General features: G+C 50.2%; 41 protein-coding genes. 16 read left to right on the top strand and 25 right to left on the bottom strand.

All coding sequences use genetic code 11. From position 1 onward, the window contains the following. A partial coding sequence (locus EK22_RS18720; protein ID WP_161786468.1) for a helix-turn-helix domain-containing protein occupies nucleotides 1-313 on the bottom strand: 313 nt, incomplete at its 3' end. A 432-nt stretch (nucleotides 314-745) separates the two neighbouring features. Between EK22_RS18720 and EK22_RS18715 the strand changes: the two genes are divergently transcribed. After that, a complete protein-coding gene (locus EK22_RS18715) occupies nucleotides 746-2074 on the top strand; it encodes a pyridoxal-dependent decarboxylase (protein ID WP_027146936.1) in 1329 nt (442 codons plus the stop codon). After that, entirely contained in the window at nucleotides 2061-2489 is a 429-nt protein-coding gene (locus tag EK22_RS18710) for a VanZ family protein (protein ID WP_020157216.1), read from the top strand. Before EK22_RS18715 ends, EK22_RS18710 begins: the two co-directional genes overlap by 14 nt. A 180-nt stretch (nucleotides 2490-2669) precedes the next feature. Here the strand turns inward: EK22_RS18710 and EK22_RS18705 are convergent, their stop codons facing one another. Continuing rightward, nucleotides 2670-3230, bottom strand: a complete 561-nt coding sequence (locus EK22_RS18705; RefSeq protein WP_020157217.1) for a MarR family winged helix-turn-helix transcriptional regulator — start codon at nucleotides 3228-3230, stop codon at nucleotides 2670-2672. 273 nt (nucleotides 3231-3503) lie between these two features. On the opposite strand from EK22_RS18705, the gene EK22_RS18700 reads away from it, so the two are divergent. Further along, a complete protein-coding gene (locus EK22_RS18700; RefSeq protein ID WP_020157218.1) occupies nucleotides 3504-3767 on the top strand; it encodes a DUF2024 family protein in 264 nt (87 codons plus the stop codon). A gap of 51 nt (nucleotides 3768-3818) precedes the next feature. On the opposite strand, the gene EK22_RS18695 is transcribed toward EK22_RS18700, so the two are convergent. Continuing rightward, nucleotides 3819-4559, bottom strand: a complete 741-nt coding sequence (locus tag EK22_RS18695; protein ID WP_020157219.1) for a slipin family protein — start codon at nucleotides 4557-4559, stop codon at nucleotides 3819-3821. Then, a complete protein-coding gene (locus tag EK22_RS18690) occupies nucleotides 4559-5926 on the bottom strand; it encodes an NfeD family protein (protein WP_027146937.1) in 1368 nt (455 codons plus the stop codon). The genes EK22_RS18695 and EK22_RS18690 overlap by 1 nt, the downstream gene beginning before the upstream one ends. A gap of 197 nt (nucleotides 5927-6123) precedes the next feature. On the opposite strand from EK22_RS18690, the gene EK22_RS18685 reads away from it, so the two are divergent. The 10 genes from EK22_RS18685 to EK22_RS18650 all read left to right on the top strand — a co-directional run bounded on the left by EK22_RS18685 (nucleotide 6124) and on the right by EK22_RS18650 (nucleotide 16809). Further along, nucleotides 6124-6876: an endonuclease/exonuclease/phosphatase family protein gene (locus tag EK22_RS18685; protein ID WP_020157222.1), complete on the top strand. Its 753-nt coding sequence runs from the start codon at nucleotides 6124-6126 to the stop codon at nucleotides 6874-6876. Continuing rightward, entirely contained in the window at nucleotides 6873-7490 is a 618-nt protein-coding gene (locus EK22_RS18680; protein ID WP_020157223.1) for a CDP-alcohol phosphatidyltransferase family protein, read from the top strand. Before EK22_RS18685 ends, EK22_RS18680 begins: the two co-directional genes overlap by 4 nt. Then, nucleotides 7487-7684, top strand: a complete 198-nt coding sequence (locus EK22_RS23835) for a DUF1289 domain-containing protein (protein ID WP_036295246.1) — start codon at nucleotides 7487-7489, stop codon at nucleotides 7682-7684. The genes EK22_RS18680 and EK22_RS23835 overlap by 4 nt, the downstream gene beginning before the upstream one ends. 67 nt (nucleotides 7685-7751) lie before the next feature. Then, on the top strand, nucleotides 7752-8159 hold the full coding sequence (locus tag EK22_RS18675) for a 4a-hydroxytetrahydrobiopterin dehydratase (protein ID WP_020157224.1): 408 nt from the start codon (nucleotides 7752-7754) through the stop codon (nucleotides 8157-8159). Nucleotides 8160-8229: 70 nt separating this feature from the next. Continuing rightward, a complete protein-coding gene (locus tag EK22_RS18670) occupies nucleotides 8230-8829 on the top strand; it encodes an MBL fold metallo-hydrolase (protein WP_020157225.1) in 600 nt (199 codons plus the stop codon). A 134-nt stretch (nucleotides 8830-8963) separates the two neighbouring features. Continuing rightward, complete coding sequence (locus tag EK22_RS18665; protein WP_036253453.1) at nucleotides 8964-11363, top strand: fatty acid cis/trans isomerase; 2400 nt, start codon at nucleotides 8964-8966, stop codon at nucleotides 11361-11363. Between the two features lie 125 nt (nucleotides 11364-11488). Beyond that, on the top strand, nucleotides 11489-11797 hold the full coding sequence (locus EK22_RS23830) for a hypothetical protein (protein WP_081917967.1): 309 nt from the start codon (nucleotides 11489-11491) through the stop codon (nucleotides 11795-11797). A gap of 307 nt (nucleotides 11798-12104) precedes the next feature. Continuing rightward, nucleotides 12105-14027 (top strand): PrkA family serine protein kinase, encoded by a 1923-nt coding sequence (locus EK22_RS18660; RefSeq protein ID WP_020157227.1) that lies wholly within the window; start codon nucleotides 12105-12107, stop codon nucleotides 14025-14027. Between the two features lie 17 nt (nucleotides 14028-14044). After that, nucleotides 14045-15310 (top strand): YeaH/YhbH family protein, encoded by a 1266-nt coding sequence (locus EK22_RS18655; RefSeq protein ID WP_020157228.1) that lies wholly within the window; start codon nucleotides 14045-14047, stop codon nucleotides 15308-15310. Nucleotides 15311-15312: 2 nt separating this feature from the next. Beyond that, a complete protein-coding gene (locus EK22_RS18650; RefSeq protein ID WP_081917969.1) occupies nucleotides 15313-16809 on the top strand; it encodes a SpoVR family protein in 1497 nt (498 codons plus the stop codon). A 419-nt stretch (nucleotides 16810-17228) separates the two neighbouring features. On the opposite strand, the gene EK22_RS18645 is transcribed toward EK22_RS18650, so the two are convergent. The 18 genes from EK22_RS18645 to EK22_RS18560 all read right to left on the bottom strand — a co-directional run bounded on the left by EK22_RS18645 (nucleotide 17229) and on the right by EK22_RS18560 (nucleotide 34675). Continuing rightward, on the bottom strand, nucleotides 17229-18671 hold the full coding sequence (locus tag EK22_RS18645) for a hypothetical protein (protein WP_152565146.1): 1443 nt from the start codon (nucleotides 18669-18671) through the stop codon (nucleotides 17229-17231). A gap of 1170 nt (nucleotides 18672-19841) precedes the next feature. Beyond that, a complete protein-coding gene (locus EK22_RS18640) occupies nucleotides 19842-21110 on the bottom strand; it encodes a hypothetical protein (RefSeq protein WP_020157232.1) in 1269 nt (422 codons plus the stop codon). A gap of 7 nt (nucleotides 21111-21117) precedes the next feature. Further along, nucleotides 21118-21921: a C39 family peptidase gene (locus EK22_RS25005; protein WP_020157233.1), complete on the bottom strand. Its 804-nt coding sequence runs from the start codon at nucleotides 21919-21921 to the stop codon at nucleotides 21118-21120. Nucleotides 21922-22106: 185 nt separating this feature from the next. Then, a complete protein-coding gene (locus tag EK22_RS18630; protein ID WP_152565145.1) occupies nucleotides 22107-22451 on the bottom strand; it encodes a hypothetical protein in 345 nt (114 codons plus the stop codon). Between the two features lie 58 nt (nucleotides 22452-22509). Then, nucleotides 22510-22794: a hypothetical protein gene (locus tag EK22_RS18625; RefSeq protein ID WP_020157234.1), complete on the bottom strand. Its 285-nt coding sequence runs from the start codon at nucleotides 22792-22794 to the stop codon at nucleotides 22510-22512. 147 nt (nucleotides 22795-22941) lie between these two features. Further along, nucleotides 22942-23385, bottom strand: a complete 444-nt coding sequence (locus EK22_RS18620; protein WP_020157235.1) for a hypothetical protein — start codon at nucleotides 23383-23385, stop codon at nucleotides 22942-22944. Nucleotides 23386-24476: 1091 nt separating this feature from the next. Then, nucleotides 24477-24836, bottom strand: a complete 360-nt coding sequence (locus EK22_RS18615) for a hypothetical protein (protein ID WP_036253441.1) — start codon at nucleotides 24834-24836, stop codon at nucleotides 24477-24479. A gap of 165 nt (nucleotides 24837-25001) precedes the next feature. After that, on the bottom strand, nucleotides 25002-26321 hold the full coding sequence (locus tag EK22_RS18610) for a sulfite oxidase (RefSeq protein WP_036253439.1): 1320 nt from the start codon (nucleotides 26319-26321) through the stop codon (nucleotides 25002-25004). A gap of 157 nt (nucleotides 26322-26478) precedes the next feature. Further along, nucleotides 26479-28161 carry an ABC1 kinase family protein gene (locus EK22_RS18605; protein ID WP_036253436.1) on the bottom strand — a complete coding sequence of 561 codons (1683 nt, stop codon included), beginning with the start codon at nucleotides 28159-28161 and terminating at the stop codon, nucleotides 26479-26481. 15 nt (nucleotides 28162-28176) lie between these two features. Beyond that, a complete protein-coding gene (locus EK22_RS18600; protein ID WP_036253433.1) occupies nucleotides 28177-28812 on the bottom strand; it encodes a DUF6781 family protein in 636 nt (211 codons plus the stop codon). Nucleotides 28813-29119: 307 nt separating this feature from the next. Beyond that, nucleotides 29120-29326, bottom strand: coding sequence for a DUF6494 family protein (locus tag EK22_RS18595; protein ID WP_020157240.1), 207 nt, complete (start codon nucleotides 29324-29326; stop codon nucleotides 29120-29122). 73 nt (nucleotides 29327-29399) lie between these two features. Beyond that, nucleotides 29400-29783 carry a 4a-hydroxytetrahydrobiopterin dehydratase gene (locus EK22_RS18590; protein WP_020157241.1) on the bottom strand — a complete coding sequence of 128 codons (384 nt, stop codon included), beginning with the start codon at nucleotides 29781-29783 and terminating at the stop codon, nucleotides 29400-29402. A 483-nt stretch (nucleotides 29784-30266) separates the two neighbouring features. Beyond that, nucleotides 30267-30875: a hypothetical protein gene (locus EK22_RS18585; protein ID WP_036253430.1), complete on the bottom strand. Its 609-nt coding sequence runs from the start codon at nucleotides 30873-30875 to the stop codon at nucleotides 30267-30269. A gap of 445 nt (nucleotides 30876-31320) precedes the next feature. Beyond that, nucleotides 31321-32073 carry a DUF2182 domain-containing protein gene (locus tag EK22_RS18580; protein WP_081917966.1) on the bottom strand — a complete coding sequence of 251 codons (753 nt, stop codon included), beginning with the start codon at nucleotides 32071-32073 and terminating at the stop codon, nucleotides 31321-31323. A gap of 4 nt (nucleotides 32074-32077) precedes the next feature. Continuing rightward, nucleotides 32078-32686: a DUF1326 domain-containing protein gene (locus tag EK22_RS18575; RefSeq protein WP_020157245.1), complete on the bottom strand. Its 609-nt coding sequence runs from the start codon at nucleotides 32684-32686 to the stop codon at nucleotides 32078-32080. A 9-nt stretch (nucleotides 32687-32695) separates the two neighbouring features. After that, complete coding sequence (locus tag EK22_RS18570; protein WP_027146939.1) at nucleotides 32696-33430, bottom strand: SDR family NAD(P)-dependent oxidoreductase; 735 nt, start codon at nucleotides 33428-33430, stop codon at nucleotides 32696-32698. Further along, nucleotides 33431-34003 (bottom strand): beta-class carbonic anhydrase, encoded by a 573-nt coding sequence (locus EK22_RS18565; RefSeq protein ID WP_020157247.1) that lies wholly within the window; start codon nucleotides 34001-34003, stop codon nucleotides 33431-33433. An 18-nt stretch (nucleotides 34004-34021) separates the two neighbouring features. Beyond that, nucleotides 34022-34675 carry a DUF938 domain-containing protein gene (locus EK22_RS18560; RefSeq protein ID WP_020157248.1) on the bottom strand — a complete coding sequence of 218 codons (654 nt, stop codon included), beginning with the start codon at nucleotides 34673-34675 and terminating at the stop codon, nucleotides 34022-34024. A 168-nt stretch (nucleotides 34676-34843) separates the two neighbouring features. Here EK22_RS18560 and EK22_RS18555 point away from each other — a divergent pair, with 168 nt between their 5' ends. Next, on the top strand, nucleotides 34844-36409 hold the full coding sequence (locus EK22_RS18555) for a sigma 54-interacting transcriptional regulator (RefSeq protein ID WP_036253459.1): 1566 nt from the start codon (nucleotides 34844-34846) through the stop codon (nucleotides 36407-36409). Nucleotides 36410-36417: 8 nt separating this feature from the next. Here the strand turns inward: EK22_RS18555 and EK22_RS18550 are convergent, their stop codons facing one another. From EK22_RS18550 to EK22_RS18540, 3 genes are read right to left on the bottom strand one after another with little or no spacing between them, the layout of a single operon-like run. Further along, entirely contained in the window at nucleotides 36418-39555 is a 3138-nt protein-coding gene (locus EK22_RS18550; RefSeq protein WP_027146941.1) for an efflux RND transporter permease subunit, read from the bottom strand. Next, nucleotides 39548-40912, bottom strand: a complete 1365-nt coding sequence (locus tag EK22_RS18545; RefSeq protein WP_036253423.1) for an efflux RND transporter periplasmic adaptor subunit — start codon at nucleotides 40910-40912, stop codon at nucleotides 39548-39550. The genes EK22_RS18550 and EK22_RS18545 overlap by 8 nt, the downstream gene beginning before the upstream one ends. Further along, nucleotides 40905-42191 carry a TolC family protein gene (locus tag EK22_RS18540; RefSeq protein ID WP_036253457.1) on the bottom strand — a complete coding sequence of 429 codons (1287 nt, stop codon included), beginning with the start codon at nucleotides 42189-42191 and terminating at the stop codon, nucleotides 40905-40907. Before EK22_RS18540 ends, EK22_RS18545 begins: the two co-directional genes overlap by 8 nt. Before the next feature lie 248 nt (nucleotides 42192-42439). Here EK22_RS18540 and EK22_RS18535 point away from each other — a divergent pair, with 248 nt between their 5' ends. Next, a complete protein-coding gene (locus EK22_RS18535) occupies nucleotides 42440-45283 on the top strand; it encodes a calcium-translocating P-type ATPase, PMCA-type (protein ID WP_235209449.1) in 2844 nt (947 codons plus the stop codon). 34 nt (nucleotides 45284-45317) lie between these two features. Then, nucleotides 45318-47254: MMPL family transporter (locus tag EK22_RS18530; protein ID WP_036253420.1), on the top strand; the 1937-nt coding region annotated here is incomplete at its 3' end.

The raw sequence follows: 47254 nt of genomic DNA, 5'->3' as shown, positions 1-47254 counted from the left end.
GTTTCGCTCGCTCCAACGCGGCTTCTAATCCCTTTTCAACTAATCGCTGCCTAACTCTCTCTACCGTGCGCGTTGAAATGCCGAAGGCTTCACTGATCTGGCGATCTGTCCACTGACCTCCCAAGGGACTGACATCCGCTTTCAGGAGTATTTCCGCATGAAGCCTCTTGTAAGCCACCGCTTTTCCTCGCCGTACCAAGCCTTCCAAATCATTACGTTCTTCTTTACTTAGCCGGACTATATATTTCTTTGCTGCCAATTTCTCGGTTCCATTAACGGGGAAAGCAACAGATGTGGGGGCAATATCCGACATATCAAGTATGACTAAGTACTAGTACTCGGTCAGCCTTGTTCTGACGAGTAAAATTTGCGGAGTATCCGCATGCGAATAGTGCGAATACCCTCAGGGGGGGCACAAGTACCCATAGGGCATAAATGAATTCGCACCTACAGTTTATCCGCCATAATTAAATTGACTGAGTACTAGCCTGAATATTTCACCACGAAGGACATGAAGGCCACGAAGGCTTTGAAATTCAAATATTTGCCTATGTTTCCGTAGTAATTCATGAAGTCACGGGAAGAAAATGGCAACAACTTGATTTCCTTCGTGTTCTCTGTGTTCTCTGTGTCCTCTGTGGTTATTATGAAATATCCGGGCTAGTTACGCCCGGTTATTAAAATCTCCTGTTTCCGTCGGCACAGATTCAGGTAAACTTGAACTTTAGTTCTTGAGGAGCATTGTATGATGGTTACTCGGCGTAGATTTCTCGGTTATGCTGGAGCTAGTGCGATACTGGCAGGTTGCAGTCCTAATGCCTATCTTACCGCCCACCCGCTTGCCTCCTCAGAGGCGCAAGTTGCATCAACCGACCTGCAAGCCATGCAGGACCTTTCCCGGAACAAGGATCTTCTTCTGGGCTACCCCGTCAACATGAACACGCCGCCGAAGGCATTTTTCGATTGGCGCGGACAATTGTTCAATGCAGGCATTAATCAATTTGCGTTTAACAATGTCGGCGATCCTTATGAGGAAAGTCCCATTCCATTTAACACCCACCCGATGGAAACAGAACTCATAAGCCGTTTTTCTGGAATCTATGGTTTTAACCCGGAGAAGACCTGGGGATTTCTCACCAATAGCGGCACAGACAGCAATATGCATGGATTGTATATGGGCCGCACCATTCTCAAGAACCGCACTGGCTTGGTGCCAAAAATATATTTTACCAAGGAAGCACATTACTCCATTCAAATCCTGAGGGATCTTCTATTACTCGATTGGGTAGAAGTCGGTACTAATCCCGACGGCAGCATGGACGTTGAATCTCTCGCGCAGCAGCTTGATGAGTATCGGAATTATCCGGCCTTGGTCGTGGCAACCATAGGGACCACATTTAAAGGCGCCATAGATCCGATTGATGCCATCCGGGCCAAGCTGAAAGGGCGGGAAGCTTTTCTCCATCTGGACGCGGCGTTGTTCGGCGGCTATCTTCCGCATACAAAATTCGCGGCCGACATGTCTTATATGACAGCTCCCGACACGTCCGGTAAGCGACAGCCGCGCTATGACGCGCTTGCTGTATCGTGTCATAAATTTTTTGGCTTCCCCGCGCCCGCAGGCCTGTTTATGACGGGGTCACACATTTTCAAGGAATTCCATGCTTCTTTCAGCAAAGTGCATGACCCCGAATACATCCGCCATATTCCCGGCACTATCACTTGCTCCCGAGATGGGGTCAAACCAGCCGAGTTCTATTTTTTCAGCTCCGAATCAGCCTTTGCCAAGCAAGCGGAAGATGCTCGCGCAATGCTTCGCAATACGGATTATCTTATGAAAGAGCTGGAATCTCATTTTGCCCAGCTTCAACCAATGCGCGCAAACGATCGGTCTAATACGGTTTATTTTCGAAAACCGAGCGACGATATTGTCAACCGGTACTCACTGGCAACGATGGAACTGGAAATGGCCGGCAAACGTGAAGCTTACGCGCATGTAGTGGTCATGCCCCATGCCAGGAAGGCTGTGCTCGATCGCTTCCTGAATGACTTGAAGCAAGATGCTTGGGCTTGATTTCAATGCCGGCAACTCGCGTGCCTGCATTGTTTGGCCATTGCTCTATATGGCCGGGATTTTCTGGCTTTCCTCTATTTCAGGCCAAGGCACAGCAAACAATGGTTTAAGTCCGCTTGTTTGGATATCACCCAATTTTCAGAACCTTCTGCATCTGCCGCTATACGGCGGACTTGCCTGGTTGTGGCTTTGGAGCTTGCGTGATTGGGTTTCCAATGCTGTTTGCAGAACTCGATCCGCGCTGATCGTAACGATGGGTTATGGCTTGCTGGATGAGTGGCACCAAAGTTTCGTACCGGGACGTTACAGTTCTCTGACTGATGTCAGCTTTAACTTTATCGGTGCGATTATGGGAGTGCTGGCCTATAAAGCGTGGGTTTCCGTTAATAAAGGCCGTGAGCCGGATGAAGAATAAAACACAGAGTCACATAGCCACATCCGATCGTGGGATTTGGCTAAAAATGACTTCCTGAAACTGGAATCTTACATGAGATGTGCTGACCAAAAGTAGGCGCTCTAGGCGGCACATCCTATGTTTAAACAGGGACATTATTGACGACCAAATCCTTAGTAGGATGTGGCAAAATAGGGTGATCTACGAAACAGCGTGCTCCTGACAGATTTTTTCACTATCGCTTTGACTTAGCGGTCCTTTCGTTAAACCACAGCGATAACCTTCCGGAGTGTTCATGAAATATTTACACGTTTTGCACAGGCCAAAGGATTGCGATCGATTGGCTTTTTGCAGTGCCGAAAGCGCTTTGACAAAAACTTCTTCATGGCTACTGAAATCAATCTCTTTCAATATAGACGAAGCTTGATTGAATAATTCCGAAGGCCGGGCCTGCTTCAGGATGGACTCGCCCTCCGGCAGAAGCTCGAGGTGCACCATGCGCCGGTCATTCGCATCAGGCGTCTTTTTTATGAAACCTTTTTTTACCAGCAACAGCAGTGTTTGTGAGACTGTTCCTCGCGTCATGCCCAGATAATTAGTAACAGCCGCGGGCGTGTCGCTATACCGGTTGCAGCGCGATAAATAATCCAATACTTGTAAATGCACAGGCTGGAGCCCCAGTTCCGTACATTTCTTGCGCTCCTCGGAACGAATCAGCGCCGCCATCCGTTCAATCAGTTCAAATACATCAACTTTTTCCATAGAACCCATATAAACATTTGTCACACAGTTGACAACGAAAGATATCTTAACATATTCTTGCCCCGTATCGAATCGATACCATAATAAATTTAAGCGAGAATGTCTCCTGATTTTTTTTGTTATGCAATCAAAAGCCATTATTTATGTGTTGCCAAACCGCATAAATACCGACTTAGGAGTTTCACTCCTCAAGGATGATTATAATATCCTAATTTTAAGCATAGTTATTGTACCGGCGACTGTTCGCCGGTTTTTTTTATAGGACTTGAAGTTATGTCTATTTCACATGTATTCGACACTTATGCAAAAACGGAGAAAGGCAGGATTATGCATTTCGATGTAGTCCTTGATGAGAAAGATCAAGAGAAGGCCTTGAATTATGCCAAACAATGGCTGCAAAGCATAGGTCAAGAAAACGCTACCGTCACGCAAGCGAACTGCTGCTTTTGTCACAGCGCGGAAGCGCCTGCTGATCTAAGAGCGCAAATCGACAAACAGGGCTATGCAATTTATAAACTGGAAGGTTGTCCGAAATAAAAATACAGGGCTCAGCTACGCCTTCTGAGCGTATCCCCCCCTTGATTTTTATTATTTCTTAAGATTATTGACAATATCTATAGGCAGCGGAAAAACAATCGTCGATGATCTATCCCCGGCAATTTCAGTCAGGGTTTGCAGATACCTAAGCTGTATGGCCTGTGGTTGCTGGGCAAGGATATTAGCCGCGGACAAAAGTTTTTCCGATGCCTGCATTTCACCTTCCGCATGAATGATTTTGGCGCGACGGGTACGCTCGGCTTCAGCCTGTTTGGCTATCGCCCGAATCATGCTTTCATCAAGGTCAACATGCTTGATTTCCACATTGGCCACCTTAATGCCCCAGGCATCGGTCTGCTGATCCAGGATAGTTTGTATATCCATATTCAACCGGTCTCGTTGTGCCAGCATTTCGTCCAGTTCGTGCTGCCCCAGGACGGAACGCAATGTCGTCTGGGCCAACTGACTGGTCGCCTCAAGAAAGTTCTCAACCTGAATAATGGCTTTATCGGGCTCGATAACCCTGAAATAGACCACGGCATTAACTTTTACAGAGACATTATCGTGGGAGATAACATCCTGGGACGGCACATCCATGACGATAGTCCGCAAATCCACACGCTCCATCTGCTGAATCAATGGGATTACGATAATCAACCCGGGGCCTTTCACACTATAAAAACGCCCGAGGAAGAAAATGACACCGCGCTCGTATTCTCTCAGAACCCTGAAGGCGCTGATTAAAAAAATCAATACGATACCGCCGACGATATACCAGAAATATGCAAACATTATTTGTACTCCTCTTTAATCGGACTAACCAATAAAGTCAGGCCATCCAGACCCGTCACCTTGACTTTCTGTTCCTTGCCTATCGCGCTGGCGCTACGGGCCTGCCAGATTTCACCATGAATACGAATCATGCCGGCGCCGGTAAAGTCTTCGAGAGCCATGCCTGTCTCACCTATTAACCCTTCCCTGCCGCTGACGACCGGCACCTGCCTGGACTTAAACAATAACCCCAAAGTAAGAATAAAAAAGGCGGCGCTGCTCAGGGCAACAGCCCCGATAATAGCCGGATTAATACCGAACCCCGGTTGGTCGGTATCGATAAGAATCACCGAACCCACGATAAAAGCCAGTAAACCGCCAAAGCCTAGAATGCCGAAACTGGGCTCGAAGGCTTCCGCAACCATTAACGAGATTCCCAACAGAATCAACGCCACGCCGGCATAATTAATCGGTAATAACTGAAAGGCAAATAATGCGAGCAATAAACAGATGCCGCCGATTGTGCCCGGCACGATGGCACCGGGATTGGAAAATTCCAGAATCAACCCGTAAATGCCGATCAGCATTAGCAGGTAGGCGATATTAGGGTTGGTAATAACAGATAACAGTTCACTGCGCCAATCAGGATCTATCCGTTTTATCACAGCCCCATCGGTCAATAATGTGACGTCCTGGCCCAACACATTGATTTTACGGCCATTCAGTTGCTTTAATAAATCAACCTGATCGGTTGCGATTATTTCAATGACCTGCTTGGCCAGCGCTTCTTCGGCGGGAATACTCACGGCCGCGCGCACCGCCTGCTCGGCCCAGTCCGCATTCCTTCCGCGCATCTGAGCCAATCCGCGGATATAAGCCACGGCATCATTGACAATTTTGTGCGTCATGGAACTTGCTGCGCCTGGCGTTTCATCCTTGGCATCTTTGTCATCCTTATCATCAAAACCGCCTGGACCCAGCATTTGCACCGGCGTGGCCGCCCCCAGGTTGGTGCCAGGCGCCATGGCGGCAACGTGGCTGGCATAGAGAATGTAGGTACCGGCACTGGCGGCCCGAGCGCCGCCGGGAGCAACATAAGTGACAACAGGGACCCGCGAAGCGATGATTTTTTTGATGATGTCGCGCATGGAAGTATCCAGTCCGCCGGGCGTATCCATGCGAAAAAGCACACAAACAGCGCCCTCTTCGGCGGCTTTATCGAGATTTCTACTGATATAGTCAGTGATGGCAGGGCCTATCGCCCCGTTAATCTCAAGCTGGATAACGGTTGCGGCTTTGTCTGGCTGGATGTCGTCGTCTGTTTCGGCTTGCAGCATGGGAGCCAGAATCATCAGGAAAACAAAGATAGCCTGTCTCATCATCGTCATAATCATTGTTTTCCTCTACCATCTGATACCTAAAAGCAAAGTGGATTCGGTATTTTTGCTAGTCCTCAACACTATAGCATTGAACAAAAAAAGCCGCATTAGTTCGAATAAACCGGCGCCTATCAACATGGGCTTGATTTTTAGTTTTAATCGGGGTAAATGTTTAGCCATGCACTGCCTCTATCCCACAGGATTTTATGAGTAAAAACCAGTTACGCGTGGTGACTTACAACATCCATAAAGGCTTCAATATCGGCAACCGTCGATTCGTTCTGCACCAGATACGCGAAGCACTGATTGGCACAGGCGCCGATCTGTTGTTTCTACAGGAAACACAGGGCGAACACAGCTTACATGAAAAAAAGATACTGGACTGGCCTGACCTTTCCCAGTCGGAATTTTTGGCCGATGGCGGCTGGCCGCATTTTGCCTACGGTAAAAACGCCATATATAGCGCGGGTCATCATGGCAATGCCATTCTCAGCAAATATGATCTGGAGTTCTGGGAAAATGTGAATGTTTCACCTTATCCCTGGGCCAGTCGCAGTCTTTTGCATGGCGTTATCAACGTTCCCGCTGTCAATAAAACCGTCCATATCGTCTGTATTCATTTCGGCCTTATGGGAACTGAGCGCCGGCGTCAGGTCGAAACATTATGTAACCGCATAGACAGCCATATACCGCATGATGCGCCGTTGATCGTAGCCGGCGATTTTAATGACTGGATGGGGTTGATCGAGCGCCATTTTCATGACCATTTGAAATTAAAAGAGGTATTTCGGACTTTACATGGGCGTCATGCACGAACTTTTCCTGCCTGGATGCCTTTTTTACCGATGGATAGAATTTATTATCGAGGCCTTGAACCGGTTGTCTGCAACCGGCTGGGCCAGTTGCCCTGGCGTTTGCTGTCGGATCATGCCCCGCTGTCTGCAACTTTTCAGTTATGACTATGAACCTGAAGCCGAACCCGGAATTATTAACCCTGCCCAATTTGTTGACCTGTTTCCGGTTTGTGATCGCACCGGTGCTGTTATGGCTGGCCTGGCACGGCTACGAAAACCCGTTTCTGGTTTTACTGGCGGTCGCTTTTCTTTCCGATGCACTGGACGGCATCGCCGCACGCCTGACCGGGCAAGTGACTCAATTTGGCGCCATGCTCGACAGCTGGGCCGATGTCATCATCTATTTAATTATCGCCATCAGTGCCTGGTGGCTGTGGCCCAATGTGGTTAAGCGTGAATTGATTTATGTCATTCTGATAATCAGCAGCTATCTGCTGCCTGCCATCGTAGGCATAATCAAATTCGGCTCCTTTACCAGCTACCATACATGGATGGTCAAATTCGCGGCGGCGACGATGGCGCTGACATTGTATATCTTGTTTCTGGGTGGTCCGGCCTGGCCATTCCGAATCGCATCCATCATTTGTGTGCTTGCCGCCGCCGAAGAAATTGCCATTACGCTGCTGCTCTCCGAGAAGCGCTCAAACATTTCGTCCCTCTGGAATGTTTTAAAAAACTTAACCCGGAAATCTTCACAACCCAATCGGCACAATCAATGAGCTCATCCCAGGAATGCATCTACTCACCATGCATCCGCAAATGCTGCCTGGATAATGATGATATCTGTCTTGGTTGTTTTCGTGCTCTCAATGAAATTATCATCTGGACCCAACTAGACGAGAAAACCCGCCTGCAGTTGCTTGAAAAGGCAAAAATTCGTCAACAGCAGCGCAAGAACAGCAATTGTTTTTAAGAGTGCGCAACCAAACAAGCGTTATCTTGTCATTATTATTGGTTAATTATAAAAAAGGGGATTACCTATGAATGTCCTGGCCAGTAAAAAATGTGAAGCCTGCGAAATTGGTGCGCCTTTATTGACTCATGAAGAAATTGACGAACTTATGCCGCAATTGAAGAACTGGATAATAATTGAAACGGACGGCGTCCGGCATCTGTCCCGGACATTCAGGTTTAACAACTTTAAAGAAGCCTTGTCTTTTACCAATAAGGTCGGCACTCTGGCTGAACTGGAAGGCCATCATCCTTCTATTACAACGGAGCGGGGACAAGTAACGGTCTGCTGGTGGTCTCGAAAGATAAAAGGCCTGCACCTTAATGATTTTATAATGGCCTCTAAAACTGATACCCTTACTCAACCCGCGCATGAAGACAATGCAATTAAAAATAAGTACCGGCAGGGTTTGGGCCTGGGACTTAATTTCTGGTAAACCATGCCCCATGCCGGACAGATAGCCATTATCGATAATCGGAATTTTTGAAGTAAACAAGAGCGCCATCATGAAACAATTACATCGAAAAGACCTGTTTGGCTGGTCGGTTTTTGATCCAGAACGCAATCTGGACTTTCACAGTGTGCTTTGGATACGCGATGACGGCAATGTTCTGATCGACCCTTTGCCCTTATCCGAACATGATCACAGCCATCTACAAAGACTGGGCGGTGCCGGTTTCATCGTCATTACCAATAGCGACCATTGCCGCGATGCCGAACATATTGCCAGCATTACAGGCGCTGTGCTTTGCGGCCCCGCTGCCGAGGAAGATACATTCCCTCTGTCCTGCAGTCGCTGGCTTTATGATAACGAAGAGATCGTTCCCGGTTTGGTTGCTTATGAGCTTGAGGGCTCTAAAACACCGGGAGAGCTTGCCTTGGTTCTGGAACATACTACACTGATAACAGGCGATTTGATTCGCTGTCATGTCGGCGGTGAATTATGCCTGTTGCCGGAAAGCAAGCTGACGGACGTGGACAAGGCTATTCATTCGGTCAAACGCCTGGCTGATTTGCCAGGCATTAAAGCCGTGTTAACCGGCGATGGCTGGCCGCTGTTCAACCATGGCGCCGAAGCGTTGCATCGCCTGGCCAGATCCCTTTAACATCAATCGTCTACCTGGCATAATTTTATAGCTTGACCGGGCTTGTCTTGGCTGTACCAAAACAAGAGTTCCTGCAGAACCCAACCCCACACGTTATGCATTAGCCCCTGACAACGGAATTCAGTGATCTAGTAATGGTTAGAATTATTGGCCTAAAGTTATACAGTCTTTTGTTTTTTATCCTCTTAAGCTGTTTTATTATTATCTATAGCCATGTCAATCTTGCAACTACAGGCAACACGGCGACCCAATCCCAAATACTTATACCCCCCCAGTCATTTCGCCAGGTCTCCTACTATAATGACATCAAGCCCATCCTGGATTCGCGTTGCGTCGCTTGTCATTCCTGTTATGACTCGCCTTGCCAGCTTAAGCTTAGTTCGTTTGAAGGGGTAGACAGAGGCGCGAGCAAAAAAACGGTATATGATCATGAAAGATTAATCGCCCAGGAACCGTCCAGGCTATACATTGACGAAACCACGACCGCAGGCTGGCGGGAAAAAGGTTTTTTTCCCGTTCTGAACGAACAAGCCCCATCGCCCGAGACCAACCTGAACAACTCGCTGATTGCTAAATTATTACAGTTAAAGCGTGACAATCCCTTGCCATCCAGCGGCAAATTGCCAAAGTCCATTGAACTTGATCTGGAGCGATCATTACAATGCCCCAGTCCCGATGAATTTCAAAAATACCGGCAAGATCATCCGCTTTGGGGGATGCCCTATGGCCTGCCTCCGCTTACCCGGGATCAGGAAAATACGCTTTTAAGCTGGTTACAGGCTGGAACTAAACCTGATGTTCAGCATGTCTTATCTTCCGCGGCCGAAGCTGAGATTGAAAAATGGGAACTATTTTTTAATGCCCCGTCATTAAAGTCGCAATTGGTCGCCCGCTATATTTATGAACATTTGTATATCGGTGACATGCATTTTAAGGGTCATCCGGCTAACGAATTTTATAAGCTGGTCCGTTCCAAAACGCCGCCGGGACAAGCCATAGAAGAACTGAAAAGCATTCGTCCATTCGATGATCCCGGCATCGACCGGTTTTATTATCGGTTGCGCCCCATTACCTCCACTATTGTCGACAAAAACCATTTTGTTTATGAATTGAGCGACAATAGGATGCGACGCTTACAGGAGCTATTTTTCAAACCCGACTTCACAATAACGAAACTGCCAGGGTATGACCCTCAGTCAGCCGCCAATCCGTTTAATACCTTCAGCGAACTGCCGGCTATTTCGCGCTATCAATTCCTGCTCGACGATGCCCAGTATTTTTTCTCCGGTTTCATCAAAGGCCCGGTTTGCCGGGGGCAGGCCGCGGTTAATGTTATCCGTGATCAGTTCTGGATAGCCTTCATCAAACCTCAAAACGACTTTATGCAGGAAAGCACTGAATTCCTGGCCGAAAACAATCACTACCTGCGCATGCCCGCTTCCGAAGGCGAAAAGATCGGCTTAATCTCATGGCTCGACGTTAATAAGCTGCAGCAGCAATATGTCGATAAGAAAGAAACCTTTATTCATAAGGCCTTGCTAAGGCATCATGATGTCGATTTCAATCTGATATGGGATGGCGACGGTCATAATGATAATGCCCTGCTAACGGTCTTTCGGCATTTTGACAACGCGACTGTTGTGAAGGGACTGGTGGGCAAAACACCGCTGACAGCCTGGGTCGTCGACTACCCCCTGTTTGAGCGCATTCATTATCTGCTCGTGGCCGGTTTCAACGTCTACGGCACGGCAGGACACCAGGTAACCACGCGCTTGTATATGGATTCATTACGCATGGAGGCTGAAAATAATTTCCTCCGGTTTATGCCAGTGCAGTACCGAAAAGCGATGCGTGATTCCTGGTATCAAGGCATCGATGCCAAACTGTTCAGCTTCTTCGAAAAGCCCTTGTATGGCATCAGCAAAGAAACGGCTATCAGTTATGAGACCAATGATTACAAAAAGGAGTTTTTTGAAAAAATCCAGCAACGCCTGGGCCCTGCGGCCGGAGAGCCCGACTTGATTAATCGCTGCATGCAAGAGCCCTGCATCGGAAAGAACAGCACTGACGATCAGCGACAAACAGATGCCATGATACGCCAATTAGCCAATTTAAAAGGTCATGAAATTCAAGCCCTGCCTGAAGTATCATTTTTGCGCGTAACAACAGACAACCCTGACAAGGACCTCGTCTACACGCTGATCCGCAACCAAAAACTTTTGAACGTCTCGTTTATATTTGCTGAAAACCTGAGGCGAGAGCCTGAGAAAGATACGTTGACCGTTGTACCCGGGTTTCTCGGCAGTTATCCGAATATATTTTTGAGCGTGCAAAAACAGCAGTTGCCGGCTTTCATCGAGCAACTGAAACATACCCGAACCGAGTCAGAAAAAGACTTGCTTTACGGGCGTTATGGTATCCGCCGCAATAATCCGCGGATTTGGCAATACTATGATTGGTTTAATCAGAAGTACCTGAATGAACAGCCTGAAACCGCCGGACTTTTCGATATGAACCGGTATGAAAATTTGTAACAGTAAATAAACCGGCAAGCTGACCTGTCTTATTCCTGTCGGCTTAGCCGCCTGGATTAGTTGAACTTTCTAATGTATCAGCCTGTCCTTGATAAAAATCGCTCAGTACCTGAAGGTAGAAAACAATGGACATAATTGATTCGCGCAGAGGCTCACGGCGCACCTTGGCAAACCGACGCATAACTGACAGACGTACCTGTCCTTATCAATTCGGCTCACCGGAATGGGTGGAAAATATACAGAAGAATTATCTGGCATGGCCAAAGTCTGATCGCCGTATGAAGGAAAGGCGCACCGAAGACCGGCGCGTACTGGATCGCAGGCAACAGCCACTTCCCGATCGTAGCCGCTACGAAAAAGAGCACCCGTGGCTCTTGCTTGCTCCCGAAGAAAGAGAGTTGATTAAATCTTTATACTTAAACGATATGGAATAGCCGACTTTTGCCGGAAGGTCTTGCTGAAAGACTATAAGCAGGTTCCGTTATAGCGGCCGTTTATTCACCGAAAGACTATCTTTGAGTCTCTAATGAAGAGGAACTCCGTAAAGAACTACACGTGAGTAACTATTTCTTGTATATGTAACCATTACCATGAGTTTGTAGCATTCTTTTCATGGCACGAGTTGAACCATAGACCTCCCGTTCAGCTTAAATTAATTGCGCCCATGGAGATAATGAGCAAATACATGGTCTATATTGGTGTTGTATTTATAAAACAGGACAAACCATTGTGGGGGTTGTGATGAGTATATTTGAGCGCTATACATCAAAATTTGAAGAATTGAAGGAGGAAGAATTAACGCTTCCGGAATACCTGGATCTGTGCAAAAAAGATCCTCTAACCTATGCGAGTCCCGCAGAGCGAATGCTGGCCGCTATCGGCGAACCGGAACTGCTGGACACGCATAACGACTCCCGACTCAGTCGGATTTTTTCCAATAAAGTCATAAAAATTTACCCCGCTTTCCGCGAATTTTATGGCATGGAAGAAGTGATTGAGCAAATAGTCTCTTTCTTCAGGCACGCGGCACAGGGCCTGGAAGAGAAAAAACAAATCCTTTATCTGCTCGGCCCGGTCGGCGGCGGCAAATCATCCCTGGCTGAAAGGCTTAAGTCGCTGATGGAGCAAACGCCTTTTTACGCTATTAAAGGCTCCCCTGTGTTCGAATCGCCGTTAGGGCTATTTAATGTCGAGGAGGACGGCGACATTCTTGAAAAAGATTATGGTATTCCCAGACGCTACCTCAACACAATCATGTCGCCTTGGGCTACTAAACGCCTGCATGAATTCAATGGCGATATACGCCAGTTCAGAGTCGTTCGCATACGCCCATCCATCCTGAGACAAATTGCCGTTGCCAAAACCGAGCCGGGCGATGAAAACAACCAGGATATTTCATCATTGGTAGGGAAAGTCGATATCCGTAAACTGGAAAAATATTCTCAGGATGATCCCGACGCCTACAGCTATTCCGGCGGTTTGTGCCGGGCCAACCAGGGCTTGCTTGAATTCGTCGAGATGTTCAAGGCTCCTATCAAGGTTCTGCATCCCCTGTTGACGGCAACACAGGAAGGCAACTACAAAGGTACTGAAGGGTTCCCGGCAATTCCGTTCCAGGGCATTATTCTTGCGCACTCGAATGAATCGGAGTGGCTGGCGTTCAGGAACAATAAAAACAACGAGGCGTTTCTCGACCGCATTTATATCGTCAAAGTGCCCTACTGCCTGCGCGTTTCGGAAGAAATAAAGATTTACAACAAACTGCTCGAAAACAGCTCTCTGCATGATGCCCCATGCGCACCCGGCACGCTGCAAATGATGGCGCAGTTTGCCGTGTTGTCCCGACTGAAAGAACCTGAAAACTCCAACATCTTCTCCAAAATGCGGGTTTACAATGGCGAGAACCTCAAAGATACCGATCCCCATGCCAAGTCCTATCAGGAATACCGCGATTATGCCGGTGTCGATGAAGGCATGACGGGGCTGTCCACGCGTTTTGCGTTCAAGATTCTATCCAAGGTTTTCAACTTCGATAATACCGAAGTCGCGGCCAACCCGGTTCATCTGTTGTATGTCATCGAACAGCAAATCGAGCGTGAACAGTTCCCTGCGGATGTTGAAGAAAGGTATCTGTCTTATCTTAAAGGCTACCTGACACAGAAATATATAGAGTTTATCGGCAAGGAAATCCAAACGGCTTATCTGCAATCCTATTCGGAATACGGTCAGAATATTTTCGACCGCTATGTCACTTATGCCGATTACTGGATACAGGATACCAATTACCGGGACCCCGATACCGGCGAAATGTTCGATCGGAGCGCCTTGAATGAAGAGTTGGAAAAAATCGAAAAACCTGCGGGCATCAGTAATCCAAAAGATTTTCGCAACGAAATTGTGAACTTTGTCTTGCGAGCGCGTGCCAAACACGGAGGTAAAAACCCGGCTTGGACCAGTTATGAAAAACTGCGCACGGTAATCGAAAAGAAAATGTTTTCAACCACTGAAGATCTGTTACCGGTTATTTCCTTTAATGCCAAGGCATCGCCTGAAGATCAGAAAAAACATGAAGAGTTTATTGATCGCATGATTGAAAAAGGTTATACAGAAAAACAGGTACGCTTACTCAGCGAATGGTATTTAAGAGTACGTAAATCGTCTTAAACCATGAGGAGAAATTTGTGACTCAAATTGTAGATAGACGCCTGAACGGAAAGAATAAGAGTGCCGTTAACCGGCAGAAATTTATTCGCCGTTTTCGCAACCAGATTAAAAAAGCCGTTGCCGACGCTGTAACCGAGCGTAGCGTGACCGATCTGGATAAAGGTGAAAAGGTTTCTATCCCCGCAAGAGACACCTCTGAACCTTTCTTCCATCATGGTCAGGGTGGCTATCGGGAAAGCATTCATCCAGGCAATAAAGAATTTCGGCAGGGCGATAAAATCGCGCGCCCCGAGGATGGCGCCGGACAAGGTCAAGGCAGTCAAGCCTCCAACACCGGCGAAGGACTGGATGAATTCGTTTTTGAGCTGACCCGTGAAGAATTTCTGCAATTCTTTTTTGAAGATCTTGAATTGCCTAATCTGGTCAAGACCAAACTGGCGACTATACACGAAACCAAAAAGGTGCGAGCCGGACATACCAGCGAAGGGATTCCCACCAATATCAATATTCTTCGTTCATTACGGGGGGCCTTGGGTCGGCGCATCGCCCTACGCGCCCCTCATATCAACAGTATTGCCGAAGCCGAAACGGAACTGGAGGATTTGCTCAAGCGCCATAGTGAGACCGATGCCGTGGTTATTGCACTACGCGAGGAAATCAATCGGCTCAAAAGAAAAGTCGACCAGATTCCTTTTATCGATACCTTTGACTTGCGTTATGACAACCGTATAGACAGGCCCAAACCCACGACTCAAGCAGTCATGTTCTGCGTTATGGATGTCTCGGGCTCCATGGGGCCTGAAGAAAAAGACATGGCAAAACGGTTCTTCATGTTGTTATATCTGTTTCTGACCCGAACGTACGAAAAAATCCAGGTTGTCTTCATTTCCCACCATACCGAAGCCAGCGAAGTCGATGAAGAAACCTTCTTTTATTCCAGGGAAACCGGTGGTACGGTCGTATCCAGCGCGCTCAATTTGATGGGCAAGATTATTCAGGAACGTTTTCCAACCTCCGAATGGAATATTTATGCCGCGCAGGCTTCCGATGGCGATAACTGGGATAACGACTCAAAAGACTGCACGCAAATACTATCCGAGCAGATCATGCCTTATATGCAATATTACGCTTATATTGAAATTACCGAAGACAGACATCAGAACCTCTGGCATGAATATCTGACGCTGAAAAGCAAATGGAGCAATTTCGCCATGCAGCGTATCGCAGGAGTCGCTGATATTTATCCCGTATTCCGCAAACTTTTTGAGAAGCAAAGCGCATGAGCATGAATAGAAAGCCCCTCTCGGAAACATCGGAATGGACATTTGAGCTGATAGAAAAGTATCACGCGCAAATAGCCCGTATCGCCAATAATTTTGGATTGGATACCTACCCGGTTCAACTGGAAATTATTACAGCCGAACAAATGATGGACGCCTATGCTTCAGTTGGCATGCCCATTGGTTACAGTCATTGGTCCTTCGGCAAGGAATTCGCTAAAAACGAAAAGCGTTATAAAAGAGGCCAGATGGGATTGGCATACGAAATCGTGATCAATTCCAATCCATGCATCGCCTATTTAATGGAAGAAAACAGCATGACCATGCAGGCGCTGGTTATCGCGCATGCCGCCTACGGCCATAATTCCTTTTTCAAAAAGAACTATTTATTCACGACCTGGACCAGCGCGGATTCCATTATCGACTATCTACTGTTTGCCAAAAACTATATTGCGGACTGCGAGGAACGTTACGGAGAAGAACGGGTTGAGGCCATACTCGATTCTTGTCATGCCTTAAAAAACTTTGGCGTGGATCGATACAAACGCCCATCAAAATTATCGCTGCAGGAAGAGCAAGCCCGGCAACGGGATCGTGAAGCCTATCTGCAATCCCAAGTTAATGAATTATGGCGTACTATCCCCACCAAGGAAGTGTTGCGTGATGAAATTGAAGAAGAAGCCCGGTTTCCCGAAGAACCCCAGGAGAATATCCTTTACTTCATCGAGAAAAATGCACCTTTCCTGGAACCTTGGCAACGCGAAATTATCCGTATCGTCCGCAAAATTTCCCAGTATTTTTATCCTCAGCGACAGACTCAGGTAATGAACGAAGGCTGGGCCACGTTTTGGCATTACACGATCCTGAATCAGCTTTATGATGAAGGGCTGGTGACGGATGGCTTTATGATTGAATTCCTGCAATCGCATACCAATGTAATTTATCAGCCACCTTTCGACAGCAAATACTACTCAGGCATCAACCCCTACGCGCTGGGTTTTGCCATGATGAGCGATATCCGCAGGATCTGTGAAAATCCGACGCCAGAAGATAAACACTGGTTCCCGGAAATAGCCGGTAGCGACTGGAATAAGACGTTACATTTTGCCATGCAAAATTTTAAGGATGAAAGTTTTATCAGCCAGTATTTGTCGCCTAAAGTCATTCGCGACCTCAAACTGTTTTCTATCCTGGATGATTCCAGGGAAAGAGAGATTGCAGTGACCTCCATCCATGATGAAGACGGTTATCAATATATCCGCCAGGCATTATCTGAACAATACAATCTGGGCAGCAATGAACCCAATATCCAGGTTTATCATATCGATCGCAAAGGCGACCGCTCATTGACTTTACGTCATACCCAGTATCACCGAATGCCATTAGCTAAAAATGCTGATGAGGTGCTGAAACATGTCGCAAGACTCTGGGGATTCGATGTCCGTCTTGAAACACTTGAAGAGGATGGGTCTGTGTTTACTGCATTTGAATGCAATCTGTAACTTAAATCTCGAGTACTGAACAGGCTCGTTCAAGAGCCTGCGACAACCTGCAGCCTTCTTCTAGTACTCAGTCAATTTAATTATGGCGGATAAACTGTAGGTGCGAATTCATTTATGCCCTATGGGTACTTGTGCCCTTCAGGGTATTCGCACTATTCGCATGCTATGGATACTCCGCAAATTTTACTCGTCAGAACAAGGCTGACTGAGTATTAGGACAACAGATGCCCTGGCATTTATCGCTTCATACAGCGCACTGTTGTTACAGTGCGCTGGCAAAATATGGTCAATAAATGGCCAACTCTGGTTGCGACAGCCGATTGCAAAGCTTTAAGCGCATCAGGCTTTCGCAAAGGACTCTATCCAACATACAAAACCGCGCTCAACCATCTAATCATAAAAACGCCCTCCGTGGTTTATCAGCTAATACTGACTGAATAAGAAAATTTACGTTTTCGGCTTTGGCCTATAATAGATAAACCCGCTAATCCCAAAGCAAACAAAATAAAGCTATTTGGCAGAGGAACCGCTGTCGGGACTTTTAAAGGTGCGCCGCCGAAAGACAGAATGGTTTTCGCGGCAGCATTGAAATTATGCTTCCAGATATTTCCGGCATTATCAACCGGATCAAAACCGATAAATAACTCAGGCAATAAAAGAGAATCAAGTCCAGTCTTGCTGAGATAGTCACGTAACCAATTTGAGTTATTTCCATCGGCTTCAAGAATATTAAGTATCGGAGCAAACATGTTAAATCCTTGGCTTTCGAATAATCGATCATCGAAAACCAGATTCGGCAGACTAGCCCTATACAGGACATTCCCATTTTTATCGACAAGCCTTAGCTCTTTACCGGCAAAATACTCGCGCCCGTCATAACTGGTTATGAGTTGTAACGGATCAATCTCCAGCATGCCGCCATTTAGTGGATCATTTTCGTAATGTTGATTGAACTCATTGGTAAGCGTATTAATGGATAAATCATCAAACGATAATATCTTGCGGTCCGCATCCCAATGAACCTGGCCGCTTTTACTATCTGGTGCAAAATGCCCTATCTTGTCTTCGACCTGATAGGCAGCTGCTGGAGGTGCTTCATATGATATCTCGGTATGGGTATTATCGATACCCAGCACCACTAAACCATTGTGGGTCAGTAAAGGAATATCCACATTCAGGGCCTGCGCATCTTCTTTTAACATGAGTTGATTCTGAAAATGCATTATATTGTCGTCAAACCAGTTTCTCAGAGAGTCGGCTACATTAAAATCACCTAAAAATTCCGTTGTGTGTTTCCCGTTTTCCACAAAAGTAAAAAATCCGTAGCTGGACGTTGTACGCAAACCCGATGCCGACAGCTGTGTGATATTGATCGTATCGCTAATATAAGCAAAAGCAGAAACAGGCTCTGTCTTTAAATTAAATTTCGTGAAGTCCCAGTTAAGGTTTAGAAAAGAGGATGTTGTGTTTGTGAGATTGACTACCGAACCATGGCCAATGGCTGCCCCTTTTGAAAAAAGAGGCTCGGCCGAAAATGCTCCAGACGCAGTGTGAAAGGTATTATGAAATGTTGCTGTCGTTTCCCCGTCATTAGGAATCTGTACCATGGCTGACGCTATGGCGCTGTGCATTGTCGGGGATGTCTGCTGGCCTGTGCTGGTGCTAACCGCCCTCGTATACGTTTCGCTGCTGGCATTGGCAAGGCTATACAAAGGCACACTGTCGGGAATTGAGACTGTTATTACCAAATCACTCGATGTTTCTGCGAACGGTATTGATGTTGCTTGAGCATTTAAAGATAAAGATGAAGCGACTATAAATAAGCCCGTTAACTGAAATATGATGATCCTATGAGTATTCATTAAATTACTCCCTCTGAAGATTGAATAACTGATACTGCGCTGTTCTTATTTCTTGAAACTAACAAGCCTGATAAGCTGCTTTAAAAAATTCTCCTATAAAACAAAATGATTGAATATTTATATTCAAGCGCCTTTTCACGGCCTGCTGGCCAACTGCATACCGCATATATCGCTTAAATTCAGATTACCTGAAAAGCATCTTCGTTTCGGTAATCAACCTATTCAGGCGGTTGCCTTTGTATTACGGCCATGAAATTCTTTTTTTTCTTAATAAATTCAAAGTCCTTATTAACTGTAAATCAGCAATCTATCAGAGGATGAGTAGAACTTGATATTATTAAAGACGAAATCAGTTATTTATCTCTTGCATCAATAAATTTGCTGCCAGACAGGAAGTCTCTGCCCTTTGCTTGCTGAAATCATCGTATTTAAGACGACGAAACTAATACGCAAGGATCGGTAGAACGCTAAATTGTTTATGGATTAATGTTCCGAGCCTTCGCTGGATCGAAACAAAGAATATAGGACTGCCAGCAATGGTGATGATTGTATTGGTGAGACTTTATGCGCTAAATGCTCCCAAATTTAATTCAGTGAAGCGATAAGCTTAATTATTCATGATGTGTTACTGCTCTGTTAAATCGGCAAGCAGCCATGTCATAAATTGATTTGCCAATCACTTATGCGGTCTTTATCTCTGTTTTGATAAAATACATCAAGCAGACCGTCACCCTTTCACTATCACTTTTTGAGGAAATCATAATGTGAGCATACTGCTGAGGTCAAGCTTTTTAGGGCGCTGAGTCAAGGCGCTAATTTATAACTTTTCCATGCAGCAATATTAAGATGTTTGAAATGCTGGCGCGGCCATATCATAGCTATTAAACCTGGCTGGCTTTCGATGATTCAAGGGGTGGGGTTTGACATTCAACAATCGTGATTTTCTATACTCACCTGTCTTGGACATGCGTTAGACGCACTGATTGCATACTGCAGCAACCTGATGAATTTGTTGATAGTCTATTATCTCTAAGGCAGCACTTAAAATCAGCGGTAATCAATCAAGCACTGCAGACGTAAGCGCACACTACGAGGAGGAGTTTCAGCCCACCTTTGTGCAGCCGCTAAAACGCCTCCGGTTGTTTTGTGCGTAAAAAGAGATAGGAGAAGCTAAAGTTCCGATTTAAAAGGAATATCAAACCTGAATGGAATGGTTACGTTTAAAAAATAATCAGGTGATGACTCCGTCAGACCGATACCGCCGAGAACGGAGAAAAATAATCTGTGCCCGATGGTCGATGAAGCACCAAAAGTAAAGGCGCTCGAAACACCGTCACTGCCTGGCAATTCAATATCATTAATCTTGGTTTCTTGAATAAATGCCTGCTGTAAACCGATATTCAAAGAGGTCTGCGGACTGGCTGCCAATATTGCGGAGACCGAGAAATTAACCTGATCACCCGGTTCTATACCATTTCTCTCCAAGCTTGTTTGATAAGCGACTCTACCGGTAAAAGCCAGCGGATCCTGACGTTTTAGGAATGTTAATGAACCAATGAAATCGTCAAATCCGATTCCCGTTGAAACATTATTGTCAGTAATATTGCCACTCGCGGAATCCCATGTAAACCGGGCTATTACATCCGGAAGCCAATCACTCTCATGCATTAAGGTTTTAGCAATGCCGACACTCACATCACCAAAAGTTGAAGCACTGGATTTCATATCATTAGGGAATGCTCCGGGTATCGAGGTGACCACGGATTGTTCGATAAACCGGCCGGGAATACGCATTTCAGCCTGAGATTCAAAAGGCAGGCCAATCAGTAATGTTGCACCTGCATCGATTTCGTCTCGGCGGACGCGTTGGTTGAGTACTAGCCCTCCTGCAGTGGCCAAAATAGGCGTATCAGCTTCTCTCCGTGTGTAGGTTGCATAGGGTTGAATTTCTGCCAGACCAAAGGGTAACAGTAAAGCACCAGTTTGGACTAATGTACGTTCCAATGCGCGTTGGGCTGCATCTTCATCTATTTCAAAACTACCTGGAGCTGAACTGGCTGATTGCTTGTTAGCCGATTTATTTTGAGCCTGCGGCTGATTCGCAGGTGGCAGTGATGCGGTTCTTTCAGGAGCACTTGTCGGAGCAACGCTACCTTTGGCGCTAGAATAGCGCCCGGCATCAGGGGCTGTAACAAGTTGCTCCAAATGCTGAACCCGACGCTGAAGATCAGCAATGACTTGATCCCGTTCAGCAATTTTTTGTATCAGTTTGTTTTGTAAATTTGTTTCCGAAGTTTTATCTATTGCGTCCTGTGCGGCATAGCTCCAACTCGATACCAGCATCCCCGTGCTAATCAATAAGATAAATTTTGATGAAATTTTCCAAGGTGGGACAGAATATTTCAGTGAGTTTATCCGATTATTATTATTTTTGGTCATAAAATACCTATCGTGTCATTACAAATTCGCGTGATTCAGGCTTCAAGCGATTAGGCGGTTCAGCTCCATCAAGCCTAGTAATTACAAAACCGACCTTGCCTATTTTAGGGAAATCGATTCTCATCTTTTCAAACATATCAACAAGCATTGTCCGGTTACCCCACGCAGGATCCGCCAATAATACACGGTTGCCTTGTATCCCCCGAAAGATAACAAAATGGTTATATCCCATAATACTTATCGGAACAATGATTGGAGCCTTTTTAATAAGGTCATCAAGCGTGAGTTTACCATAGCCCATGCCTTTGTAACCATGAGCATCTGCATAACGTTTAAGGTCCAGTAACGAAAAACCCTGGCGAATATTGACCAACCCCGGATTTTTGATGTATTCATCCCTGCTCATCAGCGCTTTTGCAACTTCCTTTTCCGTTACCGGATCACCATGCTGGTAATTTAAAAGCGTGGTTAGAGTTGCCGCGCCGCAACTCAGATCCCATTGTTGTATAACGACATTCTCGTGCCGCATTTCAATCAATGACTTCACAGAACGGGCCGGGGAAATTCCTGGATAGCTTCCTATCAGACACAGCAATAGCCCCAGTTTTTTAGCTGTTAAAAAATCCCTCCAAGTCAGTGTCATTAATTTTTGCATACCTGTTATGCCGGAGATAATAGGTTTTTCAGAAGTAAGCCTTGAACAAAAGCGCTTCAGCATTGAAACAAGGGAAAACCCGTGACCGAATAAACAATAACTATCTTTTTTATATGTAAATATAGGCATTTTTATCTCCAGTAGAATTATTTCCATTGAAGCTTCCGAATGGAGCCAGGAGAAATCATTTTTTGATATTTTTATTTTTTGTAAAAAAGTCGTGGAAAAAGAAAACGCCCCGCATTATCATTTAATGCGAGGCGTAACTTGAACTAGTGCGCTTTGAGTGGGATCCGCCTCTCACGCTTCAACATAAAGAGGCGTTTCCTGCTTTTTCTTCTTTAGAATAATGTAGCTGATGAAGAAGAGCCGCTGAAAGCTACGGCGCCATTAGTAGGGACACCTAAAGCATAGCTAGAAAGCGCTGCTGAAGTGCCTTCCGCACCTGAAACAACAAAACCCAAACCAGGTTGAACATCAACTTCAGCATTTGTATATGTTATGCCGAGCAGGTTAGAAATAGCTCCAGCACCAGAATCAGCATAGCCAGCGCCTTCAAATACCACTAATGCACCAGCACTGACGCCGTCCATTTGATCTGCGGACAAAGCCATAGGTTCAGCGCTTACGCCGCCAGCAATTACCAACATTGAAGCACCTGCTAACAAACTAGTTAATTTATTCATTTTATATTCTCCAAATTATTGAATAGCACATTACTTTAAATACAATATTAGACAGGTCTTACAGCGCAGCACCTGATGCAGAAGAGTAAGAGAATGTATAATCTTGAGTAATCTGGCCAGCTTGAGTTGGAATGGATTGCAAAACGATAACACCTGTTGCAGTGTTAGTGTATGTCGCAGCGGCAAATAAACCTGCGGCAGCAGCATAAGCGTCAGCCACGGCAAGACCAGCGGCCGATACATTATCCATTTGTGTTTCTGTCAGGGCGACTGGCTCATCAGCAAATGCAGAACCCATGCCCAAAACCAGTACGCTTGCAGCAATTGTTTTTATTAATTTCATAGCAAAACACCTCAGTTTAATTTATCTAACAAATACCTTAAGTCCTTTAAAACTTAAGGGGTTTCTTAGCCTGTCCCAAGCATAATGCTCGAAGACATTCTAAATTCTTTCAATCTGAACAAACCAAGCTGATGTCAGTGATTCGTGTTAAAAAGGAAGAGCTGTAGGCGCAATGACCGCAACAATGGCACTTCCGCTCAGGTTACTTATAGAGCCTGATGATTTAACGTCGACTTGGATGGAATGAACATTTGAGCCGGTTATGCCCACTGTTGGTGTTACAGATGTGTCCGCCGCAGCTCCATCGCCCACAGCGCTTGCCTGGGCCAGCCCTCCGACAGCAAATCCCCCTCCCGGAAGTTTGGGATTATCGCCGCCCGCCACTGTAATGGCCGCAGTAGTGGTTTTTGTGAGCGCTAAAACATTGGAAATAGCTATTGCCCCCGCATCAACGTCGATACTTGAACCTGCAGTCACCTGATCCATTTCACCCGCTGTAAGTAGTGTCGGACTTGACTTCATTGTTTCCGCTTCTGCAACTGATATAGCTGCACAGGCAGGTATTAATATATAAGCAAATTTTTTAATCATTATTTTACCCCTCAGTTTTCTAAATCAGCTTAGAAACATTACGATCAATTAATAGCTAATTAATCGATTTGTCATACTAAATATATATCGCATTATGACCACTTCATCCATTAACGACTTAATAAAGGATTAGACTTAGAATTTATAATACTATTATTTTTATTTATTACCATTAGTACTGTTACCATTAGTAATATTACTTAATATTAACCCAACCCTTGCTTTAAGTTTTTACTAATTTCTTGATACGGTTACAGTATCAATTAATAAACATCAAAAAGACATAGATGAAATCTTAAAAAACACTTAAAATTTAAGTATTGCTAAATTAACTTCTGTTGAAGCTTTATTGACAATCGATGACAGTATAAATCCAGTTTTTTTCAAATACTGAAACAGGCTATATTTAGCTCAAACCGTTGAGTAACGCGGTTGTGTCATTTGAAATTATGCGCATCGATTAATACTGATCATTTCTCGACCTCGTAGTAGATAATTTCTTTATATCCGCATAGCCGACCCGCTAAATTCAGCCTCGCTTTCAAGTTCAGAAAAAGCGGCCACGTCAGTACGCAATGGTTATCCCATCCCTACAAAATACACAAACAACCAATAACTATTTGATAAATAATATAAAAATAACAATAAAACAAAGAAACTCTTTCTCGAACCCCGCTTTCCGAAGCTCTTCATAACCACTTAAGTGCATTGAAAAACAAGATAATTTAGTATCTTCTTATTTAGTTCCGGAATGATCTAAATATTCGATTAAAACAACAAGATGCTTAATATTTATTTAAGCTTTTGATGTAAAAATAAAAAAAGGGTTTTCACACCCTCTTGACAGGCAATGCCTGATAATAAAAGCAAGCCTAACTTATCGATAGTAATTACTTAATATTTCATAAATATTAAAAACTTATGTTTTTACTTTATTGCAGATCAAAGCTTACAATATTATTTTATTGCCATCTTTTAATGAAATTGACGTCCATTTCGTTGGAGCAGATATTGGGAATAATTTCCTGACGAAATTGGAATTATTAATGGGGAACGGCATTAAACAACAAAGCCGGCTATGGAGTTAAGAACTATTGTTCTTGATTTAACCAATACCAGTTCTCAACAATCAGATTTGCACGACGTCCTTTGTGCTCAGAAGGATAATTTTTCGCTAAATATGTCAGTATTTCTTCTTCGGTTTCCGCAGTCAGTTGATGCAAGCCTTGCGTATCTTGCATCCATCGAATCGTTTTCAACCAACCTTCTCGGGTTGCCCTGTTTTGTATGATCAATTTTGCTGAATGACAAACAGTGCACTCGGATTTTACCTTGAGATATCCCTGATCAATAATCAAACCCGTCTTAGCGTCTATATTAGGTCGCGATACCAGCTGCTGAGCGAATAATAGCGACAAGACAAAAATCATAACCCTAACAGATAAACTCATGACAGTTCCTGACTCGTATTCAGTCAATTTAATTTTGGCGGTTAAATTGTAGGTGCGAATTCATTTACGCCCTATGGGTACTTGTGCCCTTGAGGGTATTCGCACTATTCGTACACCATGAATGCTCTGCAACTTTTTACTCGTCAGAACAAGGCTGACTGCGTACTAGGTTACTTTAACGGCAATTCGGTGGCAGGCATTATTGAGGTAACCTTTCGGATTCCAGCCCGGCACCACCATGGGCTGCATTTTTCCGGCACTGTCGGTCGCCCTGACCCAGACCTCGTAATAACCGGGGCCGGGAAAATCCAGCTCCGCCTGCCAATGCTGCCAGGCCAAACGGTTTTTAGGCTGCCGCAGCTTACAACGCTGCCAGGTCGCACCGAAATCATTGGAAATATCCACAGCCGATACACTCAAATCTCCCGCCCAAGCATGGCCACGCAGTGACAACTTCTGTCCAGCCTTGATCATCGCCCCGGTTTTTGGATAGGTAATCAGCGATTTAACCGGCATGGACTCGATAATACACATATCCTCATCCTTAACATTGCTTCCCGGCTCAACAGGGTGGCAAGGCACCTTATAAGAAAGCCCGGTCATTTTGGCGCCATCGTGGATTTTATTGCGCACGACAATTTTACTGAGCCATTTTCCCGACGTGGAAGCAGGCCAGCCTCCGCAGACCAATCTTAACGGGTGACCGTTCATGGCCGGCATATCCGCACCATTCATGGCCCATGCAATCAGCGTTTCATCTTCAAGCGCCTTGCTCATCGGTACGCCTCTGGAAATAGAATCAAGACTGGATTTGCCGCTGATATGCGTATCACGCCCGTAATAGCCTATATAAACCGCGTCATCTTTAATGCCTAACGATTCCAGCACATCCCGAAGACGCACGCCGGTCCATTCAGGACAACCTACCGCCCCAACCGTCCATTGCCCCTCGGGAACTGGCGGATTAAATTCACTCCTGCCATTACCGGCGCATTCGATCGTTAATTGGTACGTATAATGTTTAAATTTCCGTTTCAGCTCTTCAAGGCTGAACTGGGCATGGGATTCGATGGATTCGCCTTCGATGCGCAGCATCCAGGCGGCGGGATCAATGTTTTCAGGCGGAATACCATTGTTGCGGATAAATAATTTATCAGCCGGGGTAATTAAATCATCCAATAGGTGGGCTGGTGTTTCCGCACTGACGGGCCTGTCATTCACCACAATCAGGCCGGGATGCTTACCAGGAATATGGAAAGATTCATCGGTATCTGCAAAAGCGGCTGGTATCAACCCGCCAGGCATATTGTCGGCAAAAGGGATATGGGCGCCCAGTGCAGCGCTCATCGCCCATAACCCGCTTTTCTTTAAAAACCCTCGCCGGGAAACCGGCTCGACTTCCCTGCCCCAAATGAGCTGATCTGCTTTCTCAGGATTGTCTCTATATAGCTCATGAATACCTCTCAGGATGCTTTTGTTCTTCATGATAAATCCCTCTAATCTCTTAATGAAGGAGGAAGCTAATCCATGGATCTAGTCTTATCAGCCTTAAAAATCAAGGCTAAAGTAATCATTATCATCTCAAATTAGCTAGAGAACTATAAGTTCTAATACTTACAACCTTTGCTATTACAAGAAGTCATCAGCGTTTATGACCACTTTGCCACATAGAAAGCAGTACCCAGACAAATCCCAGGGTTGCAAGCGTAAAGCCAAGAAAAGCGAAAGCCGGCACCCCGAAGATATAAGGCCCTCTTTCTATCGTCGTGATAATGGATGAACCAATAATAAGCGCGGCGGTTATGATGCCCATGGTGAGCCGGCTCATGGCATTATCGGTTTTGTTGGCGTAGTATTCGAGATGCCTGACGTCGATATCGATCTGAAAAGCGCCTTTGCGCGAAGCATGCAGCAATTTGCGCATATCCTTCGGCAAGTTGGAAATTATATCGGCGACACTGACCAGATTACGCCAGCCACGCCTGGCAATGGCTTCCGGCCTGTAGCGTTCCATCATGATTTCCTCAAGATAAGGCGCCGCAAAGACCAGGGTGTTGAAGTCGGGGTTAAGATGCCTGCCGAGGCCATCCAGGGTAATATAAGCCTTGATCAGCAGAGCCAGATCCGCGGGCAGAATCAGATTGTGATCCCTCAGCAAGGCCATCAGATCGCCCATCATGTCCGTCAGACTCAAATCCTTGACCGTGAGCGAACTGTATTGATCGACAAAGGCTTCTATCTCCACGGTAAGCGCTTGTTCATCTACGGTAGGATTGTCCGACCAGTCTTCCAGGATTTCAACTACCCTGGCAGGGGCATGGTTGACCATGCCGTACAGCAAACTGACGACCTGCTCCCGACGCTCTTCAGTCAGGCGGCCGATCATGCCGAAATCGATGAACGCCAGTTTATTATCATGCAGATAAAATACGTTGCCCGGATGCGGATCAGCATGAAAAAAACCATCTTCCATGATCATTTGCATGACTGCCTTGGCGCCGCGATCAGCCAGCAGTTTTCTGTCCAACCCTGCTCGTTCGACCGATTCCAGGTCTCTGCCTTGCACGCCTTCAATGTATTCCTGAACATTCAGTCTTTCGCACGTCCATTCCCAATAGACCTTGGGAATTTTGATATTAAGATCGCCGCTTAAATTGAGAGCGACCTGTTCCGAATTCCGGCCCTCACTGGCGAGATCGAGTTCTCGGCGCAATGATTGATTAAATTGACGCAGTATATTTCGCGGATGAAAACGTCGAAGCTCCGGTTCTTCGGATTCGGCAATATCCACAATGCGTTGTAAAAGCCGCAAATCCGCTTCAATAATTTTACGCAGGCCGGGACGCCGGACCTTCAAAATAACCTGAGTGCCGTCCTTGAGCACGGCTTTATGAACCTGGGCAACTGATGCGGCGGCCAGCGGTTGTCTGTCAACATACGCAAAAACCTCATCGATGCGGCCGCCGATATCCTCTTCAATCTGGGGAAGTAGTTCTTCAAACGGCAGAGGAGGCGCCTGATCCTGAAGTTTTTCAAATTCGGCGATATAGGGCGGTGGAAACACGTCTACTCGAGTCGCCAGAATTTGCCCTAGTTTGATATATGTGGGCCCCAAATCCTCTAGGACGCGCCGAACGCGTTGCGGCGTATCGAGCCTCACGTATTCCTCCACGTGCTTCCAATGCAACACTTTTCCCGCCCGCTCGAGCGCCTGCCCCATCCCCAGGACGCGCACAAAACCGCCAAAGCCGTAACGGATCAATATGGTCGCTATTTCCTGGGCCCGCCCCAGATCCCTGGCCGCGTTTAGCATCTGCCACAGCATTTTATTGGCCGGCGATTATTTTTTAGCCTGAGATGAACGCAGGCTTTCAGCAATGCCTGATAAAATTCCGCTGCCTATTTCAGCTAATGCGGAAGTTGCCGCCACCGTACTTGATATAAGCGTGTCCTTGCTAATCCGCGGCAGGCCTTTCAGCGCGTCCATAGCGATTGAAGCCTGCTGACCAACCGCCGTCCCGCTTTGCCGCGCATGCGTAGTAAAGTCATTGACGATATCCGCAATGATTTGATTGCTGTCCTTGGCAATTTTCTTGACCGTACCCAGAAACAGCTCTTCTAGCTGCTGTATATCGTCAGCAGCCTTGTTAAAATCATGTTGGGAATAATCACTGACCTTGGAAGCCGCCTCCTGGATAGCCAGTTTTGATGCTTCCGCAGCCGTCGCCAGAGCATCATCCAAGGCCGATACCGCCTGCGTAAAAGCCTCTTTGGAATATTCGCCCTGACTTCCCATCCCCTCGCCGATACCTTTGCTGACAGCGTCAGCCACATTGCTGATATTTTCCATATCCAGCCGCCGTTCCGTCAGAGCTTTCAAGGTAATATCCTTGACTCGCAGATAAATATCGGAACCCGAGTCCACCGCGTCCCGAACTGCTTCTTGTACATCTTGTTGCCGGTTTAATTCAGTCATAGCCGTTCTCCAAACGCCTGCGTAAACAAAAGACCCTCTATATTTTATATAAAAAAGTCACGATAGGATTCATGCTGATACGCGTCCCTGGTGCTTAAGTCGACCTTGTTCTGACGAGTAAAAAAGTATGGCACGGGTTACTTGTGCACTCCTTAGAATTCATAAAGTGCGAATACCCTCAAGGGCACAAGTACCCATAGAGCATAAATGAATTCGCACCTGCAAATTTACCCGTCATAAATCAATTGACTGACTAATAGCATGCTGGCCCTACCTTTTCTTTAGAGCAACAGAGAGAATAACACAACTACTCCAGATCGATCTCTCCCTTAATGTTGTAATTCAGGTTTATAGAAGGGATATCAAGCGTCATCGAGACATCGAGCGTTTCTGAACCATTCAGTTTCCCCGATTCAATCGCTTGCGCAACGGCGTGCTCGATTTCTCGCTGCGATGTCACGCCGACTTTTTTGAGGTATTTTCTGACTTCCATATTCAAAGTATCTTCATTCATTTCGACCTCCAGTGGATCAAACTGCGAAATTATTCTACTTTAACTGACAGGTTACCCGGCCGCAGTCAGACGTTCAATCGTATTTAATGTATTTGAAGCGCGGATCATCGGGGGTCCCTGGCAAAGCGCCGCCCTCCTTACCGGGCTGCCAGCAGATCACCTCCTCGATTTTTTTAGCCAGTTCAAAATCTTTATCGGTAATGCCCTTGGCTTCATGATTCATCAACTTAACGATGACAAAAGCATAGGAAACGGTGAGATCGGGATGGTGAAAAGCCGCCTCTGCCAGATGCCCGATAGTGTTCACAACCATTAACGTCGATTTCCAGCCGCTGGTTTTATATTTGCGGCGAATCCAACCTTTTTCAAGATACCAGTGCGGCAGTTCTTCTTTCAGCCGCTCTTCAACATCGGCATCGGAATAAGTTTCTTGTTGTTTGCGTTCTCTCCAGCCCATAACAGCTTACCTCGTATTTGATTATTAATTTAGAGTTCTCAGTAAACCGGCAGTCAAGTTATCGAAGCACATGAACCATAAAACGAGTTAGAATGTTTTTACATGATTTTGTTGCACTAACAATAACCTAGGTAATCAGTCCAATTGCGCCATACTGTTCTATCAGAAACAATACCGGCCTATCCGAGGATAACGTAAGCAAAAAATTAAGTTAACCCTACTTTTAAGCAATGAAAAGGAAGGCTTTATGTTTAATAAGTTGATAATATTCATCAATTTCTTCATCAGTCTGAGTATTTTAATAATACTTTTCCTGATCAAAGAATTTTCTTCATCCCTAAAACATACCAAAATTCGACCTGTCAATCGCTTCTCCTTACCAGAGAAACAAGATGAAAGCGTATAACAAACCGAACGTTAAATAAAGCCAGACTGACAGCCTGATATCGGGATGATCAATTGAGGTGTCGATTCTTCTTTATCTCATTGACCTTCCGTTTCCGGCTCGAGATGAGCGGCTTCACAGCCATTCTGATAAAAAATAAGGGATGGTGGGAATGGAACGACATCAACGGTTAAAGTCGTTTCATTTTGAAATGCGTCAATAGCTGCCGCTACGGCATTACGGAAATTCTTACTCAACTGCTTGGCCAGCTTCTGCTGTGCCTCATCCTCTCCAAGGGAAAACGGATCTTCGGCAAGATTAGTGGCCTCAACGGCCTCCTGCAGGGCATCAATTGAGAATGCTTGTATTTTATTTTCGAATTCGGCGAAGACCTCAGAACCTTTCTCTCTCTTGATACGCTCTATATCGTCGGCGTCCGCATAAACCAGAAACACCCCTTTAGCGCCTTGAAAATCATTTTTACAGACGCCGCCATCCATGATTCTGACCAGCTTTAGGGTTTCATCGCCTTTATTGATGGTAAGCGGCGGATTCTGCCCTGACATGTCCGGAGCATCTTCAGGCACGGCTGGCGTCTCGGTGGTTGCAGGCATCCCGACATCTGCCCCCTGTTTGACTTCCTGGGTGGAACACGCCGCCAGCAGAATAAATAGCATACCTGTTAAAGATTTTACGCTTGCCTTCATAAATACTCCTTTCGCGATGGTTACGGCTGGGACGTAAGCTTGCCATATTATAAGCTTTAAGGGACTCTTAAGATAAGAGAAAGATTGCGCTAAACAGCCTCAGATAAAAGGCCGACGTTTTAGAGCGTTGTAAGCGTGCCATCACGATAATCGCGAAAAGCCTGTTCGCTTTCCGCCTGGTTACTCATGACAAAAGAACCGGATTGCGATTGCTTCCATTAGCGGCCTGGCCGCCAATATCAAAACTGGCTGTCGACATCTTGAATTTTCAGTTCGATGTCCGGCCCATGCCGGTCGCCAACAGTCCAAGCTGGCCTGCCATTAAGCAATCCGTGGCAGTCACCGACATTAAGCTCCCCAAACATTAATCAGCACAGCCCGCTGTCCATGCGTAGACTGCAGGCCTGATTTTTTGTTCCGTCAGGCGACGGATCATGATCCGGCCTTAAAGCCCCCACAACAATGCGCCCCAGAGCAAAAAAACGACGCCACCCGCTTTACAGATGATGCCCGACTCGACAGGCAGCCATTTCTCGACAATAACCAGCAGGGTGATCAGCGCCATGGCGGGCAGATTCATCACCCCGACGGCAAACATGATCAACATCTGCGCCCAACAACAGCCAAGACAGGTCGCCCCATGCCTGAACCCCATGATCAGCGCGCCTGAAGCCCCTTCGCGCCATTCATTGAGCAGGAACCCCATCGGAGACTTGCAGTGCGTCAGGCAGGCGTTTTTAGCCGGCATGAACTGATAAATGCCGGCCAGAAACAACACACCGACCGCCAATACGGTGCTCTGATTGTCCATCATCGGCGTCAACCAGGACCAGCCGTGAAACTGCCATTGCAACAGCGTCAGCACGCTGCTGAACAGAAACCAGACCAACAGATAGGCCAGGACAAACAGATAACCGAGCCGATGCGGCGCTTTTGTGCGCTGTTGGCAGACGCGATGAAAAGCCATGATCATGGGGATAGCGGACGGCAGCATCATGGCCGCCATCATGACCGCCCACATGCTGTAAACCAGCGCGAAGTCGATAAAACGCCAGGCCGCCATTTCCGACGGCGGCATCCACATCTGCGACATCGGCGATGAGACCATCTGCCAATGCTGATAGAAGAGCCAGCCCCAGGCCGCAACAATCACCGCCAGTACAACGGCCAGAACAGATATTTGTGCTCTAAAAAACAAATTATTAAGGCGTGTAGGTAAATGCCGAGAAATAGCCATTGCGCCCGGAAAACGTCCAGTCCTTGTCATAATCCTGATAGCGATACTGTTTGGACCGGCTGACAATGGATGGATGGCTGGTCACCACGCACAACGGCGGATTGTTGATCGTGGCCGGACCGCCGGATATGCCCGCAATACTTTCTATCTCGGCCTGGGCGATGCCGGGAATGGTCAACTGCCGGCTGATGCCCTGCCCCTGATAATCGATTTTAACCTTCTTGACGCCCAGCACCTCGCCGACAAAGCTCATCAGCACAGCCGGATGGCCGCCCTGCTGGCCGCTGAATATCTGCACGATCGCATCGGACTGACTGTCGCTGGCGCGCTCATCGACATACAAAGCCGCCTGCCAGCCGCCGTCTATCATCAGCCCCGGCGCGTAGCAGGCCAGCGCGACATTCAGGCCGTCCAGCGATTGCCCGTCCAGCTGCCCCTGGTCGATATGCCAGGCCACCAGCAGCTTGCAATCGCCCTCGGTGGGCGGTTGCAGCCAGACGCAGGGACAGGACGTTTCGCAGTTACAGGTTTCGAAATAATCGCCTTGCAAGGACCAGTTCTTTGTTTGCGGCATAACACTCTCCTAAAACGGTTCTTTGAACGGGCGCAGATCCAGTTCATGCGTCCATGCGCTCGGATGCTGCTTATGGATAGCCCAGTAGGTCCGGGCTATCGCACTCAGTTTCAGCAGACCATCCCTGCCTTTGGCCTTGACGTAATCCGGAAATTGCTGCCGGGCGCGGTCACCGTCGATCACGCCGTCGATCACGGCATGCACGACATGGATGCCCTGTGGCGAGAATTCCCGTGCCATGCCCTGTGCCAAGGCTCTTAATCCGGCCTTGGCGCTGGCAAATGCCGTAAAAGGCGGTTTGGCCCGCAACGAGGCAGTCGCGCCGGTAAAAAACAGCGTGCCTTGATGCCGCTCCTTCATGGCATTCACGGCGGCTTTGCCGAACAGGAACGCCCCCAGGCAATTTTGCTCCCAGAGCACGGCGAAGGTCTTCTCCTCGGTTTCAAGCAACGGTGCCGGAATATTACTGTCGACGTTATAGGCGGCAATCTCGACCTGAAAACCGCCCAATTCCACCATCTTGAACAAATGCGCGACATCGCGCTCGACAGTGGCATCGGCAATCACAGAGGTGACCGCGCCGCCTTTTTGCCGAATCACGTCAGCAACCCGCTGCAGTTTATCTTCGCTGCGGCCGGCGATGAAGACGTGCAAACCTTTTAAAGCAAAATACTTGGCGAGCGTCGCGCCTAGTCCTTGCTCTGGACCAACACCAATAATAACGGCTGAACATGGCTGCACTATTTACTTTCCCGCTTCGGTTGCCTCAGGCACTTCGATTAATTTCCCTGATTTGACGTCATAAATATAACCGTAAACCGGAATATCGGACGGCACCAGGGGATGCGACTTGATACGTATGACATCTTCGAGCACGCTTTGTGCCTGGTCCTTAATCGTCAGCCAGTCGATGTACTTGCCTTCCGCCGAGCCCGGCCCCTCGCAGCAATCGTGCCAGCCGCTTTCATCGACAGAAGCCGTCTTCAGGCTGCTGCTCAGCAGATCGCGCATGATTTCGTCGTTAAAGGTCTCCATGCCGCAGTCGGTATGATGAATAACAAACCATTCGCGCGTGCCCAGCAATTTATAGGAAATCACCAGCGAGCGGATGGCATCATCACTGGCCCTGCCGCCGGCATTGCGGATCACATGCGCGTCACCTTCGGACAGACCGGCATATTTGGCCGGGTCCAGGCGCGCATCCATGCAGGTCAGGATGGCGAAATGCCGGCCGGGCGGCATCGGCAAATCGCCTTTATCGAATCCTGCCGCATAATCGTGATTCGCGGCAAGCACTTCATTCAATATTTTGCTCATGGAAACTCCTCCCCTTGGTTATTTTCTGCCGAATATCAACGAGAAATTATTGGCCGGCATGTCGATCTGTTCTTTTAATTCCAGGCCATGCTTTTCGGCCGCTTTTTTCAGATCGGCCACATCCTTAAGACCCCATTCCGAGACGCCGGCGGAACTTAAAGTGTCGTGGAACTCCCTGTTGGAATCGGTCGTGAACTTTCCTTCCATCTGGAAAGGTCCGTAGATCAGCAGAATACCGGTATCATCGAGCAGATAAGAGGCGCATTCCATCATGCCGTCGGCTATTGAAATCGGCGCGACCTGAAAAATATTGATGCAGAAAATGGCCGAGAACGATCCCGGACTGCCAGGATTAAACCAGGTCTGCGGATCGGTTAAGTCCAGATGCACCGGATCGGCAATATTGTCGTTGCTGTGATCGACCGACAACTGTTTGATGTTGTCGAAAACGCTTTGATCCTTATCGGACGGATGAAAATGCAAATGCTCGAAATGCGGCGCAAAATAATTGATATGCATACCGCTGCCGCTGGCCATCTCCAGTACGCGGCCAGGGCCTTTAGGGAGTTTTTCTTTCAATACGCCCAAAAGCGGTTCGCGGTTACGGCTGCCGGCCCAGGCAACATATTCACTTAAAGGATGCGGATCCAAGGGGGGTCTTTGTTGATTCATCGTTAAACTCTCAATTGGTTATTGTTAAGGTGCGATTCAATAATCAGCAAACTACATGCCAGCAAATTTAAATAATATTTTACTTAAAAAACAAAGACTTGATTTTTTACTTTACATCAATTGAGAAGCCATGCTTCAATGAGTGAAAATCAATTTCACAAAGCAGTCATGAGCAATAACTCTCTTTCCGATTTAACGCCCGTTTTCTTCCTCCAGACTTTTATTCTTGAATTGATGCATGCCAGCGAGCAACAGGGGCAAAAGCACTGCGAGCAATTAATCGAACACATCGCCAAAACGGCCGGTTGTTTTTTTGAAGAAACCTATCGTAGCGACACCAACAAAAGCGGCATGCTCGATAGAGAAAGCTATACCGAACTCATTCTGGGGCTTAAAAACAATATCGGCGGTAAATTTTCGCTGGCTTCGAGTAATCAGTCGTGTATTACGGTGACCAACTCCAGCTGCCCCTTCGGCGACCGCGTGACCAATTTCCCGGAATTATGCGGCATGACCTCAAGCGTATTCGGCGGTATCGCGGCCAGAAACTTCGGTTACGCCAAGGTCGAGATCAAAAAGAGCATCGCCCGCAACCATGGCTGTTGCGAAGTTTGCGTTTACACCAACCGCGAAGCCGGCAAGGACCGCCCCGGCATCGAATACACCGACACGACGCCGGTCAAGGAAAAGCAGGATATCGATAACCTGCAGGAACGCATCGAGGAAAGCATGCAGCAGATCTGGCGCAAGCAAGCCAAGCCGCCCGCCAAAAAGCACCAGCCGCCGGCCATTGTCGCCAAGTCGCCCACCATGCAGAAAGTTCTGCAATCCATAGAAGTGGTTGCGCCCACATTGGCGACGGTACTGATCCAGGGCCAAACCGGCGTCGGCAAGGAATTGATCGCGCGCGCCATCCACGCGATGAGCGAGCGCTGCCGGAAACCGTTTATTCCGATCAACTGCGGCGCCATCCCGGAAAGCCTGCTTGAAAGCGCGCTGTTCGGGCATGAAAAAGGCGCGTTTACCGGCGCCATCGAAGTGCATCAAGGGTATTTCGAGCGCGCCGAAGGCGGCACGCTATTTCTCGATGAAGTCGATTCCCTGTCGCCGGCCGCGCAAACCCGCCTGCTGCGCGTGATTCAGGAGGGCGAACTGGAACGGGTCGGCGGCAAGCAGACCCTGCCGGTCGATCTGCGCATCATCTCGGCGACCAACCAGGATCTGGAAGAGCAGGTCAAGCAGGGGCTGTTCCGTCATGACCTGTACTACCGTATTAATGTAGTCCGACTCAGCATTCCGCCCCTGGCCGAACGCCCCGAAGATCTGCCTTACCTGGTTCACCTGATCATCCAGCGCCTGAACAAGAAATACAACAAACAAGTCCAATCGGTCAGCCGCGAAGTCATGCAGAAAATACGCGCCTACCCCTGGCCGGGCAATGTCCGCGAACTGGAAAACATCCTCGAACGCAGCCTATTGTTTACCCAGAGCGAAGAAATTACCGACCTGGATTTGGAACTCCCGACCACGGTAAACGTCGCCGACGAATGGAAGGACATCAAGGAAAGCGCCCTGGTCCGAGTCGAGCAGGCCTATCTGAAAACGGCACTAAAAGCCCACCGGGGCGATGTCAATAAAATTGCCGAGAGCATGGGCGTCACGCCGCGCGCCGTCTACGGCAAGCTGAAAAAATACGCTTTCAACCCGGCCGAATACCGAAGCCCGTCGCCGTAACCCGATCATTACCTGCGCCTTTCCTGAACCTGCAGCACCAGACTGTAAATCACCGGAAACACCAAAAGACTCAGCATCAGCACGGTCACCATGCCGCCCAGTACCGGCGCGGCGATGCGCTGGGTCACATCGGCCCCGGTGCCGGTGGCCCACATGATCGGCACCAGTCCCAGCATGGTCGTGAAGGCGGTAATGGCCACCGGGCGCACGCGCAGGGAGGTGGCCGCTTCGACGGCTTCCCTGATTTCCGGCGCTGTTAACGCGGCCTGCTTTTGCTCGCGCAGCCTGGCGATTTCGATGTCGATAAAATTCAGGACCATGACCCCGGTTTCGGCGGCCGTGCCGGCCAGCGCGATAAAGCCGACATAGACCGCGACCGACAGGTTGAAGCCGTACCCGTAAATCACCCAGATGCCGCCGATCAAACCAAAAGGAATCGTCAACATGACGATGACCGGCTCGACGAAATTCCGGAACGTGAAATACAGCAGCAAAAAAATCAGCAGCAGCGTCAGCGGCACCACGATCCGCAGCCGCTGTGCCGCCCGCTCCATGTATTCAAACTGCCCCGACCAGCTGACCGTGTAGCCGGCAGGAATCTCGACCTGCTGCGCCAGCGTCTTCTGCGCCTTGGCGACGAAGCCGCCGATGTCGGCCGTGTTGATGTCGACATAAATCCAGGCGTTGGGCCGGGCGTTTTCGCTCTTGATGACGGGCGGCCCGCGCCGCAAATTAAGGTCGGCCACCAGGGCCAGCGGTATCTGCGCGCCGGTCGGGGCTGGGATCAGGACCCGCCTCAGGCTTTCGAGGTTGTCCCGCAGCTCGCGCGGATAGCGCAGGTTGACCGGATAGCGCTCCAGGCCTTCCACGGTTTCGGTCACGTTCATGCCGCCGATGGCGGTCTGGATGACGTCCTGCACGTCGCCGACCGTGAGCCCGTAGCGGGCGGCGGCATCCCGGTTGATGTCGAAATCGAGATAATAGCCGCCGACGGCGCGATCGCCGAAGGCCGACAGGGTCTCCGGCAGCGTTTTCATCGCCTGCTCGATGGCCCTGGCCAACCTTTGCAGTTCATTCAGATCCGGTCCGGACACCTTGATGCCGACCGGCGTTTTAATGCCGGTCGACAGCATGTCGATGCGGGTCTTGATCGGCATGGTCCAGGCATTGGCGATGCCCGGGAAGCGGATCGCCTCGTCCATTTCGGCCATCAATTGCCGGGTGGTCTTGCCGGGATCGGGCCACTGCGCTCTCGGCTTGAGGCGGACGATGGTTTCCAGCATCGACAACGGCGCCGGATCGGTCGCCGTATCGGCCCGGCCGACCTTGCCGAAGACATGCTGAACCTCGGGAAAGGTTTTCAGAATCTTGTCGGTCTGCTGCAGCAGTTCCCTGGCCTTGGTGATGGAGATGCCGGGGAATGCGCTCGGCATGTACAGGATGTCGCCTTCATCGAGCGGCGGCATGAACTCGCTGCCGGTTTTCGCCAGTGGATAGGCTGTCGATGCCAGCAAGATGACGGCGATCAGCAAGGTCACAAAGCGCCAGCGCATGGCCATTCTTAAGACCGGCGCATGAATAAAGTGCAGAAAGCGGCTGGCCGGATTCTTGTGCTCGGGAATGATTCTGCCACGGATGAAATAGCCCATCAGAACCGGCACGACCGTGATCGTGAGCAGCGCCGCCGCGGCCATCGCATAGGACTTGGTATAAGCGAGGGGGCTGAACAGGCGGCCTTCCTGTGCCTGCATCGCAAAAATAGGAATGAACGAAACGGTGATGACCAGCAGCGAAAAAAACAGCGCCGGCCCCACTTCTTTCGAGGCGTTGGCGATGGCCTGCCAGCGCTCCTGCCGGGTCAGTTCGGCCTGTTTCTTTTCCGCGGCCTCGGCCAGATGCTTGTGGGCGTTCTCGACCATGACGATAGCGCCGTCGACCATGTCGCCGATGGCGATGGCAATGCCGCCCAGCGACATGATGTTGGCGTTAAGCCCCTGCAGCCGCATGACGATAAAGGCGATCAGGATCCCTAACGGCAACGTGATGACGATAACCAGCGACGAGCGCAGATGCAGCAGGAACAGGGCCACCATGACGCAGACGATGACCAGTTCCTGGGTCAGCGCCGTGTACAGCGTATCGACGGCGCGCTCGATCAGATCGCCGCGGTCATAGACCGGCACGATTTCGACGCCTTCCGGCAACCCCTTGGCCAGTTCCGCCAGTTTAGCCCTGACCCCTTCGATGGTCGCCCTGGCGTTCTCGCCGAAACGCATGATCACGACGCCGCCGGCGGTCTCGCCTTCGCCGTCCAGTTCCACCAGGCCCCGGCGCAGTTCGGGACCGATATGGACATGGGCCACGTCTTCCAGACGAACCGGCGTACCGTTGGCATCGACGCCCAGCGGTATGCCGTTGATGTCGTCGATGTCACGGATGTAGCCCAGCCCCCTCACCATATACTCGGTTTCGGCCATTTCGATCAGGCGGCCGCCGACATCGTTGTTGGAGCGCTGAATGGCCTGCCTGACCTTGGCCAGCGGGATGCCGTAGGCGAGCAGAGCATTCGGATCGACTTCGATCTGGTACTGCTTGACGTAACCGCCGACGGAAGCGACTTCGGCCACGCCGGGCACGGTTTGCAGCGGGTAACGCAGATACCAGTCCTGGATCGAGCGCAACTGGGCCAGATCGCGCTCGCCGGTTGTATCGACCAGCGCGTACTCGAATACCCAGCCGACGCCCGTGGCATCGGGCCCCAATGCCGGACTGACGCCCTGGGGCAGACGGTCGCTGGCGTAATTGAGATATTCCAGCACGCGCGAGCGAGCCCAATAGATGTCGGTGCCGTCCTCGAAAATGATATAAACGAAAGACAGGCCGAAAAAGGAATAGCCGCGGACGACGCTGGCCTTCGGAACCGCCAGCATGGCCGTCGTCAGCGGATAGGTCACCTGATCCTCGACCACTTGCGGCGCCTGCCCCGGATATTTGGTAAAGACGATGACCTGTACATCGGACAGGTCCGGTATCGCATCCAGCGGCATGGTTTTAAAAGACCACAAGCCCGCCGCGCCCAGAATAACGGCGCCCAGGAGCACGATAAAACGGTCTTTCAGCGACAGGTCGATCAAGGCCTTAATCATGCCGGTGCCCCTCATGCCGATTAGGTTCCGCCTCTCCATCCGTATTGCCCGAGTTTTGCGGGGTCGGTAAAGGCAAAGGCTTACTGCTCAAATCGGCGGGCTCGTCAGGCTCTCTCATCTTGGTGGTGACTTCGCGCAGCTTGGATTCCGAATCGAGCAGAAATTGCGCGGAAGTGACGACCTTTTCGCCCGCTTCCAGACCTTCCAGCACCGCCACCTTGCCGTTGGATGCGAGCCCCAGCGTTACCGTGCGCGGCTCGAACTTGCCGGGGGCTCGCACGACAAAGACCTGATTGCGGGCGCCGGAGCGGATCACGGCCTGGGCGGGAATCGTCACCGCCTCGACTTTTTTGCCGGCAAAAATCGTCACTTCGGCGAACATGTCCGGTTTTAACAGCAACTCCGGGTTATCGAACGCGAGCCGCACTTTGATGGTCCGCGTTTTAGGCTCCGCATAAGGGTAGATATAGGCCAGATGCCCCTCGAAGACGCGGCCGGGAATGCCGGCCAGACGCATTTCGACCCGGTCGCCGACCTGGACCCACGGGAGTTCGTATTCGTAGATGTCGGCATAGACCCAGACCGTGGACAGGTTGGCGATCATGTAGAGTTCGGTGGCCGGCGTCACATACTGGCCCTCGCGGACGCCGATATTCATGACGATGCCGGCCGCCGGCGTATGGATATGCAGCGTTTTTTTGATTTCATGCGTGCGGGTCAGATCATGCAGTTGATGCGCGGGGACATCCAGCAGTTTCAGGCGCTCGCGCGAACTCTTGACCAATTCCTCGGCGCCGCGCCGGATATCCTCGATCGGACTTTGCTCCAGCGCCTTGAGATTGTTCAGAGCCAGAATATACTCCTGCTGACTGGCCACCAGCTGCGGTGAATAAATGCTCAGCAGATCCTCATTCTTTTTGACCCATTCGCCGGTTTTATCGATCCGCAATGTCTCGATCCAGCCTTCCGTTTTCGGATGCAGCCGCACCAGGCGCTCTTCGTCGTACGCCACCCGGCCGACGGCGCGTACAACGTGCGAGAGCGTTTCCTTCCCGGCAACGGCCGTGCGCACGCCGATATTCTGTTCGGTCACCGGATCGATTCTGACGGTACCCGGGGCGGTTTCGGCGGCCTGCTCTTGGTCGGCATAGACGGGCACATAGTCCATACCCATCGGGTCTTTCCTGGGGACTGGGGACGTAACCGCAGGGTCCATCGGGCTTCGGTAATACAACGGTTGTCTGGGGGCCGGCGTTGTCTCGACCCGCGGCTGAAACTTTTCGGCGGCCAACCAGTAACCGATGCCCAGGCCCGACGCCAGCGCCAGAAAAACCGCGATGATGAGCCGCCTATTCATAAATATTCTCCTGGCCGACTACGGCAGTCAATTGCGCTAAAGCCTGCTGCGCTTCGGTAAAGGCGTTCCAGTACTGCATTTCGTAGTTGAACAGCGTGATCTGGCTTTGCAGCAGGTTGAGAAAATCGACCTTGTTGACCTGATACCCGGACAGCATCGAGGCGACCGTCTGCCGCGCCTGCGGAATGATGCCGGTTTTGAACAGCTCGCTCTGCTCCCTGGCCCGCCGGTAGTCGCTGTGGGCCTGCGAAATCTGGCCGCGCACCTGATTCCACTGGTCCTGCAGGGCATACCTTTGCTGCATCAGTTCGCTGGTGCGCTGATCGACGGCCTTGGCCTGCTTGTCGGCCAGGAAGACCGGCACGCTGACGCTCAGCCGCATGCTCAAAAAGTCCGCGCGCTCCTGGCCGGACAGCGTGTCGTCGCGGGCGCCGTAAGCCGCGCCGACATCCAGATCGGGGAAGTAATCTTTCTCGGCCAGATCGAGGCGCGCCTGGGCCGCGTTAATGTTTTCGCGCTGCGCCTCCAGCAACGCCCGAGCGGACTCGGCCCGTTGATAAAGACCGGCTTCGGCCATGATGGCCGGCAGCTTCTCGTCCACGCTGTCGGGCAGCATGATCTCAAGATTTGCGGGCCTGTCCAGCAGCACGTTGAGCTGAGCGGCAAGATTGCGCCGGCTGCCCTCGAACTTGATCTGCTGGTCCAGCAGCTTTGACAATTCCAGTTGCGCCAGCAGCACCTCCTGCTGCAAACCTTCGCCCACTTCGTATTTGGTGCGGGTGATCTGGATGAACTGGCGCAGCAGCGTCTGGTTGCTGTCGATAATCTGCAGGGCATGATCCAGATAGAAAATCCCCCACCAGATCGTTTTGACGTTTTTCTGCAGCCACCAGCGCGCTTCCGTGACATTCTGCAGGGCGGCGGCGGCTTCGAAAGCGGCGGCCTGCTCGCGCAGCGTCAGTTTGCCCGGAAACGGGAGGGTCTGGGAGATGCCCACCTGGATCTGGGTCATGGGCTCCTGCCGGGTGTCGAACGTGTCGACCGGAAGATTCAGGGCGTTGAAGCTGATGACCGGGTCCGGCAAGGTGCCGACCTGCGACGGGATGGCCGCCATCGCCTGCGCCCTGGCCTGCATCTGCGCCAGATCGGGGTTGTCCTGAACCGCCTGTTCAGTCGCGGCTTTCAGCGTTAAAACCGGCGACTCCCCGGCGCCGACAGCGCCGCCGGCCAGCAGAAAAACGGCTAAGGCAAGACGCTTGAATAGGATCGGTGACGGCATGATATCCTCGTACACATGTTATAGTTCCGTTAAGTCGATTGGCTAGTTTAACTGATGTTGTGCAAGCCGTATAAAAACGCCATCAGGCACATGGGCTTCAGGATAGCCGCCTGTGCGGACCGAAGCTGTCGCGGAAAGGCGGCCCTGCCCGACTGGAGTTCCGGCGCGGCACAGGAACGATCCTCAAGCCGCCACCTCCAATATTTGATTAAAAATCTTCAACACGACCAAAAACAACAAGAGTCTGAATGATTACAACTGATGCAGTAATAACCTTACTCAACGACGTATTGCGCCAGCCGATGCTGATCCCGGGCCTGGCCGCTGCTTTCATCATTTTCGCTGCCGCAAGTTTTTTTATTTATCGCCGACGGCGGCGTCGGGCGGCAGTCGCGGCACTGGACCACGCCGCAACCGGGAGTAAAGCAACCGCCTGGCACGGCATGACCGCTGAACAGGTGCTACAGGCGCTGGCCTCGATCCAGGCCCAAGGGCTCAGCCGGACAGAGGCCGCGAAGCGGCTCAAGCATCATGGGCCCAATAAGCTTGCCGAAAAAACGGCTCGCCCCGCCTGGCGGCTGCTGTTATCGCAGTTCAAGAGTTTTCTGATCGTCGTGCTGATCGCAGCCGCGCTGCTGGCCGCGGCGGTCGGCGATATCTCGGACGGCGCCGTGATTCTGGTGGTGGTCATCATCAACGCCTGCCTGGGATTCTATCAGGAATATCAGGCCGAACAATCACTGGCGGCACTGAAAAAAATGCTGGCGCTGCAGGCCGAGGTCCGCCGTGACGGCCAGAACAGCAACCTGCCGACTGAACAACTCGTGCCCGGCGATATCGTGATTCTCGATGCCGGCGATAAAATCCCGGCCGACGGCCGCATCATCGCCGCCCAGACGCTGGAAGTCGATGAATCGTCCCTGACCGGCGAATCGCTACCGGTTGCCAAGCAAACCCAGGCGCTATCCGACGATTCACCGCTGGCCGAGCGCAGCAACATGGTTTACATGAACAATGCCGTCACCCGCGGCCGCGCCGAAATGGTCGTGACCGCCACCGGCATGGATACCGAAATCGGCCGGCTGGCGGGGCTGCTCGCCCAAACCCGGGATGGCGACACGCCGCTGCAAATACAGCTGGACAGCCTGGGCAAACGGCTGGCGCTGATCGCCCTGATCGTGATCATCGGCCTGTTCGCGAGCGCCGTCTGGCGCGGCGAACCACTCATAGAAACCGCGTTTACGGCTATCGCGCTGGCCGTGGCCGCGATACCGGAAGGTCTGCCGGCGGTCGTCACCGTCACGCTGGCGCTGGGCATGCGTCGCCTGGCCCGGCAGCGCGCCATCGTCAAGCGTCTGGCGGCCGTCGAGACGCTGGGCTGCACGACCGTGATCTGCACCGATAAAACCGGCACGCTGACCGTCAATCAAATGACGGCGCGGTCGGTCTATTATCAGGGCCGCAACTATCGGGTCAGCGGCGAAGGCTATGACCAGACCGGCACGATTTCGGCTGAAACCGGCGACACCGGCGACCTGTCGGCGCTGTTGCTGCCGCTGGCACTGTGCAATAACAGCCACCTGAACAGCGATCAAGTCATCGGCGACCCGATGGAAGGCGCCTTATTGGTGCTGGCCGCCAAGGGCGGCGTCGATAAAAGCCGGGCCGGCAAGCAACTGCCGCGTCTGGCCGAACTGCCCTTCGACGCCGAACATAAATTCATGGCAACCTTCCATCGCGATGGCGATCACGTCAAGGTATTCGTCAAAGGCGCGCCCGAAATCGTGCTGAACCGGTGCACCACGATGCTCACTGCCGATGGCAAGCCCGCTCCGCTCCATAAGGATACTCTGCTGACAGTCAATAAATCCATGGCCTGCACCGGCCTGCGCGTGCTTGCCGTGGCCGAAAGAACGCTGCCGGCTAACCGGTTTTCGGCGGACCGCGACCTGTTCGAGTACATGGTGGATCTGACGTTTGTCGCGCTGATCGGCCTGATGGACCCGCCCCGGCCTGAAGTCCGCGAGGCGATCGCGCTGTGCCGGCAAGCCGGCATCGAAGTCAAGATGATCACGGGCGACCAGAAAGTGACGGCCAATGCCATCGGCCAGGAACTGGGCCTGGCGGGCGATGTCATCGAAGGCCGGGAACTGGCCGATCTGGACGATGCGGCGCTGGCCGGGCGCATCGATGCGCTCGCCGTTTTCGCGCGCACGGCGCCGGAACAGAAAGTCCGCATCGTCCAAGCCCTGAAGGCCGACGGCCATATCGTCGCGATGACCGGCGACGGCGTCAACGATACGCCGGCCCTGAAAAGCGCCGATATCGGCATCGCCATGGGCATCACCGGCACCGATGTCGCCAAGGAAGCGGCGACGATGGTGCTGACCGATGACAATTTCGCCACGATCGTGAGAGCGGTCAAGGAAGGGCGCGGCATTTACGACAATATGATCAAATTCATCCGCTTCCAGCTTTCGACCAATATCGGCGCCATTCTGGCCGTGGCCGGCGCCCCGCTGCTGGGATTGCCGATTCCATTCACGGCCGTGCAGCTGCTGTGGATCAACATCATCATGGACGGGCCGCCGGCCATGGCCCTCGGCATCGATCCCGCGCGGCCGGGCAGCATGATGGAGCCGCCGCGCGATCCCAAGGCGCGCATCCTGTCCTGGCGGCGCCTGGGCAATCTGTTCAGTTACGGACTGACCATGGCGATCGGCACGCTGGCGGTGCTGTACTACGGTCTTCGCAACGGTCAGGCTGAACACGCCGCCACATTGGCGTTCACGACTTTTGTGCTGTTCCAGGTGTTCAACGTGTTCAACGCGCGCGCCGAAAAAATCACGACATTCAATCGGCATTTCTTTGCCAACCGCATGCTCTGGCTGGCCATTTCCGGCGTCGTGCTGCTGCAATTACTGGTGATACACTGGCCGCCGGCGCAGGCGGTGTTCCGCACCACGACGCTGACGCCGACAGACTGGCTTATCGCGGCCGGCGTTGCCTCGTCCGTGCTGATACTTGAGGAAGCGCGCAAATTTTTACAAGCTATCGGCGAAAGACTCATCCCCCCAAAACCGAACGCTTAGATTCTGCTCAGATAACAAAAACAAAAGGTGCGGCATGAAAAAAAAAGTTACCGAAGTTTGCAGCCACTTTCTGATCCAACTGGAAAACCGTTTGTTGCGCTACCCTAAAACGCTGCTTCTGCTGATCCTCCTGGCCTGCGGAGTCAGCCTGTACTATACGATAGGCCATCTGGGCATCGATACCAATACCTCCAAAATACTGTCGGAGGAACTGCCTTTTCAACAGGACCGGGAACGCTTCATCGAGGCTTTTCCCCAGGATGACCAGGCCATGTTGGTCGTTGTCGACGCCCCAACGCCGGAACAAGCCACTCGCGCGGTTAATTACCTGGACACACAATTCCATAATGAAAAACAACAGATAAAATCGGTCTATATCCCCGGCGCCGGGGAATTCTTCGACCGGCATGGCCTGCTTTACCTAGAGCAGGATGAACTCGAGGAACTGGCCGCCAAGCTGGCCGAGGCCCAACCCTTCGTCGGCACCCTGTCCGGGGACAACACTTTGAAGAGTCTGCTGTCCATTCTCGGACAGGCCATTACCACGGACGAGCGTGAACTGCCGGTCGACCTGAACCCCCTGCTTGGTGAAATACGGACATCGGTCCGGGCCGTGCTGGACGGCAAACCCTATCGGCTGTCCTGGCAGCAAATGATGATTGGAGAAGACCAGGAATTGTTAAGCAGCCAGCGCTTCATCCTGATCAAACCGCAGCTGGATTTCAACGAACTGATGCCTGCCGCAAAATCGGTGGAAGCGGTGCGGGCTATCGTTGAGGAGGCCCGGCACGCGCTCCCCGACGTTCAAATACGCCTGACCGGCGAAGTCGTGCTGGAGCATGACGAATTGGCCACGGTGACCTACAGCGCCGAAATCGCCTCGCTGTTTTCCTTTGTTCTGGTTTTCCTGGCTTTATCGATTGGCCTGCGCTCAATAAGACTGACGCTGATCACGCTCAGCGTGCTGGTGATGGGATTGCTGCTGACCACTGGCTTCGCCGCGCTTGCCATCGGGCATTTGAATATTATTTCCATCGCCTTTGCGGTTTTGTATATCGGCATCGGTGTGGATTATGCAATTCAACTGTGCCTGCGCTATCGGGAATTATTACAGATGCAATTATCCCGGCAACAGGCGCTGATCGAAGCCGTGCGCAAAGTCGGCCCTTCCATTGCTTTGTGCGCGATTACGACGGCGGCGGGCTTCTTTGCCTTCATCCCGACCGCCTACACCGGCGTCTCGGAGCTGGGCATCATCGCCGGCGTCGGCATCTTTATCTCGCTGCTGATCACGCTGACGGCGCTGCCGGCGCTGTTGACGCTATTCCCGCTGAAGCCGGCGCCTCCCGGGACATCCGACAGTCTGTTTCCGGACTGGGCCTACCGCTTTCCAATGCGGCATGCGACTTTGCTCAGATGGACGGCGGCGACATTGACACTTGCCGGCCTGGCCCTGCTGACTCAGGCCCGGTTCGACATCAACCCGATCAACTTGCGCGCCCCCGACACCGAGTCGGTCGCCACGTTCAGGGAACTGCTGACCTCCAAGGACGCATCGCCGATGACGCTGACGGTGCTGGCCAATAACAAACACCAGGCGCTCGATATGGCGCAAAAACTGACACGGCTAAACTCGGTCGAGAATGCGATCACGATTGTCGATTATATTCCCGATAATCAGGACGCCAAGCTGGCCATCATCGAGGATCTGGCTTTAGTGATGGGGCTCCAGCTGACCGCCTTCCCCGCCCCTCGGCAGGTCAGCGTCGAAGATACTATGGCAGAGCTGGAACAATTCCGGCAGGCCATAGACCGGCATTTGGCGAACGAGCCGGGCAGTGAGCTGTCGGCGAACCTGAGCCGGCTGCGCGAAGACCTGGTCTCGCTGCTGGCCGTGCTGCGATCCGAATCCGGGCCGGAAAAAAAGGCAAGGCTGGAGCAATTGCAGTTCAGCCTGCTCGATACCCTGCC

Source organism: Methylobacter sp. BBA5.1 (assembly GCF_000746145.1).
Lineage (GTDB): Bacteria > Pseudomonadota > Gammaproteobacteria > Methylococcales > Methylomonadaceae > Methylobacter > Methylobacter marinus.
The sequence above is the reverse complement of the archived record's forward strand: the minus strand, read 5'-3'. Positions and strand labels throughout refer to the sequence as shown.

What these genes read in the sequence shown, in the direction of transcription:
- EK22_RS18605 (WP_036253436.1), bottom strand. Translation starts at nt 28,161, where the DNA reads ATGCTGTGGCAGATGCTAAACGCGGCCAGGGATCTGGGGCGGGCCCAG.
- EK22_RS18615 (WP_036253441.1), bottom strand. Translation starts at nt 24,836, where the DNA reads ATGAGTTTATCTGTTAGGGTTATGATTTTTGTCTTGTCGCTATTATTC.
- EK22_RS18690 (WP_027146937.1), bottom strand. Translation starts at nt 5,926, where the DNA reads ATGACGATGATGAGACAGGCTATCTTTGTTTTCCTGATGATTCTGGCT.
- EK22_RS18625 (WP_020157234.1), bottom strand. Translation starts at nt 22,794, where the DNA reads ATGAAATTAATAAAAACAATTGCTGCAAGCGTACTGGTTTTGGGCATG.
- EK22_RS18680 (WP_020157223.1), top strand. Translation starts at nt 6,873, where the DNA reads ATGACTATGAACCTGAAGCCGAACCCGGAATTATTAACCCTGCCCAAT.
- EK22_RS18685 (WP_020157222.1), top strand. Translation starts at nt 6,124, where the DNA reads ATGAGTAAAAACCAGTTACGCGTGGTGACTTACAACATCCATAAAGGC.
- EK22_RS18585 (WP_036253430.1), bottom strand. Translation starts at nt 30,875, where the DNA reads ATGAAGGCAAGCGTAAAATCTTTAACAGGTATGCTATTTATTCTGCTG.
- EK22_RS18620 (WP_020157235.1), bottom strand. Translation starts at nt 23,385, where the DNA reads ATGATTAAAAAATTTGCTTATATATTAATACCTGCCTGTGCAGCTATA.
- EK22_RS18595 (WP_020157240.1), bottom strand. Translation starts at nt 29,326, where the DNA reads ATGAATGAAGATACTTTGAATATGGAAGTCAGAAAATACCTCAAAAAA.
- EK22_RS18545 (WP_036253423.1), bottom strand. Translation starts at nt 40,912, where the DNA reads ATGAATAGGCGGCTCATCATCGCGGTTTTTCTGGCGCTGGCGTCGGGC.
- EK22_RS18640 (WP_020157232.1), bottom strand. Translation starts at nt 21,110, where the DNA reads ATGACCAAAAATAATAATAATCGGATAAACTCACTGAAATATTCTGTC.
- EK22_RS18710 (WP_020157216.1), top strand. Translation starts at nt 2,061, where the DNA reads ATGCTTGGGCTTGATTTCAATGCCGGCAACTCGCGTGCCTGCATTGTT.
- EK22_RS23835 (WP_036295246.1), top strand. Translation starts at nt 7,487, where the DNA reads ATGAGCTCATCCCAGGAATGCATCTACTCACCATGCATCCGCAAATGC.
- EK22_RS18675 (WP_020157224.1), top strand. Translation starts at nt 7,752, where the DNA reads ATGAATGTCCTGGCCAGTAAAAAATGTGAAGCCTGCGAAATTGGTGCG.
- EK22_RS18645 (WP_152565146.1), bottom strand. Translation starts at nt 18,671, where the DNA reads ATGAATACTCATAGGATCATCATATTTCAGTTAACGGGCTTATTTATA.
- EK22_RS18550 (WP_027146941.1), bottom strand. Translation starts at nt 39,555, where the DNA reads ATGATTAAGGCCTTGATCGACCTGTCGCTGAAAGACCGTTTTATCGTG.
- EK22_RS18590 (WP_020157241.1), bottom strand. Translation starts at nt 29,783, where the DNA reads ATGGGCTGGAGAGAACGCAAACAACAAGAAACTTATTCCGATGCCGAT.
- EK22_RS18535 (WP_235209449.1), top strand. Translation starts at nt 42,440, where the DNA reads ATGATTACAACTGATGCAGTAATAACCTTACTCAACGACGTATTGCGC.
- EK22_RS18660 (WP_020157227.1), top strand. Translation starts at nt 12,105, where the DNA reads ATGAGTATATTTGAGCGCTATACATCAAAATTTGAAGAATTGAAGGAG.
- EK22_RS18700 (WP_020157218.1), top strand. Translation starts at nt 3,504, where the DNA reads ATGTCTATTTCACATGTATTCGACACTTATGCAAAAACGGAGAAAGGC.
- EK22_RS18695 (WP_020157219.1), bottom strand. Translation starts at nt 4,559, where the DNA reads ATGTTTGCATATTTCTGGTATATCGTCGGCGGTATCGTATTGATTTTT.
- EK22_RS18565 (WP_020157247.1), bottom strand. Translation starts at nt 34,003, where the DNA reads ATGAGCAAAATATTGAATGAAGTGCTTGCCGCGAATCACGATTATGCG.
- EK22_RS18630 (WP_152565145.1), bottom strand. Translation starts at nt 22,451, where the DNA reads ATGAATAAATTAACTAGTTTGTTAGCAGGTGCTTCAATGTTGGTAATT.
- EK22_RS18600 (WP_036253433.1), bottom strand. Translation starts at nt 28,812, where the DNA reads ATGACTGAATTAAACCGGCAACAAGATGTACAAGAAGCAGTTCGGGAC.
- EK22_RS18560 (WP_020157248.1), bottom strand. Translation starts at nt 34,675, where the DNA reads ATGAATCAACAAAGACCCCCCTTGGATCCGCATCCTTTAAGTGAATAT.
- EK22_RS18610 (WP_036253439.1), bottom strand. Translation starts at nt 26,321, where the DNA reads ATGAAGAACAAAAGCATCCTGAGAGGTATTCATGAGCTATATAGAGAC.
- EK22_RS18540 (WP_036253457.1), bottom strand. Translation starts at nt 42,191, where the DNA reads ATGCCGTCACCGATCCTATTCAAGCGTCTTGCCTTAGCCGTTTTTCTG.
- EK22_RS18670 (WP_020157225.1), top strand. Translation starts at nt 8,230, where the DNA reads ATGAAACAATTACATCGAAAAGACCTGTTTGGCTGGTCGGTTTTTGAT.
- EK22_RS25005 (WP_020157233.1), bottom strand. Translation starts at nt 21,921, where the DNA reads ATGGAAATAATTCTACTGGAGATAAAAATGCCTATATTTACATATAAA.
- EK22_RS23830 (WP_081917967.1), top strand. Translation starts at nt 11,489, where the DNA reads ATGGACATAATTGATTCGCGCAGAGGCTCACGGCGCACCTTGGCAAAC.
- EK22_RS18665 (WP_036253453.1), top strand. Translation starts at nt 8,964, where the DNA reads ATGGTTAGAATTATTGGCCTAAAGTTATACAGTCTTTTGTTTTTTATC.
- EK22_RS18650 (WP_081917969.1), top strand. Translation starts at nt 15,313, where the DNA reads ATGAATAGAAAGCCCCTCTCGGAAACATCGGAATGGACATTTGAGCTG.
- EK22_RS18555 (WP_036253459.1), top strand. Translation starts at nt 34,844, where the DNA reads ATGAGCAATAACTCTCTTTCCGATTTAACGCCCGTTTTCTTCCTCCAG.
- EK22_RS18715 (WP_027146936.1), top strand. Translation starts at nt 746, where the DNA reads ATGATGGTTACTCGGCGTAGATTTCTCGGTTATGCTGGAGCTAGTGCG.
- EK22_RS18575 (WP_020157245.1), bottom strand. Translation starts at nt 32,686, where the DNA reads ATGCCGCAAACAAAGAACTGGTCCTTGCAAGGCGATTATTTCGAAACC.
- EK22_RS18705 (WP_020157217.1), bottom strand. Translation starts at nt 3,230, where the DNA reads ATGGAAAAAGTTGATGTATTTGAACTGATTGAACGGATGGCGGCGCTG.